This window comes from Amycolatopsis sp. NPDC104587 (genome assembly GCF_055583645.1).
The window spans coordinates 470,903-525,991 of sequence record NZ_JBVJNO010000007.1; the positions used below are offsets into that span (position 1 = coordinate 470,903).

Here is a 55,089-nt window from a genome sequence, read left to right on the forward strand (position 1 = left end):
GGCCGGTCAGGTGTACGGCGACGTCGACGTCTCCTGCACCGTCACCCCGTCCGTCAGCGACGTGACCGGTGCCGCGTTCCAGCCGCTGGACGTCATCCTCGGCGGAGTGTCCACATCGGACTACTACCGGGCCCGGCTGCAGGTGTCGGTCGCCGAGGTGATGTCGCTGACGATCTCCCAGGTCGGCGGCAGCTCCTACTCCGCGGCCACAATCACGAACTTCTCCTACCTCGGCCAGCCGCTGCGGATCCGGTTCCAGCGGGACTCGCAGACGCTGCGCGCGAAGATCTGGGACGCCGCCACCGTCGAGCCGTACGCGTGGAACTGCGAAGCCCACGTGTCCACGCTGTACCGCCGCGCCGCAGGCTGGGTCGGGTTCGGCGGCGCGACCTCAGCGTCGAACACCAACGTCCCGGTCACGTTCACCTACGACGACTTCGAGGTCCGGATCCCGCGGTTCGCCGGCGAGATCGCCGCGTTCCCCCCGCAGTGGGACGTGTCCGGCCGCGACGTGTACACCCAGATCGAAGCGGCCGGGCCGCGGCGCCGGCTGACGCAGGGCTCGTCACCGCTGAAGTCCACGTACCTGCGCGGCAACCAGACAATCTCCCCGGCGCACATCGCGTACTGGCCGGTTGAGGACCTGTCCGGCTCGACACAGATCGCGTCGGGTCTCGGCGGCGCCCCGATGTCGCTGGTGCTCGGCAAAACCGACTTCGCCAGTGACTCCAGCTTCCCGGGGTCGGCGGCGATCGCGAAAACCAACGCGTGCCGGTGGGTGGGCCCGATCCCGCGGAACCCGGCGACCGGACAGATCCAGCTGGTGCACCTGCTGTCGGTCCAGTCGTCCGGCGAGGTCGACCAGGCCACGCTTGCGCAGATCCAGACCAACGGGACCGCCGCGTTCATCGACTGCTTCTACCAGTCCGCGGGCGGCGGTGGCCTGAAGCTCGCGTTCTACGACCCGGCCCGCACGTCGTTCCACATCTCGGGGACGTTGCCGTTCGCCTTGAACGGCCGGCCGGTGCAGCTGTCGGTGGAGCTGACCCAGAACGGCGGGAACGTCGACTACACCGTCGCGACGCTGGAGCCCGGGCAGGCGATCGGCGTGGCGTCCGGCGGGACGGCGCCGGGCTGCACGATCGGCGCGGTCACCGGGCTGTTCATGAATCCGTACCGGCAGGCCACCTCGAGCGCGTTGGGGCACATCGCGGTCCGGTCGAGCATCACGTCGATCTACACGCTCTCCGACCAGCTGTCCGCCTATGCGGGCGAGAAGTCCACCAGCCGGAATCTGCGGCTGGCGGGGGAGAACTCGATCGGCTACAGCTACACCAGCGGTGAGGCGTTCACCGACCAGTTCATCGACTCGGCGACGGTCGGGACACAGACCCGCAAGTCGGTCCTGGAGCTGATGGACGAGGCCGCGGACGCGACGTTCGGGACGATCTACGAGTCCCGCTCACACCCGGGCCTGTGGCTGCGAGAGCGCTCATCGTTGTACAACCAGCTCGCCGCGCTCACCTTGAACTACGCGGCGGGGCAACTGGTGCCGCCGTTCCAGCCGGTCGAGGACGACCAGAACCTCCGCAACGACATCACCGTCACCCGCTCCGGCGGGTCCAGCTTCGAGGCGGTGCAGACCACCGGCCGGCTCGCCGTGACCCCGCCGACCGTCGGGACGGGGGTGGGCCGGTACGACGACGCCGTCACCCTGAACCTCTACACCGACGACCAGCTGGTCGGCGCGGCTGGGTGGCGCCTGAACCTGGGTACGGTCGACGAGGCCCGCTACCCGAAGATCTCGGTGAACGTCGCGAAGCTCGCCACCATCTCGCAGCAGTTGGCGCTGGACGCGATGAGCGTGAACCTCGACGACCGGATCGTGATCACGAACCCGAAGACGCTGATCGCGCCGGACACCATCACTCAGCTCGCCCGCGGCTACTCGGAGACCCTCGGCGGGAAAGAGTGGGAGATCACCTTCAACTGTGCGCCGGCGTCGCCGTACGAGGTGATGGTGCTGGACTCCAACGGCATGGGAAAGATCGACTCCGACACCAGCTTGCTCGCCGGGGACGTCACCTCCACCGCCAGCAAGGTCCTCGTGGTCGACACGTCCGGGTGCGGCTGGACCACCGACCCGACCCAGCTGCCGATCCCGATCACCGTCGGCGGCGAAGCGATGTCCGTGACCGCCGTCGGAGGCTTCGGGCCCAGCTTCGTCGCGGCCGGCACGGCCGCGGTCGGGAACAACGCGTCCGTCGTCCCGGCGCTGCCGGCGGGGCTGGCCGAGGGTGACGCGCTGCTGGTGCTCGCGGCGATCCGGAACAGCCCGGACGGCACGCCGCAGATCCCCGCCGGGTACCGGCTGCTGGGGTTCGCGAACAACCTGTGCTTGCTCGGGAAGATCGCGCAGGCGGGCGAGGCGGCGCCGACGGTGACGTTCTCCAACGGCGTCGCGAACGCGACCACGCTCGCGCAGTGCGCCGCGTTCCGGGGCTGCTCAGTCGAAGTGGTCGGCGCGAACGCGCAGCTGAACAGCTCCGCGCAGAACATCGCGTATCCGGCGATGCCGGTCGGTGCGCAGCGCTCGGTGGTGCTGTACATCGGGTGGAAGCAGGACGACTGGACATCGGTCGCGACGATCGCCGGCGCGACGGAGATCGGGGAGCCGTCCTCGACGACCGGTGACGACGCCGGGCTGGTGTGGGACTACGTGATCCAGCCGTACAGCACACCGGCAAACATCGCGTCCGGGTCGTTCACCGTCACCGGTGGGGCGTCGGCGATCTCCCGCGGCATGGTCGTCGAGCTCAACGGCAACGCCCAGCTGATGACCGTCACCCGTTCCGTGAACGGCGTCATCAAACCCCAGACCGCGGGCACCAACGTGTCCTTGACCCGCCGCGCCACGATCGCGTTGTAGAAGGGAGGAAACCGTGTCATACCAGGCAGGAACGACGCTGACGGCGGCGATGCTGAACCGGATCATCGCGTCGGCGCAGCCGTCCTCGAACGACACGTTCACGACCTCGACCAAGGTGCTGTCCGCGGACTCGGTGTCGTTCACCGCGATCGCGACGCACTCCTACGCGATCTCGTGGGGGACCCAACACTCGTCGTCACCGTCCAGTTCGAACACGATGTGCTGCCGATGGATCAGCGGCGCCGGGCCGATCACGACGTCCAGTTCCATTCTGTGGCAACGAATCATGCAGTCGACCGGCGGCAACGACACCTTCTACACCCGACGCACCGTCCCGGCCGGTGTGCTGTCCGGGCTCGTCACGATCGGCATGACCGGTCTCGCGAACTCCGGTGCCACCACCACGATCTACGGCGGTTCCGTCGACCGGGAGCTGCTCGTGGAAGACCTGGGGCTGTGATGAACCGTCCACAGTGGATCGGCGTGCCGCGGTGGCTGATCGCCGCGCACACCACCGCCGTCGGCACCGGCTACCTTCTCGGGCCCGCGCAGTGGTCCTCCGGTGGCAGCTTCGCGTTCATCCGCGGCCTCGGTGTCCCGATCCGAGTGTGGGGCGCGGCTTTCGTACTGGCCGGGCTGCTGCTGCTTTTCCGGCGGTACACCGCCGGGCACGCGGTCGCGGTCGTCGCCGCGATCTTCTGGGGGATCGGGCTCGCGGTCACGCTGTTCACCGACCAGGCGACCGGATGGGGCGGCCCGATCCACTACCTGCTTTTCGTCGGCCCGATCAACGGGCTCGCGCTGTGGCAGCGCACCAGCTACCGGATGACCGCGAGGGAGACACCCGATGCGCGCACGGATTCCTGAGGGGGCCAGGTGTATGTCGCCGCTGACGCGATCCCGGCGGGCTCTCCGTGGTGGCTGTCGCTCGCAGGACTCGTCGGCGCGGTCCTCATCGCCTACATCGCCGCCCGCGGACCGGTGTGGGTCGAGAAAGCCAAGAGCCGCTTCGGGAAACCGGCCGACCCGGCGCCCGCCCTGGCGAAAGCGGACACCCCCGCCGCCGTCAAGAGCGACCCGGGCAGCGTCACCGGCGAGGCCGTGCTGCGCGAGTGGCTGCGCTCGGTCGAGCGGAAGAACAAACGCCTCGAAGCTCGCTGCGATGCGCTGGAGGCCGAGCTGTATCGACGAGGCTGGGACGGGAGGTTGCCGTGACCGAGCACGATGACCGAACCGCCGACGACCGGCTTCACGAAGGCCTCGCTCTGGTGCGGCAGGAGGCGGCGGCCGCGGCCACCGACGAGGCCCGGAGCCAGTTCTGGAACCGCGACTGGCCGCGGAAGGTCGCGCCGCTCGTCGCTGTCGTCGCGCTGCTCGTGTCGATCCTCGGCTCGGCCGCGGTGGTGTTGTGGTTCGGTCCGCAGCTGGCTGGCCTGTCGGCGCGGCAGGCCAGCCAGGACACCACGATCAGCTATCTGCGCGGGCAGGCGGACGCCGCGAAGACCGCCGGGGACCGCGCGAACGCCGAGCTGGCGCGCCGCGGCCAGGCACAGGTCCCGATCCCGTCGCCCGGCCAGGCAACGGATACCGAGGTGATCGTGGCGTCGGCGACGGCGCGGGTGCTGGCGCAGCTGCCTGCGACCCGGCCGACCGCGGCGGAGCTCGGCGCGGGGATCGCGGCGTACTTTGCGGCGAACCCGATCACGGTGCCGGGGCCGTCGCCGATGCAGGTCGCGGCGTCGCTGGCCGGCTACCTGGCCACGAACCCTCTCCCGGCGGGCCCGAAGGGTGACCAAGGGAAGGAAGGGGACCAGGGGAAGGAAGGCCCACAGGGGCCGGAAGGCAAACCGGGCCGCACTCCGACGACCGAGGAAATCCAGGACGCGTTCGCGACCTACCTCCGCGACCACCCGGACGCGTTGTGCCCGCGTGGTGGCCAGTTCGCGCAGGTCCGGGTCGTCCTCGCCGACGGCGGCACCGCCGACACCTACACCTGCGTCGTCGCCACCCAACCGCCGCCCGTGACCTCCACGCCACCGGCGGACAGCACCGAACCCAACCCGCCCCTTGGAGGCAACTGATGGACCTGACTCTCGCCGTGATCCTGCTCGGGATCGCGTTGCTGCTTGTCGGCGTCGCCGTGATCGTCGCGCGCCCGGCCGCCCGCTACGTGCTGGCCGGCCTGGGCGGCGGGCTCGGCGGTGTCGTCGCGCTGATCCTCATCCTCGCCAAGGCCGGAGGCTGACGTGGCCGTTACCTTCGCGATCGACATCTCCCACCACCAGGACAAGGCGCTCAGCCTCGCTCGGGCCCGCGCCGACGGATGCGAACTCGCCATCCTCAAGGCCGGCGAGGGTTCGACGTTCGTCGACCCGGACTTCACCTCGAACCTCGCCGAGGCCCGCGCGGCCGGGCAGCTGGTCGCCGCGTACTGGTACCAGCGCTCCAGTGCGACCGCGGCGCAGCACGTCGCGAAGATCCGCAGCGTGGTGCCGCTCGACGTGCCGGTCATCCCGGACGTCGAGGCGAACTCCGGCGGTGTCCAGCTGACCAAGGACCTCGTCGGGCAGCTGCGCGCCGCTGGGTACCGGGTGCCGCTGCTGTACCTGCCGCCCTGGTACTGGCGCGACCACCTCGGCTCGCCGTCGCTGGCCGGTCTGCCGCCGCTGTGGTCCAGCCGCTACCCGGACAACGTCGTCGGGCTGCTCGCCGACGAATGGGCTCGCGTCCCCGTGTCGTACTGGAACGGCTACGGAGGCCTGCCCGTCGCGCTGCTTCAGTTCACCAGCTCGGCCCGCATCGCCGGCTATCAGCCGCTGGACGCCTCGGCGTTCCGCGGGACCCGAGACCAACTCGCCGCCCTGCTCGGCGGCGCCACCACCCAGGAGGTACCCGACATGGACAGCAACCAGGACCAGCTGCTCCGCGAGCTGCACCTGTACGTCTCCGGTGCCGGCGGCGCACACCGCCCGCCGGACAGCACCGTCCCGCTCACCGCCCGGCTCGACAACCTCACCAAGAGCCTCGGCGACCTCACCGCGCTCGTCGCCCGCAGCGGCGGCGTGTCCGCCCAGCAGATCGCCGCCGCGCTCCTGCCCGCCCTCCAGGACACCACCCGCGACGCCCTCGCCAACGCCGAAGGCGACAACCCCGACGAGTTCGCCCAGGCCGTCGTCGACAAGCTCGGCGCCGTCCTCCACGCCGCGGCAGGTGCCCAGTGACCGCGCTCAGCGACCGTCTCGTTTCCTGGCTCCGCACCATCGTGCCGAGCGTGTGGTCGGCGCTTATCACGTGGCTGGTGGCCCTCGGCCTGCCGGAGAGCGTCACTGGCGCTCTGAACGGGCTGTGGGAGACCGTGCTGATGCCGGTGGTGTTCGGCGTCATCTACGCGGCGCTGAGGGCCGTCGAGGCGAAGCTGCCGCCGTGGGCCACCCGCGTGTTGCTGGGGTCGAACCAGCCGCCCAGCTACGGCGTCAGCCGGGACGGGACGCCGCGGATCACGAGCCTGCCGGAGAACCACGACCCGGGGCCGCCTCCGGTGCTGGGCGGCCCGATCAACGACTGACGCTGGACACGACTCAGCCCCCGACCCTGCAGAGTCGGGGGCTGAGCTGCGCAACCGGGTGTGCGGGAACCGGAGCGCGGAAACGCCGCCGCGCCCTCGGGGGAATGGGACGCCAGCTCGGAGGCGGAGCATGGCGTCGGCGCGGCCAGCGCGGGTCAGTCGTCGTCGTCCGGGTCGGTGTCGTCGAGAATCCACCAGTCCTTCGCCATCGCTCTCCTCCTTCCGTGGTCACGAGGTTCGAGGCCGGACCCCCAGGCGGTGCGTGCCCAGGGGCCCGGCTCCGCGCCCGCCCCAACGGCCGAGGCGCGGCCTGAGGACCTGCCGGGGCCCGGAGCCGCGTGAGGGCCCCGGCAGGTAGCCGCCCGCGGCCGGTCGGACGGCTGTTCCGCGACTGCTCGCCGTCGTGATCGGCGAGCCCGCGGAGTTGGAGTGCTGCCGGACCCGCGAGGGGCCCGAGCCCGGCAGCGCGCCGCGCCACCCCCTGCGGGGCGCGGCACCCGGCCGGCGCGCACGGGGAGGGTGACGCGCCGACCGGGCCGATCAGGGGGAGCGCTGACCCTCGTGCCAGTGCTCGCACACCCACGCTGCACCGGTCCCCACCCGGTACGCCGTGTGGCAGTGCCGGCAGCTGTGCACCTCGAGCTGCGCAGGTGTCCAGCTCGCGATCTCGTCGTCTGATGCTCGCCGGTGGTGCAGCCCAGGGGCCGGGGTCGCGTGCGTGATCGCGAGGCTCACGTCATGCCCCACTTCGCCGAGCACGCCGCACACGGCACGCCGCCGGTCAGGTCGAGGCTGAGGTCAACATTCGGGAAGATTCCGGCGCCTGTGTCGCTGCACCACGTCGACGCCATGGTGACGCCGTTACGCAGCCGGGGTCCGTAGAACCAGTGGACGGCGCCGGTTTCGATGTACCGGCGCGGGTAGAAGTCGGCGCCGCCTGCGTCCCGGCGGCTGGTGGCGTCGACCGTGAACACGACTGCCTCTTCCGGATCCGCGTTCATCGTCCGGCCCGTCGCGCGTCCTCGAGGTCCTTGTCGGTGGCGGAGACGTTGACGCGCAGCTGCCCGGACCGGTCGCCCAGGACGAGCGTGGGGCCGTCGCCGTATGCGATGACGGCCACGACACGGTCGGCCTTCGGGTCCGTCGTGAGACCGGTGTACACCGGCACCTCTTCTCCGGTCACCAGGTCGGTCAGCACGACGAGGTGCTCTTCGCGCCACCCACGTCCCGTAATGTCCATCGCCGCCCCCGCGGTAGAGTCGCTTCGTCAGCAGCAGCGTTCTTGCCGTTCTGACCGTTCTCGAAACATTGGAACGCATGGAACGATCGCACCGCAATGGCCTGATCGGGTGACCCCAAACCCCCGCGATGTGTGGCCTATGCTCGTTGCATGCCCGAGAACGACGACGCGACGACCTCGAAGGCACTCCGCCTCGGCGCCGCAATCCGGCAAGAGCGCAACGCCACCGGCGTCAGCCTCAGCGAGTTCGCTCGCACCATCAGCATGGCCAAGAGCAGGCTCTCCAACATCGAGAACGGCCACGCCGTCCCGAAGGAACACGAACTCGGCGCGATCCTCGGCCGCCTCGACGTCACCGGCGCCCGCTACGAGGAGATCGTCGGGCTCCTCGACGGCGCCGACGCCGCCCAGTGGGTCGCCACCAGCCTCGCCGACCAGGCCCGCCAGCACGAGGCCTACGTCGATTTCGAGCAGAAAGCCGGCCGGATCATCGAGAACGGCCCGCTGCTGATTCCCGGCATCGCGCAGACCGAGGGCTACGCCCGCGCGATCATGTCCTCCGGCGGCACCGTCCCGCCGGAGCAGATCAGCACCCGCGTCGCAACCCGGCTCGGACGCCGCGCCGTCATCAGCCCCGACGAGCGCACCGAACCGGCCGAGCTGATCGCGTTGATCGGCGAACCCGCAATCCGCCGCGTCATCGGCAACCGCGACGTCATGACCAAGCAGCTGGAATACCTGCTCAAGATCAGCGCCTGGGACAACGTCGAGATCCGGATCACCGCCGCAGAAGGCTGGGGCCCGAACCTCGAAGGCGCGTTCACCCTGATCGAACCCCGGACCGCGGACACCACCCCAGCGATCGTGTTCCTGGAGACCCGACGGTCCGGCCTGATCCTGCACCGAGAGGACGACGTAGCTGCGTACCGCGCCGCGGTCGAGCTGGTCCTGCAGGCGGCGATGAGCCCGGAGAAGTCAGCCGAGCTCATCGCCGGTGTCATCGACGGGCTTAGGCCGCCCGCCGCAACGAGATGAGGACGGAATGATCATACCGGGAGGAAGGAAAACCTGGCGGGTTTCCAGCTATAGCCAGGAAGGCAACAACTGCGTCGAGGTCCGCGTCGCCAGAGAGGTCGGCGTGCGGGACACGAAAGCCAGGAACGCCGGCCAGCTGACCGTGTCGGCCAGGGCGTGGCGCGCCGCGATCAGCCAGCTGCGCCAGGCGTAGCGCACAGCACGACGCCCCCGGCATACCCCAACGGTGCCGGGGGCGTCGTCACGAGCAGAGGTTGCCAGGCTGGCGGTGTCGTCCTGCGCCAACAGGAGCTGCCGACTCCCCGCCGCCTGGCCTCGTGGTGGCCCAGCCGTCCAACCAGGAAACCGCCTCGAGGGTTGTCAGCCTACGCGGCCGCGCGCGCTGGCCGCCGAGCCAGCGCCGCACCGGCCGCGCCGAGCACACCGACGGTGCCGAGCCCGATGCCCCAGCCGAGCCGGCCCGCGGCCGCGCTGTCGCATCCCGCCTTGAACCCGTCGCCGGTGAGTCCCTGGACCTGGTCGGCCTGCTCCGCGCGCTGGGTGTCGGGGGCGAAGACTTGGCCGCAGCTGACCGGTTCGCTGCCGGCGACGGTGGTGTTGATGGGCAGGAACAGCAGCAGTGCGGCGCCGGCAAGGGCTGCGGCGGCGGCGAGCAGGATGATCAGGCGGGGTTTCATGGCGGGGCTCCTGCGGGTTGGCGGCGTCTCCCGGTGTGGTCGTGTGGATCAGGTCGTCCGTTACGTCCGCTGGTTGCGTCGGCCGGGTCCGTGTTCGAGGACGATGCCGAATCCGCCGCCGCCGATGAGGATGAGGAGGACGGCGAGGGCGCCGATCCAGGCGTGGTCGTCGAACCGGATCCATGGGGTGAGCGCGGTGTACGTGTTCGACGAGGTGCTGGTGGTGGGTGGCGGTGTGCTGGTGGGTCCGGGCGGTGCGGCCGCGCCGGCTCCAGTGTCGGCTGGCCGCGGTGAGCGGCTGGTTGCCGGCGGCCGGGCGGTGGTGCTGGGCGACGTCGTCGAGCTGGCGCTGGGTGGCGGAGCGGCCGCGGTGCTGGGTTGCGTCGTGGTCGTCGTCGGCTCGGGTGGGTTGCTCGAGCTCGGCGTGGGTTCGGGAGTCGAGGCGGGCGCGCTGGTCTCGACGACGGTCGGTTCCGGGGTTGGTGCGCCGGTGGGGTCGTCTTGGGCGTGCGCTGGTCCGGCGAGGGCGAGCAGCAGCACGACCGTGGCGAGCGTGCTTGCGAGGAAGCGGGTCACGGCCATCCCACCCCGGGCTCGACGCTGGTCGCCCGGTCGCGACGATCGCGCGCTGCGGTGAACGCTTCCCATGCCCGCTTGGCGCGCCACGGAGTTCGGCAGGACTCGCAACGCGGCGTGCCGTCGGCGATCGTGCCGAGCGTCGCGCCAAGGTCGGATCCGTGCCACTGGCACACCTTCGGTGCGTCGATGAGCGCACGTCGAATCATGTCTTCTTCGTCGGTGGTCAAACGGATTCCGGTCACGGTTGCGTCCCTTCGGGGTGCTGCCACTCGGTGTCGGCGTCGTGGTTGCGGCGGAGTTCTTCGAGCGCGGCGCGCCGGTTCGGGATCTGGTTGACGCGGCGCTCGCGGTACAGCTCGACCTCGACCTCCCTGATCTGGTCGTTGGTGAAGGCCGGGTAGACGACTTCGACCATGACGCCGTCGCCTACCCGCTGGTAGACGTGCTCGTTGTCGCACTCGTACCGGTCGTGCGGGCCGTAGCGCCGCCACGGGAGCGAGCACCGGAGGCACGGGCCAGGGTGGATGGTCATCGCGTACCGCCGTTCCGCGCGCGTCCCCAGGCGATCCAGGTGCGTACGAACACGCCCCACCAGCCCAGGAGGACGGCGAGGTTGGGCAGCACGAACCCGGGCTCCCGCGAGTGCACGCGGTACTCGACCACCGCGACCCACGCCAGGTACAGGGTGAGCGCGGCGAACGCGACGAACCACGCCCGGAAGCGGGCCAGCCGGCGGTCCGGCGTCGGACGCTCGGCGCGACGCGACACGTCCTGCAGTCCGGCCTCCACGTCGACGTGCTCGTCTAGCGCGGCCTGCATCCGGCTGGCTTCCGCGCGTAGTACGCGGTTGAGTTCGGCGTCGCCGATCACCGGGCCACCGCCTCGACGAGGTAGCCGTCGGCGTCGACCGGGTCGCAGTCGGTCGCGGCGAACTCCGGCTGGGAGCCGTCCTCGTTGACGTGCCCGTCGAGCGCGCTAGCGGGCTCGCACCAGCACGAGCTGGACAGGGTGTGCAGGACGTTGTGCATGAGGTCGACCTCCCCTGGTCGGTCCGGCGCGGTCTGCGCGCGGACGACGTCCTGCCAGGTCTCGTGCAGCGGCGGCCAGCTCTCGGCAGCTTCCAGCGCGCTCTCCGGGAGTCGGCCGCTGGCGACGGCGAGCCGGACACCGACGTGCTCCGACCCGAATTGGGCGAGCCAGCCTGCGCAGGCGAGGTCGTTGTCGGTGCCGGGTTCTCCCTTGTGGCAGCCGAACATCGGTTCGCCGGGCATCGGCTGCCGTCCGGTCTTCGGGTCGCGCACGGTGCTGGTCAGCGCCGCCCACCGCTCGGCGGGGAACTTCGACCGGGGATTGTCGGCGTTGTCGGCCCGGATCGGGCACTCGTTGCAGGGGAACTTCCGGTAGGGCATGGGCTCAGCCACGGTCCACCTCCCCGGTGGACTCGGCGGGGGCGTCGATGTGCTGCGGGCCGCCGGGCGGGTAGCTGCACACCCGGCAGATGCCCTCCCAGTTGGACGCGGCGTCGTCCTCGTAGACGTGCTGCCCGGGCGTGCCTTCGACGTCCTCGCGGAACACCTCCGGGCCGGCGGCGAGAGCGTCGGCCACCTCCGTGGCGCGAGCGGCAACGTCCGACCCGGCGGGCTGGTCGCCCTGCAGCGCGGCGACGGTGACGCACGGCCAGCACGGGCGCTCGTGGTTGGCGCACGCCTCGCCCTGGATGCCGGTGTCGTCGGTGCAGCAGCGCTTGCAGATCGAGTACAGGTAGCCGTCGGCGCAGACGTAGCCGACCTCGTCGATCTCGAACGCGCGGCCCGCATCAACGTCGTCGTCCGTGTGCTCGTGCCCGCACTCGTCGTAGATCTTGAACTCGGTGTGCAGCGCGAGCGCCGCGTCGAGCCGGGCCTGCAGCCCATCCCGCTCGGAGGTGCGCTCCGCTGCGTCGCTCTGCAACTGCCTGATCAGCTCCTCAGCACAGCCGAGGTCAGTCCGTGATGATTCCAGTTCGGCGGCGGGCACCATTGGGCCCTTGCACGCCGGAGCTGGTGGCCACTCCTCCATCGGGAGGGTCGCGCAGGTACGCAGCCACTCCGCCGACCGGAGTTTCCCGGACGCCTCGGCCAGCTCAGCGAGACGAGGCAGCAGCGCGTCCCGCGCGCTGACGACCACGCCTTCAAGCTGGCCAGCCAGATCGTCTCGCTCGGACCGGAACTCCTCAGCCTCGCTGCGCGCGACGTCCTTCTCGGACTGCGCGGCGGCGACCTGGTCGCGCAGATCGGCCATAACCCGGGCGGTGCCGTTGCGGTCCGCAGCGATCTTCTTCCACTCGCGGACATCGGCGAGCGTGAATTCGAGCAGCGTGGCCGAGACGAGCTTGACGGCGTCGGCCGGGAACTGCTCAGCGAGCAGTGAGCCCAACCAGCGCTGACTGCCTCCGCCGTAGGCGCGGTAGAAGCCGTCCATCGTCCGGATCAAGCCGACGGTCGGCGACCACCAGAGCTCAGGGACCTCGGCAGGTCGTGGGGTGCGGCGCACGGCGCCGGCAGAGTCGTCAGCCACGGCAAGCCCCGCAGCCCGCTGAGCCGCCCCGGAGGCCGCAGTTGTCCTCGACCCCGCATGGCGGCGGAGGCTCGGCCGCGGGAACCTCGCCGTCGTGCGGTCGGGCCTCGTCCGCCGCACGCACCTCCCGCAACCCCGACGCTGCCAACGTCGCCGCGTCCAGCTCGGCCAGCTTCGCCGTGCGCGCCTCGATCTCGATCTGCTCCGCGCGCTGACGGTCTTCCATGGCACGGTGCGCGTCGGCGACGACCGACTGCATGTCGAGGATCTGGGCGTTCTGCCTCGCCGACCCCTCAGCGACCGCCCTCTCCAGGCCGAGCGTGGCCAGCTGTGCGTAGCCGGACGCGACCGCCGCCATGCCCTGAGCCAGTTCGGCGGGCGTGAAGTCCTCAGAGTGGTCGTCGAACTGCCGCTCGCAGCTGTCGAGCAAGTCCCGCGCGCGGGACGCGTCGTCGGCGACGGTGGGCAAGCTGTCGTCGGCGAACCCGAACCAGATGCGGAGCCCGCCGCGCGCGTCGATACGGGTGGCGGCCTGCTCCCAGAGCTCGCCGTCCTCGGTGCCGTCCTCGAACGGTCCCTCGGCCATCTCGTCGCCGGACAGGTTGTTGACCTTGGTCTGGAAGTAATCCCGGAGCTTCTCCAGGATCTCGGCGTCGGTCATCGCGCACCGCCAGCACGGCGGTCCTGCTCGGCGCGGATGAGGCTGACGCGGCCGGCCGCCTCCGGGAACCGAGCGTCGCCGATCCTGCCGGTCCAGCTGCGTCCGAGGTCGGTGAGGCGTTCGTCGGACGCGTCGGTGTACACCTGGCTCAGGGCCGGGTCGACGAGGTCGTGGGACATGGTCTGCTGCTCCCCTTCGGTGAGGAGCGGGTGACCGTCACCCTCCCGGCGACGGGCCCGCAGCTACGAAGAGACGACAAAGCCGCAGGTCAGGACACACATACGGCTTAAGTGACTCTAAGAAAGTCACTCTTGAGAGTGCCTTCATCGGCTCACCCCGATCACACGCCCGGGCGGGCGGAGTGACCCGGATAACAGGACCAAAGTGGTGACGTCGGCAACCCCGGCTGGCGTTGGACGGGGGGTAACCGGCAAACTGGACGCGCTGTGAGGGGAGTATTCCTCCGCGGCGGTGTCGTCAGCACGGTGGCCCAGCGCCCCCGGCACCGTCGGCCGGTGTTCGCACCGGCGGAAGAGACCTCCGGTTAGTTGCTCATGCGCACTATCCGGAGGTTCTGGTTCCATGACTGTCCCCCTGTGGCTGTGGATCGCCACGATCGGTGGCCTGCTGGCCCTGATCGCGCTCGACCTGGTGATCGTCGACAGCAAGCCGCACGAAGTGACCACGGGGGAAGCTGCTCGCTGGGTGATCTTCTACATCGCGTGCGCGGTCGTCTTCGGCGCCGGCGTGTGGATCTTCGGCGGGCACGACCCGGGTGTCGAGTTCTTCACCGGGTACATCACCGAGTACTCGCTGAGCGTCGACAACCTGTTCATCTTCATGATCATCATGGCGTCGTTCAAGGTGCCCGCCATCCACCAGCACCGCGTGCTGCTGGTCGGCATCCTGCTCGCGCTGGCGATGCGCAGCGTCTTCATCTTCATCGGCGCGGCCCTGATCGAGCAGTTCGTCTGGGTGTTCTTCCTCTTCGGCGCGGTGCTCGTCTGGACCGCGATCAGCATGGTCCGCGGCAAGGGCGACGACGAGGAGTACCACGAGAACGCCGTCACCCGGCAGGTCCGCAAGATCGCCCCGGTGACCGACGACTACCACGGCCACCACTACACCGTGAAGCTGAACGGCAAGCGGATGATCACGCCGATGCTGCTGGTCATCGTGGCCATCGGCTCGGCCGACCTGCTCTTCGCCGTCGACTCGATCCCGGCGATCTTCGGCATCACGCAGGAGGCGTTCCTCGTTTTCACCGCCAACGCGTTCGCGCTGATGGGGCTGCGGCAGCTGTACTTCCTGCTCGGCGGCCTGGTGACCAAGCTGGTATACCTCAGCTACGGCCTCGCGGTGATCCTCGCCTTCATCGGCGCGAAGCTGTTCCTGCACGCGCTGCACGAGTACCACGTCGTCCCGGACTGGCTGGACATCAACAACTGGATCTCCCTCGGCGTGATCGTCGTCGTGCTGACCATCACCACGGTGGCGAGCCTGGCGAAGGCGCGGCGCGACGAACGCAAACAGGTCGTGGCCTAGGTCGTTCGCACAGCTAAAGAATTCGGGTACGGTCGGGGACGTGCGTCCTGCCGACATCGAACACATCGTCGTCCCCGGCCGTCCCGCCCTGCGCGGGAACCTGCTGCTCACCGCGCTGAAGAAACCCGACCTGAAGACGAACGCCGCGCACAGCGCGCTGCGGCGGGTGTCCCTCGACGGCGGTGAAGCCGCGTGGACCCACGGTCCGCGCGACTCGGCGCCGGCGATCTCCCCGGACGGGCGCTGGGTGGCGTTCCTCCGCGCGGGGGAGGGCAAGGGCGCCGACGGGAGCCCCCAGCTGCACGTCATGCCGGCCGGCGGCGGGGAGGCCCGGCGCCTGACGTCGCTGCACCTCGGCGCCGGGGAGCCGGTCTGGGCGCCGGACTCGCGGCGTGTCGCCTTCACCGCGCGGGTGCCCGAGGCCGGTCGTTACGGCACCGAGGACACCGACGGCGAAACTCCGGAATCCGTGGCCGAGGCCCCGCGCCGGATCACGCGGATGGACTACCGGATCGACGACGTCGGCTTCCTGCGCGACCGGATGCAGCGGCTGTTCGTCCTCGACACGACCGAGGACGGGCCCGGTGAACCCGAGCCGCTGACCGGTGACGGCTTCGACGTGACCCACCCGGTGTGGACGCCCGACGGCGCCCGCGTCGTCTTCACCGCGCCGCCGGACTGGGGCGCGGCCGAGAGCGACGCGCGCGACGTCTGCGCGATCTCCGCCGAGGGCGGCGAGCCCGAGGTCGTCGTGCGCACGGCGGGGTATTCGGAGCACCCGGTGTTCGCCGCCGACGGCACGTTGTTCTACTTCGGACAGTCCTTTGAGGAGCATCGCGAAGCCGCGATGACCGGGCTTTACGCGGCCACGCCGGAGTTCGGCGTCGGCCCGGTGAAGGCCCGCCGGCTGACCGACATCGAAACGGTGGACTGCGAGACCTCCGCCGGCCCACCGGCGCCGCGCGGCGACGACGTGCTCGTGGCCGTCCGCCACCGCGGCGCGGTCGAGCTGCGCGCGGTCGCCGTCACCGCCACGGACGCCCCGCTCTCCGACCTGGCGGTGGTCTACGCGGACCGCACGGTCGTGCGGTCGTTCACGCTGGACGGCACGGTGCTCGCGGCGGTGCTCGCGACGCCGTCGACGTCGGGTGAGGTCGTGCTGCTCGGCGACGGCGCCCCGCGCGTGCTGACCGACTACTCGAAGCCGTTGCGGGACAAGGGGATCCGGCCGCTCGTCGAGCTGGAGACCACCGCGCCGGACGGCTACCCGGTGCACGGCTGGCTGGTGCTGCCCGAGGGCGAGGGCCCGCACCCGGTGCTGCGCGTGGTGCACGGCGGGCCGTTCACCCAGCAGGACTGGGCGGTGTTCGACGAGGCCCAGGTGTACGCGTCCGCGGGGTACGCGGTGGTGCTCGGCAATCCGCGCGGGTCGGCGGGCTACGGGCAGACCCACGGCCACGCGATCACGGAGGCGTTCGGCACGGTCGACGTCGACGACGTGCTGGCTTTGCTCGACGTGGCGCTCGAGCGGCCCGACCTGGACGCCTCGCGCGTCGGCATCATGGGCGGTTCGTACGGCGGGTTCATGACGAGCTGGCTGGCGGCCCACCACGGCGAGCGGTTCAAGGCGGCGTGGAGCGAGCGCGCGGTCAACGCGTGGGACTCGATGGTCGGCAGCTCCGACATCGGCTACTTCTTCGTCGACTCCTACATCGGCACGTCGCCGGAGGTGCAGCGCGACCGGTCGCCGCTCACCTACGCGGCGCAGATCAAGATCCCGTTCGCGGTGGTGCATTCGGAGCAGGACTGGCGGTGCCCGCTGGAGCAGGCGCAGCGGATGTTCGTCGCGCTGCGGCGGGCGGGCGCGCCGGCGGAGCTGCTGCTGTTCCCGGGCGAGGGCCACGAGCTGTCCCGCTCCGGCCGGCCGCGGCACCGCGTCCAGCGGTTCGAAGCGATCCTGGAATGGTGGGCGCGGCAGCTGTAGCTTGACGTGCCATGACGGTGCCCGAGGTGGACTTCGAGCTCGAGACCTGGCGGATGGTGCTGTTCCGGGCCGGTCCCCGCGCCGGCGAGATCTCCGAGGAGATGGCCCGCGAGCTCCGCGCCCGGCACCTGTCCTCGGCCCGCGCCCAGCAGGCGGCCGGCTCGCTGCTGTTCGCGGGCTCGGTGCCGGAGCCATCGGCGTCGCTGCCGGTGACGGGGGTGGCGTTCTTCCGGACGTCGGAAGCGGAGACCCGGGCGATCCTCGACGCCGACCCGGCCGAGCAGGCTGGGCTGATCGCGTCGGAGATCGTGGGGTTCGTCTGCCCGCGAGGCACCCTTGGCTGACGGCCTGGTGTGCTTCGACGTCGACGGCACCCTGGTGCCCGGCACGAGCTCCTGCGCGTGGGTCGCCGCGGCGCTGGGCCACGAGGCCGAGCTCGTGGCGGCCGAAGCGGCCTACGACGCGGGCCGGATGACCAACCAGGAAGCGTCGGTCATCGACGCCCGAGGCTGGGCCGGGCACACCGAAACCGAGGTCTCGGCCCGGCTGGAGACCCTGCCGCTGGTCGGCGGGATCGCGGAGACGGTGGCGTGGTGCCACGACCACGGTCTCGTGCCGATCCTCACGACGCTCGCGTGGACGCCGGTGGGCCGGATGCTCGCCGGCCGGTTCGGGTTCACCGCCTACTGCGGGCCCGTGCCCGAGACCGCGGACGGGCGCTACACCGGCCGCGTCGCCGCGCACCTGGACGAGTACGGCAAGCGCGACTTCGCGCTGGCCCGGGGGGTTGCGCCGGAGCGGTGCGTTGCGGTCGGGGACAGCCGGTCCGACCTGCCGCTGTTCGCCGCCGTCGGGATGAGCATCGGGTTCAACGCGGCTCCGGCGGCGCGGGCCGTCGCGACCCACCTCGTCGACGGGGACGACCTGCGCGCGATCGTCCCGCTGCTCGAGGCTCAGTTCAGCAGCGTGTAGTTCAGCTCTTCGCAGACGCGGCCGAGCGGGACGTCCAGGCCGGGGTGGTCCAGGGGCAGCAGGACGTCCGGCGCGATCGGCAGCGCCGCGCCCGCGGGCGGGTCCCAGAGGCAGATCGCGGGGTCGCCGGAGTCCATCGACGAGCGGTACCAGAGGCCGTCGAGGTCGCTGAACGCGCCGCGGATCGCGCGCGCCCACGCCTGCGTCAGCTTCTTCGGCCCGCTCGAGATCTCCTGGGACGCACCCACCCGGGTCGGCCAGAGCCCGGTCAGGTCGAGCAGGCGCAGGGTGCGGGTCGGGCGGACGACCACCAGCCGGGGGCCGCGCGTGCGGCGGTCGACCGTCGAGCTGGTCTGGAAGACCTCCGCGACCGAGGTGCGGACGGTGAGGCCGAAGTACAGGACCCCGTTCGCGGGGTCGGTGACCGGCGCGCCGCCGCGGCCGGGCGACTGCTGGTCGAACCGGCCGTGCGGGAGCGGGCCGGTGTAGCGGAACGAGTTCCACTGCTGGGGGTGGTTGCCGTGCGCCGTGAAGATCCGCACCAGCCTGGTCGCGGGCTGGACCGTCACCACGTCGTTGGCGCGGTTCAGCTGCCGGACCAGGACGGATCGGGCGGGCGGCAGCGGTAGCCGGGCCATGGGTCGGGGGTGGTCCGTCCTTGTCGGTGATCTTGCTCGGGGTGGTCCAGCCTAGAACGGCGAGCCGAGCGTGGCGATGAGGCGCGCGACGTGCTCCGGGTCACCCCCGGAAAGGAGCCACTGGCGCGGCGTCGCCGGGTGGTCGTTGATCACCAGGTCGGGCTGGGGAGTGCTCATGAACGCGGCGACGACCAGCGCGGGCTGGTCGTCGGGCAGGGCTTTGAGGACGACCTCCAGGCCGGGCAGCACCCCGGAGCCGGCGAACTGCCACGCGGGGAGCCGCCAGCCGCTGTCCTTCCAGCCGGTCAGCCTGCCTTCCTTGAGGCGGTGCCGGATCCGGCTGTCGTCGACACCGAGGGCCTTCGCGGCTTCGTTGACACTGAGCGCGCCTTCGGCGAGCACGGCGTGGGCGGCGACGGTGCGCGCCCGGAAGTCCGGCTCTTCTTCGCGCCTCGGCGAGAGGTCGAGGCCGACGTCGGCGAGCGCGGCCCGCTGGTCGGCGGAGAAGTAGTGCGAGGGATCCGGATTCGGTGGGGACAGTCTGCGCGCCGCGTCTTCGACGAGCGTGAGGAACTCGTTCGCGTCGACCTTCAGGCCCGCCTTGGCGAGGATGTTCTCCAGCGCTACAGACATGCGGTTCAGATTAACCCGAAACAGCGCGCATGTGCGGGTTCGTGCGGTTTCTTGCCCGATCTGTGGGCGAATTCACCAGAGATCGACACTTAACGCACATAAGTCAACACGTTGAGTAGGCAACTTCCGGCTAGTCTGACCGGAACGAGCGAGGTTGTCCAGGCTTGACACTCCGCGCGTCCGGCTTTACGTTCCGTGTGAGTAAACGATTTCCGCTCCGTGCTCACAGGATCCGGCGGGTTGGCGCCGGCCATGGGGGACACAGGGGGTGGGGCGTGCCTGGGGGGCCTGGCACGAGCCGGCCCCCCAGGCACGTCTGTCCCGCCCCCTCCGCACGCGAGCTGACTCCTCCCCGGGCGCGAGAGCCGATGCTCTCGGCGCGTGTCGGCCGCTGGGTGCGAGTGTCGTTCGTCCAGGTACGCGTGCCGACCTTCTGAGTGCGAGCGCGATCCGGCCGGGGTCAGCGGCGGGAGCTCTTCCGCTCGATCAGCCGGGCTTCCAGCGTTGTCGTCGTCGCATCGCGGCCGCTGTCGGAAATCCTCGCCAGCAAGAGCTGCGCCGCCACGCGGCCGACCTCGTACGCCGGTTGGGCGACCACCGTGAGCGGGGGGTCGATCAGCGTTGTCCACGGGGCGTCGTCGAACGAGACGATGCCGACGTCGCGGCCGGAGCGCAGGCCGCGTGCCGAGAGCGCTTCGAGCACTCCGATCGCCATCGTGCTGTTCGCGACCAGGAGCGCGTCCGGCGGGGACGGCTCGTCGAGCAGCTCCAGCGCCGCCAGCCGGGCGCCCTCCGCGCGGTACTCCGCTCGCCGTGCCACTACGTTCGCTTCGCCGACGACGTCGGCGTAGCCCGCCAGGCGGTCGTCGGCCGTGCGGACGCCCGCCGGGCCCGTGAGGCAGCCGACGCGCTGGTAGCCGCCGGCCAGCAGGTGCCGGGTCGCCTCGGCGGCGGCGTGGCGCGTGTCGACCAGCACCTGGTCGCCCGCCTCGGCCGGCAACGGCCGGTCGACCGCCACCAGTGGCGTGCCCTGACGGCGCAGGCCTTCGACGTTCGTCGACCGGCCGGTGGGCGAGAGCACCACCCCGGCGACCCGTTCCTGCAGCGCGACCTCGATGTAGCGGCGCTCCTTCTCCTCGTTTTCGTCGGAGTTGCAGAGCACGACCGAGTACCCGGACCGCTGCGCGAGGTCCTCGACACCGCGCGCGATGGCCGTGAAGAACGGGTTTTCGACGTCGGAGATGATCAGCGCGAGCACGGCCGTCTCCTGGCGGCGCAGGTTCCGGGCCAGCCCGTTCGGGTGATACCCCAGCTCGGCGGCGGCCTCCTGCACCCGCGCGGCGAGCGTCGGGTCCACAGTGGACTTCCCGTTGAGCGCGCGCGACACGGTCGCCGTGGAGACGCCGGCCCTCGCCGCGACGTCGCTGATGGTGGCCACACGCCCTCCCTGATCACTCGTCGAGGGGAGAATAGCGCCCTTGGTGGTCGTTTACCGTCCGCTTACTTCCCGGCTCGATATTCCCCTTCGGTTAGCCCGCACGGGTTACGCCGAACGTCGCCGGTCACGCACCGGCGCGTCCACAGTGGAGGGACCGGGGAAGTAGACGCGGGGCGTGAGCCCGGTCAGTGCCCGGCAGTCCCGGCTGAGGTGCGCCTGGTCGGCATACCCGGCGGCGGCCGCCAGCGCGGCGAGCCCGGAAGTGTGCGGCGCGAGCGCGACGGCGCGCTGGAACCGGGTGACGCGGAGGTAGGTGGCGGGGCCGTAACCCACCGCTTGGACGAACCGTCGCCGCAGCCGCCGCTCACTCACGGTGACGGAAGGGGCGGGATCTTCGACCCGTGCCGCCACGAGATCCGGCCCGGGCCCGGCTCGCCGAGTCCGCTCGGCCGCCGCTGCAGCGTAGGCGGCATGCGCCGGACCGAGTCCGGTTTCACAGAGGTGCTCGCCTCGCCGGGCCAGTTCGGCTGCGGCTGCTGCGGAGGACATGTGCGACCGACCACGCCGGGCGAGTTCGGCTTCGCTGAGGTGCCCGCCTCGCCGAGCCAGCTCGGCCGCCGCTGCCGCGGACGACACGTGCGACCGACCAAGCCGGGCGAGTTCGGCTTCGGTGACCTGCCCGCCTCGCCGAGCCAGCTCAGCCGCCGCTTCCGCGGAGTACACGTGAAGCGGGGCGAGTCCGGCTTCAGCGGCAGGCTCAACCACCGGCCGCGCGAGCATCGAGACCGCCTCCGCGACCCTCGCGGCTCCCGCGTCCAGCCGGTCGATCAACGCCGCCACCGCCGGATCCACCGGCGCGACCTCCGCCGCCGAAAGCCGAGACGCAACCGCTTGCGCGGGCGTCAACTCACCCGACAGCAGCCGCTCCGCCAGTACTTCCCCCGAGCGTCCCCACAACTCTCCCAACGTGACCCGGCGGTCGCGCAGCTCGTCCGCCGCAACGCCCAGCACCGCCGACGCCCGGCCCGGCGTGAACCGGACCCCGCGCAGCTCCGCGTTCGGCCGGGTCACCGATGACCACGCCGCCGTGTCCGGGCCCGCCACGAACACCCCGCCGTCGCCTGCTACCAGGTCCAGGCAGCCGTCGGGGACGATTCGCTTCGGGCCCGCCGAAGCCGATCGCCACACGCAGCGGGCCACGCCCGCCAGCGGGCCGGGTGGCGCCGCCTCTTCGTACATACTCCGCATCATGCACCCGGGGACCGACAAAAACTCCACCGAACCCATCGACTCACTGGCCTGGATCCACGTCCGCGACCGGCGGCTGCTGTCGGTCCGCACCAGCGGGAAAGCCAAGTTCTACCTCCCCGGCGGCAAACGCGAACCGGGCGAAGGCGACGTCGCGGGGTTGTGCCGCGAGATCCGCGAAGAGCTCGGCGTCGAGCTCGACCCGCTGAGCTTCAGGTTCTTCGCCGCCCTCGAGGAGCAGGCCGACGGGTTCGCCGACGGCCGGCTGGTGCGGATGACCTGCTACACCGCCGAGCACACGGGCGAGCCGTCGCCGTCGCGGGAGATCGCCGAGGCCGCCTGGCTCAGCTCGGCCGAGGCCTCGGTCTGCCCGCCCGCCGGGCAGCGGGTGCTGCGGATGCTCGCCGAGGCGGGGCTGGTGGACTGAGCACCCGTTTGGGTGAAAGTTGGACTTCTCGCGAAACGCCGCTAACGCGCAGTGAGGTCACGGCGAGATATACACGACGCACTCGACGGGAGTGCGCGCGACGAGAGAAGACCTCTCCATGGGTGTTCCCACCGCGACCGAGCCGGCCCGTGAGTGCGCGCGCCGGGCCAAGCCGGCCGGAAACGTCGTTGTTGTCCTCGTCGTGCTCGCCGCGGCCTTCGCGGTGACGTCGTACGTCGTCCCCCGGTCCTCACGCGGCCCGGCGAAGGAAGCACCCGTCGCCGCGCCGGTCGTGCCGGCCGCCGTCGCCACCGTCAGCCACTCCGTCGTCTACGAGCTGCTCGGCGCGGACGGCGCCGGCAACGTCACCTACGCCGCCGAGGGGTCGGCGCTGGTCCAGCAGGCCCAGGTCACGACGCCGTGGTCGGCGGCCTTCACCCGGGTCGGCCCGGCCGGCCGCACCGAGTTCTACTCGATCGCCGCGCGCAACCCCGGCCCCGGCGAGCTGCGCTGCCGGGTCGTCGTCGACGGCGCCGTCGTCGCCGAGAAGACCGTGACCGAGCCGGGGCGCGTCTTCAGCTGCGCCGTCTGAGCGAGCTCAGCCCAGCGGGCCGGCCAGGTGCGACGTGTCGTTGAAGCGCCGCACGATCCAGTTGTCGCCGTGCAGCACCAGGTGGGAGACGGACCCGTTGTCGGCGCCGAGGAAAGCGAAGCGCTCGACCGAACGGCTGGCCTGCGCGAACACCTCGCCGATCACACCGCCGTGGGTGAACACCGCGACGCGCTGGTCCGGGTGCGCGGCGGCGATCCGCGTCAGCGCGCCGCGCAGCCGGGCGCCGAACGCCTCGTCGGACTCCGCGCCCGGGATGACGTCCCAGCGCTGCTCGGCCCACAGCCGGTCGACGATCGGGTGGCCGTCGGTCGTGTGCTTCCGGAACAGCCCGTTCTCCCAGTCGCCCAGGTGGATCTCGCGCAGGTCCGGCTCGACGACCGGCGTGATCCCCAGCTTCTCCGCCAGCGGCGCCGCGGTCTGCACCGTGCGGCGCAGGGTCGTCACGTAGATCGCGTCGATCCGCTCGCCGGCCAGCCGGACGCCGACGCGCTGGGCGTGGTCGCGGCCCTCCGGCGCGAGGTCCGGGTCGGCCTGGCCGTCCACGAGGTCGAACGGCCGGCTGGCCCGCGCGGGAGCGGATTCGCCGTGTCGGACCAGGAAGATCTCGGTCGCCCCCGACGGCGGTGCGAACCGGTGCTGGCGGTATTCGATCTCCTGCTCAGGCGTCGTCATGGCCCCGAGGTTAGCCGAGCTGCTTGTCCACGAAACACCATCGCCACGTCTCTCCCGGCTCGAAGCTGCGCATGACCGGATGGCGGGATTCGTGGAAGTGCCGGGTGGCGTGCCGGCGCGGCGAGGAGTCGCAGCAGGCGACGTTGCCGCACTTCAGGCACATCCGCAGGTGCACCCAGGTGGTGCCCTCCTCGATGCAGGCGGCGCAGGTGTCCGGCGAGCTGGGGTCGCGGTCGACCCACTCGTGGGCCAGGTGCTTGCACGAACCGGCCGTCGCGGCGGGGGTGCGCAGCTCGCGGCCTTCGACGTCGGGCTCCTCCTCGTCGCGGTCCAGCATGGACTCTTCGATGTCGAGCCGCTCCAAGACCTTCCGCAGGACGTCGTCGTCGGCACTGCCGGCGTCGCGGGCCTTCAGGAACTGCTCGCGTTCGACTTCGAGCAGCTGGATCCGCAGCCGGCGGTAGGCGTCGCTCGGCGTCTCGGCGAGGACGCTCTGCCTGCCGAGCTGCTCCCACGCGGAGTCGGAGCGGTTCTGCAGCCGGTCGCGGATGCGCTGGATGATCTCCGGCGGGTCGTCCGGCTGCTGGATCTCCTCGAGCTTCGCCAGCGCCGCGGTGGTCATGTCGTGCAGCACGGACGCCTCCTGCAGCGCGTCCTCCGCCGGGTCCGGCCGCGGCAGGCGCAGCCGCCGGATCAGCGGCGGCAGCGTCATGCCCTGCACGGCGAGCGTGCCGGCCACGACGACGAACGCCGCGAGCACCAGCACCGCGCGCTGCGGGGTGTCCGCCGGCAGCACGAAGGCCGCGGCGAGCGTGACGACCCCGCGCATGCCCGCCCAGGAGATCACCGCCGAGTAGCGCCACGGCCAGATCTTCGCCCGGGTCTTGCCGGGCAGGAACCGCCGCTCCAGCCGCTTCACGGTGCCGATGCCGATCAGCCACAGCATCCGCGTGAAGATCGTCGCGGCGAGCACCGCCGCGCAGATCCAGCTCAGCATGGCCAGCGACAGCCCGGACTCGCCCACTTCGGACAGGATCCGCCGCAGCTGCAGGCCGATCAGCAGGAAGACCATGTTCTCCAGCAGGAACGCGATGGTCTGCCAGTTCAGCCTGCTGGCCAGCCGGGCCGAGCCGGAGAGGATCTTCGGCGCCTTGTGCCCCAGGATGAGCCCGGCGACGACGACGGCGAGCACGCCGGACCCGTGGATCGCCTCGGTCGGGATGTAGGCGATGAACGGCACCGCGAACGACAGCGCGGTGTCCAGCACCGGCTCGTTCAGCCGGGCGCGGATGAACGCGGCCACGAACCCGACGACCAGCCCGAGCACGATCCCGCCGATGGCCGCGCGCAGGAAGTCCGCGCCGACCTGCCAGAAGCTGACCGAGCCGGCGAGCGCGGCGATGGCCGTGCGCAGCGCGACCAGCGCGGCCGCGTCGTTGAAGAGGCTCTCGCCCTCCAGCAGCCGGATCAGCTTGCGGGGCATGCCGACCCGGCGGGCGACGACGCTGGCCGCGACCGCGTCCGGCGGGGCGACGATCGCCCCGAGCGCGATCCCGCCGGCCAGCGGGAGGCCGGGGATCACGGCCCAGGCGACGAGCCCGACGCCGAACGCGGTGAACACGACCAGCCCGACCGACATCAGCCCGATCGCCCCGCGGTTCTTCCGGAAGTCGACCAGCGACGTCTGGATGGCCGCCGAGTAGAGCAGCGGCGGCAGCAGGCCGAGCAGCACGACCTCGGGGTCGAGGTGGTACTCGGGGACGCCGGGGACGTAGGACGCCCCGACCCCGACGACGATCAGGCACAGCGGGGCGGACCAGTCCAGCCGCCGCGCCACGGCGCTGACGACGAGGACCGTCACGACCAGCGCCACTATCTCTGCCGCGATGTGCACGGGGTAATCATTACCCGCCGCTCGCGGCGCGTGTCACCTGGCCAGCTCGGGGAGCACGTCGGCGACCAGCGAACCGGCTCGCCGTGCTGGCGTAGGTGCCGTCGGCCTGCTCGCCGAGCAGGCCGTGGCGGACCGAGTCCCCGTAGTCAACACGCTCGAGCGCGCTCCAAGCCAAGTTCGTAGGCTGGGTCCGTGACGACGGTGGAGATCGCGACGGGCACCCTGCGCGGGTCCGAGCGGGACGGGGTCAGGACGTTCCTCGGCGTGCCCTACGCCGAGCCGCCGGTGGGGGAGCTGCGGTTCCGCGCGCCCCGGCCGCCCACGCCGTGGTCAGGAGAACGCGACGCGACGAAGTGGGCGACCCGGGCGCCGCAGCCGGAGCTGACCGGGCGCGGCTTCATCGGCGACGAGGACTGCCTCTATCTGAACGTCTACGCCCCTTCGGAACCTGGTTCGTACCCAGTGCTCGTGTGGATCCACGGCGGCGGTGGCGTGATGGGCGCGCCGCACCAGTTCGACGGGTCCGCCTTCGCGCGGCGGGGAGTGGTCGTCGTGACCGTCGCCTACCGGCTCGGGGTGCTCGGCATGCTGCACCTGCCCGGCGTCGCCGATTCGAACCTCTCCCTGCGCGACCAGGTCGCCGCGCTGGAGTGGGTGCGCGAGAACGTCGGCGCGTTCGGCGGCGACCCGGGCCGGGTGACGCTCGCCGGGCAGTCCAACGGCGGGCGCACGGTCGGGACGCTGCTCGCCGTGCCCGCCACGCGCGGGCTCGTCCACCAGGCGATCGTGCAGAGCGGCACCGGCGTCGGCTCGGTCGTGCACACCCCGGCCGAAGGCGCGGCGGTCGCTTCGGCGGTGCTGTCCGAACTGGACGTTGCCCCCGGCGACCTCGCGACCCTGCCGGTGAAGCGGATTCTCGAAGCACAGCAACGGGTTTCGGCGGTGTCCGGCACGAAGGTCACCTACCGCGTGGTCGTCGGCGACGAGCTGCTGCCGGAACGCCCGCTCGACGGTGTCCGCGAGGTCCCGCTGCTCATCGGGACGACGGCCGACGAGGAAGACCTCTTCAGCTGGCTGCAGTCCGGCGGCGCGAAGCTCCTGGGCGTCGGCTCGACGATGCTGGACGACGCCGAGATCGAGAAGGCCGTCGCGGCGTACACCGAGCTGCTCGACTGGCCCGCGGACCAGATCCGCAACCGGGCGCTGACCGCGGGGGACTGGTGGATCCCGGCGATCCGCTTCGCCGAGAAGCAGCCGGACGCCTGGATGTACCGCCTCGACTGGCGGATCGCGCCCCGGGGCCGTGGCCTGGGCGCGCCGCACGGGCTCGACCTGCCGCTGGTGTTCGACGACATCGACAACAGGAACTGGCGGTTCCTGTTCGCGGGCCGCACCCGCCCGGCCGAGCGTTTCCAAGCGCTGGCAACGGAGATGTCCGGCGCCTGGGTCCGGTTCGTCACCACCGGCGACCCGGGATGGCCGCGCTACACCCCCGCCGACCGCGTGACGCGCCTCTTCGACGACGTCTCCACGACTGTGTCCGACCCGGACCGCGAGCAGCGCCTGCTCTGGGACTGAGCCGGGGCGGCGCGAACCGCCCCGGCCCGGTTCCTAAACGGTGATCTTGTCGACGTTCGGGCCGCCGTTGGCGGTCGTCGCGGTCGCCTTGATCTTGTTCGTCCCGGCGGTCAGCGTCACCGGGATGGTGACCGTCTGCCAGGTGTCCCAGTTCCCCGTGCCGCCGAACGCCACGGCCGACGCCACCTTGGCGCCGTTCACCGTGATGTCCATCGGCCGGTTCACCGTGGTGCCGTTGGCGTAGCGCAGCACGACGTTCGCGCTGCCCGCCGCGGCCGCGTCGACCGAGAACTCGACTGCGCTGCCGGTCGTGTTGTCGTAGTTGACGAACCCGGTGCCGGTGAAGCCGTCGTGGTTCGACTCCGCGACGCCGCTGGTGATCGTCGCGTTCTCGGCCTGGTAGTCGGCCGGCGTGCCCGGGTCCGGGTCACCCGGGCCGGTCGTGCCGTCCGCCGGGATCGTCTTCGACCCGGTGTTCCAGCCCGCGACCCGCACGGACGGCTTGGCGCCCTTGAGGTCCGCGGTCCGGTACGTCGCCGTGAGCGTGGTCGACTCGCCCGGCCAGAGGCTGACCTGGTTGTCGGTCCACCGCACCGGCAGCACCGGCGCGTTCGCCGCGCCGAGCACGTGCGCGTCGACGAAGAACGCCGGCACCTTGTTCGCCGAGCCGTTCGTCAGCGTCACCTTGGTCGTCGTGGTGCCGTCGCCGTTGGCGGTCGACGTGGCCGTCGACCCCAGCGACACCTGGGCCAGGCCGTTCAGCCCGGACAGGTCGGCGTAGGACGACGTCGGCGTGTAGTACCAGTCGCTCGAGTCCCAGTTCAGCGTGTCGGCCTTGGTGGACAGCCAGTAGACGTTGCGGCTGACCTCCTTGCCCGAGCCGTCGGTCAGGACCAGCTTCGCCAGGTACGTCGTCGACAGGCCGCTCACGGTGCCGATGGTCAGCGCGGTGGTCTTGGCGCCGTCACCGCCGACCGAAACGGCCTTGGACTGGTTGAACTTCTCCGTCCCGTCGAGGTTGTACAGCTTCACGGACGCGGTGAGGTTCGACGCCGCGTCGTGGTTGTGGTTGACCACCACGACGGACTTGGTGTCGTACGAGTACTGGATGTGCAGCGGCTCGTTCGCCTTCTTGGCCCCGAAGTAGGAGCCGTTCTGGTCGAGGTAGGCGTCGAACAGCTGCCAGTGCAGCGACGTCCAGCCGCTGTTGAGCATCCAGTAGATGATCCCGGTCGACGGGTTCGAGCTGTCGCTGAAGTTGCGCGAGTGCGACTCGAACTCGGCGCGGACGTTCTCGTACTGCGCCAGCTGCGCCTTCCGGACGAAGTCGCCGAGGCTCGCCGGCTTGCCGTAGCGGCCGGTGAGCGCGTCGCCGAACAGCTTCAGGTTGGCGAACGTCGAAGACGACGACCGGTGGTACTGCGCGGTCGACGGGCTCTTCCACATCGTGTCGAGCTCGCTCGAGGACATCATCCGCTTGAGCGTGTCCATCGTCGGGATGTCCGGCCCGGCGCTGGTTTCGGAGTTGAAGCCCCACGCGCCGCCGAGATCGCTGTGCGCCTTGTCGTACCAGTAGTTCGGCGGGACGTAGTCGTACGGCCCGTTCATCTTCATGCCGGACGCGCCGAGCTGCGGCGACGACTTCGCCGACGCGGCCGGGACCACCGGGGTGGGCCAGTCCGCGGCGCTGAGCGCGTCGAGGTAGTTCTTCTCGATCGTCGCGTCGGGCGCGAAGTCGCTGCCGATCAGGAAGGAGATGACACTCGGGTGGTCGCGCAGCCGCTCGGCCTCCGCGGTCATCGACGCCTTGGCGACCGGGTAGTCGGCCGCGGTCCAGGGGTCACCCTTCTCGCTGCCGTTGACCTGGCCTTCCCACTTGTCGCAGCATTCCCAGCCGGGCAGCGTCAGGACGCCCATCTTGTCGGCGAGGTCGAAGAACTCGTCCGGTTCGATGTGCCCTTCCAGGCGCACGGTGTTGAGGCCGAGGTCCTTGACGTAGGCGAGCTTGTCCGCCGCGTACTGCTCGTTCCAGCGCAGGAACAGGTCGGGGGAGTAACCGCCGCCCTTGATCAGCAGCGGGCGCCCGTTGATCTTGTACGACCGGCCACCGCTGGCGTTGTTGGTCGCCGTCACCTGGCGCACGCCGAAGCTCGAGTGCGAGGTGTCGGACGCCGTGCCGCCGACGTTCGCGGTCAGGTCGAGGTCGTAGAGCGGCTGCCCGCCCATCCCGGCGGGCCACCAGACCTGCGGGTTGTCGATCCCGATGACCGGGAACGTGACGGTCTTCTTCTCCTTGGCGGCCAGGGAAACCGGCTGGCTGATCGCCTTTCCGGCGACCGTGCCGGAGACCGTCGTGGAGACGGCGGCCGCCGAGTCGTTGCGGACGTCGGCCTTCACCGTGAGGTCGGCGTGCGTCGTCCCGGTCAGCTTCGTGACGACGTGGCCGCCGCGCAGCGCCACCGGGCCGCTGCGCCGGACGAGGACGTCCCGCACGATGCCCATGTTCTGGTCCGGCGGGGTCTGGGCCCAGTCGATCCAGCCCATCGACAGGTCCTTGTTCGGGTCGTTCGGGTAGACCTTGAACGCGACGCTGTTGGCGCCGGCCTTCACCTGCGCGGTGATGTCCAGGTCGTGACGTGTGTAGGCGCCGTTGACCTGGGTCTTGTCGGCGATCCGCGTCCCGTTGACCCAGACGTCGGCCTTCGACAGCACGCCGCTGAAGTTGAGGTAGGTGCGCTGGGTGGTGTCGGTGACGGTGAGGTCGGTGCGGTACCACCACGGGACCTTGAAGTCCGCGGTCGGCACGTTCTTCATGTTCGTCGAGTAGAACGGGTCGGCGTACTTGCCGTTGGCCAGCAGCCCGGCGTAGACGGTCGAGCGCGGCCCGACCGGGTACCAGCCGGCCGTGTTGAAGCCGGGCTTCGAGACCGCCGAGTCGTCACTGACCTGGGCCGACGTCTGGATCAGGAAGCCGGGCACCGCGGTGGCCGGCGCCGCGGCGGTGACCACCGCTCTCGCCTGCTCCTGGCCGGTTGCCGCCGGGACGGTCGCCCCGACCGTGGCGACGGCGAGCACCGCCGCGCCGAGGAGGGTCCGGGTTCTTCTCTGCCGATAGCTCACTTGCGCGCCTCCTAGGCACCGCGGCGGCGAGGGAAAGGTGACCATTGTTAGTAAAGTTCCCTAACAATTGCGGACGATAGTAGCGGTCCGGTCACCCGGAGAACAGGGGCGTTTCGGTCAGACCCGGCCCGCTCGCCACGCCGCCGCGGCACGCAGGGCCAGCAGGAGTGGCAGCGAACCGTCCTCCCGGATCCGCTGCGGAAGTGCTTCGCTCAGCGGGACACCGGCGGCCGGCGCCGCGCCGATGGTGGCGAGGTCGACGTCGAAGAGCGTCAGCCCGGCGCTGGCCGCCGGTGTCCCGCTGACCGGACGGCGCGCGGCGACCTCCGTGCTGTCGACGGCCAGCAGACCGCGTCGAAGAACCGGGCCCGATGCAGCCGGATCGGCGCGGGTCGCGCTCCGGTGGCCGGCAACGGATCGCCGCGCATGCCGACGGCGGTCGACCGCGGCCACGGTCTCCTCCTCGACGCCGTCACCGGTGGCGATCCTCGTGGGGACGTCGATCACGGTGGTCGTGAGCTCCCGGGCCGGTCCGGAAACGGCCGTCCCGGCGAGGACTTCGATCTCGGCCGTGGCGGCGTGCAGGCGGGCGTCCTCGGCGCGGGCCCGTTCGCCGGCCATCGCCTGACCGTGGCTCGCGCTGATCGCGCGCGGGTGACGGTCTGCTTTCAGCTTGCCGAGCGAGTCTTCGCGCTGCCGGCGGCGGCTGCGGGCGGCGAGCAGGTGCTGGAGGAAGCCGCCGGCCACGCCGACGATCGCGGTGCCCATCAGCCCTCGGCGTCGAGATAGACCCAGTGGCCGTCCGCCCGGCGGAAGCGGCTGTTCTCCTCGAGGAAGCCGTCCCGGCCCCGGTGGCGGTAGTGCGCGCGGAACTCGACGGTGCCTTCGGTGTGCAGCAGCCCGCCCCCGGTGCGGCCGAGGATCTCCAGCCGCGTCCACTCCTGGCCGGCGTCGAGGCTCAGCCGCCGCGGGCGGGTGTCGGGGTGCCAGGTGCGCAGCAGGTAACCGGCGTCCCCGACGGCGAAGGCGCTGAACCGCGACCGCATCAGCAGTTCGGCCGTGGGCGCCGTGAGGCCGCCTTCGTGGAACCGGCCGCAACAGGCGGCGTAGGACTCGGCGAGGCCGCACGGGCAGGAGGCGGGAGGCACCGGGGCATTGTGCCACGCGGACCCGACCGTCCATTGAGGACTATCCGGCGTTGACCGGCTTCCCCGACTCCCTGGCCTCCTGCGCGCCCCGGACGGCGAGGCGGTCCGCTCGCTCGTTCTCCGGGTGGCCCGCGTGGCCCTTCACCCACAGCCACTCGACCTCGTGGCCGCCGACCGCCGCGTCGAGGCGTTGCCACAGGTCCGCGTTCTTCACCGGTTCGCGCGCCGCCGTCTGCCAGCCGTTGTTCTTCCAGCGGGGGAGCCACTGCGTGATCCCGTTGCGGACGTACGTGCTGTCGGTGAACACCCGCACCTGCGACGGCCGGGTCAGGCTCTCCAAGGCGCGGATCGGCGCCGTCAGCTCCATGCGGTTGTTCGTCGTCGGGGTCGCTTCGCCGCCGTAGAGCTCGCGCTCGTGGCGGCCGTAGCGCAGCACCGCTCCCCAGCCGCCCGGTCCGGGGTTCCCGCTGCACGCGCCGTCGGTGTAGATCTCCACGTCCACGCGGCGACCCTACCGGTCGCGACCCTCGCCCCCGGCCGCCACGCCGGGTTACGGTGGAGTTCCGGAGCGGAGCGGGAGGCCTCCGATGCACGCGCACGACGACAAGGCGGACGGGGCACTCCTGGCCTACCTCGCCGGCCCCGACCGGGAGTACCTGCTCGCCCAGGGCACCCGCCGCCGGTTCCGGGCGAACGACGTCGTGCTCATGGAAGGCGACCCCTCCGACCACGTCCACGTGCTCGTGTCCGGCTGGGTGCGCGTCTCCACCATCGTCGAGGACGGCCGTGAGGTCCTCTTCGGGCTGCGCGGCCCCGGCGAGGTGCTGGGCGACCTCGCCGCGGTGACCGGCCTGCCGCGGACGGCGTCGGTCCGCGCGATCGAGCCCTGCACCGTCTTCCAGCTGACCGGCGCCCAGTTCCTCACCGTCCTGCGCACCCGGCCCGAGATCGCCCTCGCGACGATCAAGACGGTCGCGGCGCGGCTGCGCAACGCCGAGTCCGCGCGGGTCGACTCCGCCGCCTTCGACGTCAGCCGCCGGGTCGCGGCGCTGCTGGTCCGGCTGGCCGAGGAACACGGCCGGGCCGTGCCCGAAGGGGTCGTGGTCGAGGCGTCGCTGTCGCAGGCCGACATGGCCGCGCAGGTCGGCGCCGCCCGGCGGACCGTCGCGCGGGCGCTGCACATGCTGCGGGAGCGCGGGATCGTCGAGACCGGCCGCCGCCGGATCCTGATCCGGGAGCTGCGCGTCCTGCGCGCGTTCGCCCGTTCTGAGCCAAACGGCACACAAGAGCGGTGACAGCGGGCATCTGACTCTCGCCCTCACCCGGCGATTCTGGAGTCCGGCCGGAAAAGAAAAAGATGCCGACCGGCCGGATTTCCTTTCCCGCGGAGTGCCGCGCGATTCCCGCCCCCGGTGAAACCGGGCTCCGCCTCGGCCTGGGTACCGCGATGAGGAGGTGTGTGATGGAGAGCCACTCGATCTGGGCCCTGATCTTCGGGGCCGTCTGACCCGCGGCGCAGCCCGGCCGGCCGACTCGTGGGGGGCCGGCCGGCCGGGCCGTTTCGCGAATGCGTGTCCGGGAAATGTCATCCCACGGGGGAACCGCCGCTGGTAATCTGAACCGTTCTTTCCGCACCGGGCCGGGGAGGGGGTCGGATGACGCCGGAGAACGTCTCCCCGTTCGTGCGCGAGCTGAACGAACTGCGCCGCGGCCGCGGGCTCGACGCGGCCGACCTGCACCTGCGGATCGGCCCCTGCCTGGGAGCGGCGTGCGGGATCACCGGCACCGACCAGCCCGCCGACGCGCGGCAGAAGCTGGTGCTGCGGCTCACCGAGCTGTGCGGACGGCTCCCGGCCGACCTGCGGCTGGCCGCGCTCGCCGCGTTCGGCCTGCACGAAGAGGCCGCGGGAGAGTTCCTCGACCGCCGGATCTCGTGGCTGGCCAGCGTCCTCGACCGTGACCCGCGCACCGCGCGGCGCCGCATCGACCTCGCCTTCCGGCGGCTCGACGAGCTGCTCGGCGCGCCGCCGCGCGGCCGCGACCTGCACCCGCTGGCCGGCTGGTACGTCGAGTCGATGAAGGCGATGCTTCGGCTCGACCGCGACCCGCCGGACCTGCAGGAGGAACGCCGGATCGTCGCGGAGGTCGACGAGCTCGACGAGCTGGTCCTGCCGTTCAGCGTGCCGGCCGAGCCGGGCAGCGACCCGGTGCCGGACATCACCGCGGACGCGCTCTTCGGCGGCGAGATCGTCGAAGCGCGCCAGGTTTCGGCGAGCCACGCGCAGTTCGTCATGCGGCTGCCGAGCCCGTTGCGGCTCGGCCAGCGCCACGAGTACGGCATCCGGTTCGCGCCGCGGCGCACGGCGCTGCGCCCGTACTACGTCCTGACTCCCTTGCGCCGCTGCGAAGAGTTCTCGGTGCGGGTCCGGTTCGACCGCGCCGGCCCGCCCGCGCGGGTGTGGCGGCTCAACGGCGTGCCGGGCCGCGTGATCGACGACGGCGCCGACTCGGGGGACGCGCTGACGGTCAACCGCGTCGGCGAGGTCCGGCTCGAGTTCCACGAGCTGCACCAGGGGCTCAGCTACGGCCTGCAGTGGTCGTTCGACGCCGATGGGGAGTGAGCGGCCGTGCGCACCGACCCGGTGGCCGCGACCGTCGTCCGGATCGGGATCGTCGCGCCCAGCCGCGGCCGCACGGCCCGCGCGGTGCACCTCGGCGCCACCCTCGACGGGGTGCTGGACGAGGTGTTCGACCAGGTCCCCGTCCCGTACCGCACGCCGACGTGGTTCCGCCGGCCGGAAGGCGACCACACGACGCTGGTCATCCCGCCGACGGTGCCGCCGCGGTGGGTCGCGACCGAGCTGGTCGGGCTGGTGGACGACGCGCTGCGCCGCCGCAACCGGCACCTCAACAAGTTCGGCAGGCTGCGGCTGCGGCTGGCCGCCGACCACGGTGACGTCGTGCTGCGGCCGCCGCACTTCGGCGGCGCGGCGGTCGCGCTCTCGACGTGGCTGTGCGACGCCGAGGAGCTGAAGGCGGCGATGACGGCGGCGCCGGAGGCCGACCAGCTGCTGATCGTCTCCGACCGCTTCCACGACGCGGTGGCCGGCGCGGCGGCGTTCCGGCGGGTGGTCGTGCCCGCCGGCGGTGAGCGCGAGCTCGCCTGGCTGCGCGCGGGTCCGGATACTGGGACGCGGAATACCGGCGAAGCCGACGGGTTGGCACCGTCGTAGCCGAGCGGAAGGGGCCTGCGATGAGCACGTTCACCGAGGACTGGCAGGACTGGAAGACCGAGCGCGAGGCGGACCTCGCGGCGCCGCACGGCTGGCTGGCGCTGGTGTCCCTGGACTGGCTGACCACCGAGCCCCGCGAGTACCCGGGCATCCCGGGCCGCTGGTGGCAGGACGCGGACGCGGCGTACGTCGACCCGGCCGGCGCTTCGCTGACCCACGAGGGTTCGCCGGTCACCGGGACGCGCCGGTTCGAGCTGGTCAACAGCGGCGCGGGCACGCGCGTGCTGGCCGGCGACGTCGAGATCGAGGTGGCCCGCCGGTCGGGGTACCTGATCCGCGTACACGACCCGAAGGCCGAGGTGCTGCGCGCGTTTCACGGCGTCCCGGCGTACGAGCCGTCGCCGTCCTGGGTGCTCGAGGGACGCTTCGAGCCGTTCGACTCGCCGCGGCCCACCACGGTGGGCGCCGTGGTCGAGGGCCTGAGCCACGTCTACACGGCGCCGGGCCTGGTCCACTTCACGCGGGACGGCGCTTCGCACACGCTGACCGCGTTCAACGGCCGGAACGGCGGGCTCAGCATCTTGTTCACCGACGAGACGAGCGGCGTCACGACGTACGCGGCGAACCGTTCGCTCCCGGTCGGCGCGCCGTCCGGCGACGGCGCGGTGACCCTGGACTTCAACCGGGCGCTGAACCTGCCCTGCGCGTTCACCGACTTCGCGACGTGCCCGCTGCCGCCGGCGGGCAACCACCTGCCGTTCGCGGTCGAGGCGGGGGAGAAGATCCCGTACGAGCGCGGCTGACTCCCCCGCCCGCGCTCAGTGGGCGATGTCGATGACCACGCGGTTGGGCGCGGTGAGCGTGAAGACGTTCACCGCGGTCCGCGTCCGCACGCCGAGCCCGACCAGCAGCTGGGACTCGAAGTCCCCGATGACGGCGACGGCCATGACGTTGGCGAGGGTTCGCGTCCGGAACTTCCGCGGCCCGGTGTAGGTGAGGTCGCCGCTCTCGTCGTGCATGACGGCGGCGCCGGCGGAGACGTTGATGAAGTACTCCCCGGTCAGCCACACGATTTCGGTGCTCGGGTCGGCGATGAGCTCGTCCACGAGCTGGTAGCTGACGGCGCCGGGCGCGGGCCCGGCGGACAGGTCGAGCACGATCCGGTCGAACCCGGGGTTGTTCCCGGTCCGGATGGTGGTCAGGGCGGGCGTGGCGGGCACGGCCTGCGCGGGCCCGGCGGCGGCGAGCGTCCCGGCGAGCAGCAGCACGACGGCGAGGAGGGTGCGTCGGACGGGTCTGGACATGGTGGACCTCCTGGTGAACCGGCGGAAGTCCCAGCGCTGGGGTGTTCGGGGGACGCCCGGTTCGTCCCCGGGTTGCCCGAAAGGCGGGTTTGCCGCCTCAAGCGTTATCCGGCTGCTCCGAACGGGCCGCCGGCCCCCCGGACGCGAGCTCTTCCAGCAGCAGCGGGACTTCGGCCGGCACGCTGAAGTACGACGCCTTGACGCCGTCGGGGTACCGGGCGACGAAGATCGGCGCGACCCGGGCCGGAACCACGCCGTCTCCCTGCAGAGTCGCGGTCAGCCGCCGGACCGGCCGGGTGAAGCCGCGCAGCATGCGGTCGTCCGCGTAGTCGCCCAGTTCGTAGACCTTTTCGCGGCTGACCCGGCCGTCCTGGTCGGGTGTCGCGAGCCGGAGCGCGGCCGCCTGCACGGGAGCTTCCCGCTCGAGCAGGTCCAGAAGTGCCGACAGCGCGGGCAAGGTCCACAGCTCGGCCGGCGGCTCTTCGTCGGTGTCGGCGACCCTTCCGGCGTCGACCGGGGAAGCCTGGTCGACCTCCACCTCGAGGACGGAGGCGCGGGCGAGCAGGTCCGCGGGGCGGAGCAGGAACAGCCGCCGGCCGGTCAGCTTGTGGTACTCGAGCGTCAGCTCGGGGCGCGGGCCGACGAAGTCCGACTGCTGGCGCCACCACCAGTCCTCCTTCTCGTCGCGAGTGACGAGAAGGAGGTCCTTGGCCTTTTCCTTGCCGTAGCGGGTGGCCTGGTACCAGACGAGGTAGTCGCCCGCGCCGCCCTCGGGCGTGTCGTTGTCCTGCTTGCCGGCGTCCTTGTAGCCCGGCGGTTCTTCCCCCTCGATGCGCCGGTTCGCTTCGGCGACACACTCGAGCCATTCCTCGGCGGGCAGCGGTTCGGTGACGCGGCCGGCGAGGAGCTCCTCCAGCTGCTCCAGGATCTGGTCGCCACCGCGCTCGGCGTCGGCGTCCTGGAGTGCCTGCTGCAGCTCGTCCTTGAGGGTGCCGACGAAGTCGTCGACGCGCGAGGCGAGCTCGGCCGACTCGTCGTCGTCGACCCCGACTGCCTTGGCCCACGCGGTCAGCGCGTCCCGCATCGAGCGTCCGGACTTGGCCAGGGCATCGGTGGCCAGCTTGGTCGCACCGCGGGGGCTGCCCTGCGAGCGTTGCCGGTGCCGCCAGAACTCCCGGAGCGCCTGGTGCGGCACGACCAGGCGGTCGTCGAGGCTCTTCAGGGTGTTGATGAGGTCCTGCGAGGTCTGCGGCCGAAAGCGATAGAGGTCGAGAAGGACATTGGCATCAACGGCGACAACCGCCTCCCGGAGAGCAACGTCGATTTCGTCCGACGACGCGATCTTGAACCCGGCGAATTCCCCGTCGTACAGCCCGCTCATGGGGCCGACTCTGCTCGACGGGGGATCGGGGGTGGAAGGGGAAACGGTGTTGTCCACCTGGTTGGAGCAGGTGGTGGTGCGTCACCAGCCGCGGTCGCGCCTCTCCTTCAGCGCCGAGCGCTTGCCCTATCCTCCGACCGTGCCGACCCGATCCGGAGGGACCGTTGCCGAAGGTGCCTGACGCTCGCAGACCCGGCCGTGCGGCGGTCAACGCCCTGCGGGCGCTGCTGGAGCGACACGATCACATCGTCCAGGAGGTGGACGGCCAGAACGACTTCGGCGAGGACCAGCACGTCACGTTCACCGAGAATGGTGAAGTCACCGGCGACCTGGTCAAGATCCAGGTCAAGGGCGGCCGTTCGTGGCGCCGGGCCGACGGGTACGCCGTGCCGGTCGGTGACCACGGCGGCACCTGGGCCGACGGCAACATCCCGGTGCTCTGCGTGGTGCACGATCCGGACACCGATGGTCTCCACTGGGCCAATGCCACCCAGCAGCTGCTGTCGGCGCGGCGCCACGGCGAGGTGCTCAAGACGATCACCGTCGGTCCGGACCAGAGGCTGGACGACGCGTCCATGGCGGACTTCGTCGCCGAGGTCAGACGGTACCTGAGCCGCTACCGGGGCAACCGGATCATCCAGACCCAGCTGGGCGAGATGGCGGGCGTCGAATTCGGTCCGTCGGACATCGTGCAGCACCACGTGAACGTGCACGGCGAGGATCTGATCTTCTGGCAGCGCCGGGGTGAGGGATTCGCGACGCTGCTCCACAGCGACCTCGACTGGCACCCGGAGCACTTCGGTCCGGAGCATTTCCATCCCCACGGCCGGCCGGATCTGCTTCCCGGCATGTCCGTGGTGGCGGACACGATCTTGGACACGGCCGAAGCGCAGTGGCTGGCGGCCTGTTTCGACTCGGCTCAGTGGGCTCGCGAACCCGCTGTCGGCGATCCGCCGCTCGACACCAACATCGACGCACGTGACAACTACGTGGCCAGAAGAGTCGAACGCCGTCTGTTTGTCCAGCCCGACGCGTTGGCCCGGTCGATCCAGCGGCTCCGCACCGATTGCACGACCGACCCCGATCTGGCGAGCACCGCCACGGAGCAGGAATCGGATGCCGGGGTAACCGCCGAAGCGCTCTCGAAACCCTGGCGTGAGATGTCGGACGAGGCTCGTCGGCTCGTCGCCTTCTACCTGGTCGAAGAAGTGCGCACGGGTTCGCCCGCGTTGCCGATCGACGAGCAGTTCCGGATCATCTGGCGATGTCCCCGGCCGGCCGGGGAATACGGTTTCGGCGCACGGGTCGGACAACCGAGTACTCGCCGGTCGCCGAGCCGGGAGGCCGCGTCGGCGTACGAGCTCAGGCCGGGGGACCGGATCTACTGGCTGAGCCGGTACGGGAACGAACGCGGCCGGAGTGTCTCGGCCGTCTGGGATTCCGAGGAGACACCCGGAACCGTCTGCGTGCTCTTCGACCAGCTGATGCTGGGAGACACCTTCTGGCCGGGGGAGCGGTTCGTCCGGAAGGTGTCCACCAAGCCGCGCGGTTAGTCACCAGCCGCGGTCGCGCCACTCCTTCAGCTTCGAGCGTTCCGCACCCAACGTCGAGTCGTCCCCGTGCCCCGGGTAGAACCACGTCTCGTCCGGCAGCTCGTCGAAGATCCGCGACGACACATCGTCCAGCAACGACGCGAAGTCCTCAGGCGACGTAGTCCGCCCCACCCCACCCGGGAACAGCGAGTCGCCGGTGAACAGATGCGGATGCCCCGCCGGGTCGCGGTACAGCAGCGCGATCGACCCCGGCGTGTGCCCCCTCAAATGGATCACCGAAAGAGTGACCTGTCCCACGGCCAACGTGTCGCCGTGCTCGACCAGGAAGTCCGGCGGGACCGGCAACGGCGGGGCGTCCAGCGGATGGGCCGCCGTGTTGGACCCGTTGGCTCCGGCCACCGCGCCGAGGGCCTGCCAGTGGTCCTGGTGCTGGTGGGTCGTCACGACCGTGCGGAGCGCCGGGCGGTCGGGGCCGTGGCCGATCAGGTCCGAGATGCGCTCCGGGTCGTTCGCCGCGTCGATGAGCAGGGCCTCCTGGGACTCGCGGCACACCAGCAGGTACGTGTTGTTGTCCATCGGGCCGACGGACAGCTTGGTGATGGTCAGCGCGTCCAGGGTGCGCCGGGTGGCGTCGCCGCCCGGGTCGACGTGCCCGGTGTAGGTCTCCACGATGTTCACCCTGCACACGGTAGTCGTTTCGCTCCAACCGGTTCCACCCGCACAAGCGGACCTGCGCGAGCCCACGTAGGCTCACCGGAGCCCCCGCCAGCCGACCTCAGGACGACCGTGCCCACCTCCCCGACGCCGCGCCGGATCAGCTGGGACCTCCTCCGCGTCGTCGCCGTCCTCGCGGTGATCCTCGGGCACGTCACCCACCAGGGCGCGCTCCTGCACCCGGAACTCACGGGGTACCCCATCAGGGTGACAGCGCAGTTCGGCGCCGCGATCCTGCTGGTGATCTCCGCCTTCTTCGTTTGCGCGAGCCTCCGGAAGGGCAATCCGCGCCGGTGGTTGTGGAACCGGGTCGCCCGCCTCGTGCCCGCCTACTTCGTCGCCGTCCTGGTGACGTACGTCGTGACGCGGTGGGCCGCCATCTCCTTCAGCGGCCTGCCCTACCCGCCGGGCATCACCGGCTTCCTCTTCGGCATCCCGCAGGGGCCGCCCACGACCGCGTCGCCGTGGTACATCCCGACGGGGCTCGACCTGGTCGCCAACCTCGGCATGGTGCAGGAGTGGGGCGTGCGCTCGGCCACGTTCTACTACCTCGACGGCTCCTACTGGACGCTGCCCGTGCAGCTCATGGCCTTCACCGGCGCGGCCCTGCTGTGGCCACGCTCGTGGCGCACCCACCGGCTGACCGTCGGCCTGCTGTGGGCCCTGATCCTCGTCCCGCTCGCGCTTCGCTTCCTCGTCTTCACGCCCGGGACGGCGAGCCCGGTCGTAGAGACCTTCTTCTACGGCCTGGGCCTGCACCGGCTGCACGTCTTCGCCATCGGCGTCGCGCTGTGGCTCTGGTCGCGGCGACGCCTGAAGTCCTGGCACGCCGCGCTGTTCGTCGCCGCCGCCGTGGCCGCGCAGGACCTGCAGGTCTTCCCGTTCCACGTCGCGCTGCCGCAGGACGCCCTGCGCTGGCCGTCCACGATCGGGTTCGCCGTGCTCCTGCTGCTGGTCTGCCTGGCCGCCCGCGGCCCGGACTGGCGGTTCCCCGGGCTGGCGAGGATCGCCCCGGCCGTCACCTGGCTCGCGGGCATCTCGTATGGTCTTTATCTGGTGCACCAGGAACTGGGTTACGTCCTGGCCCGCGCCCTGCTCGACGCCGGCCTGCCCGGCTGGCTGCGGCTCCCCTTGGTCCTCGGCGCCGCCGTGCTGGCGGGCTGGGTGGTCACCGCGGGGGTCGAACGGCCGGTCCACCGGTGGCTCACCACCCGCCGAAAGCCGGAAGAACCGCAGGTCAAGGACGCGGAGCCAGTTTCTGTCGGTGGTGGCTCGTAGCATGGAGAGGCCGCCCGTGCAGCCTCCTCACCGGGCCGGCGACCGCAGCTGAGAATGACACTGAAGGGACCCTGGCGTGGCTGATCGCCTCGTTGTTCGCGGCGCCCGCGAGCACAACCTCCGCGGCGTGGATCTCGACCTGCCCCGCGACAGCCTGATCGTTTTCACCGGCCTGTCCGGGTCCGGGAAGTCGAGCCTCGCCTTCGACACCATCTTCGCCGAAGGGCAGCGCCGGTACGTCGAGTCGCTCTCGGCGTACGCCCGCCAGTTCCTGGGGCAGATGGACAAGCCGGACGTCGACTTCATCGAAGGCCTCTCGCCCGCGGTGTCGATCGACCAGAAGTCCACCTCGCGCAACCCGCGCTCGACCGTGGGCACCATCACCGAGGTCTACGACTACCTGCGCCTGCTCTACGCGCGCGCCGGCAAGGCGCACTGCCCGAAGTGCGGCGAGCCGATCAGCAAGCAGACCCCGCAGCAGATCGTCGACCAGGTGCTGGAGATGGACGAGGGCGTCCGTTTCCAGGTCCTCGCGCCGGTGGTGCGCGGGCGCAAGGGCGAGTACGTCGACCTGTTCGAGAACCTGCAGCAGCAGGGCTACGCGCGCGTGGTCGTCGACGGCACGGTCCACGCGCTCACCGACCCGCCGAAGCTGAAGAAGCAGGAAAAGCACCAGATCGGCGTGGTCATCGACCGGCTGAGCGTGAAGTCGTCTTCACGCCAGCGGCTCACCGACTCGGTCGAGACGGCGCTGCGGCTGGCCGACGGCCTGATCGAGCTCGAGTTCGTCGACCTGCCGGAGAACGACCCGCACCGCATCCGCGGCTTCTCCGAGAACCTGGCCTGCCCCAACGGCCACCCGCTGGCCATCGAGGACCTCGAGCCTCGCTCGTTCTCCTTCAACTCGCCCTACGGCGCCTGCCCCGAGTGCACCGGCATCGGCATCCGCAAGGAGGTCGACCCCGAGCTGGTGGTCCCGGACGACGAGCTGTCCCTGGCCGAGGGCGCGATCGCGCCGTGGGCGGGCGGGCAGAGCGCGGACTACTTCGTCCGGCTGCTCGAGTCGCTGTCGGAGACCATCGGCTTCCGGATGGACACGCCGTGGCGCAAGCTGCCCGCGCGCGCCCAGAAGGCGGTGCTGCACGGCGTCGACGAGCAGGTGCACGTCCGGTACAAGAACCGCTACGGCCGCCAGCGTTCGTACTACGCGAACTTCGAAGGTGTCATCCCGTTCCTCGAGCGGCGCCAGGAGCAGACCGAGTCCGAGTACATGCGCGAGCGGTACGAGGGCTACATGCGCGAGGTGCCGTGCCCGGCCTGCCAGGGCACCCGCCTCAAGCCGGAGATCCTCGCCGTCACGCTGGCCCACAAGTCCCGTGGTGACATGTCGATCGCCGAGGTCTGCGCGCTGTCCATCGCGGAGGCGTCGCAGTTCCTCGACGAGCTGGAGCTCGGGCAGCGCGAGGCGATGATCGCCGGCGCGGTGCTCAAGGAGATCCAGGCCCGGCTGCGCTTCCTGCTCGACGTCGGCCTGACGTACCTCTCTCTCGACCGCGCGTCGGCTACTCTTTCGGGTGGTGAAGCGCAGCGCATCCGGCTCGCGACGCAGATCGGTTCGGGCCTGGTCGGCGTGCTGTACGTGCTCGACGAGCCGTCGATCGGCCTGCACCAGCGCGACAACCACCGGCTGATCGAGACGCTGACCCGGCTGCGGAACCTGGGCAACACGCTGATCGTCGTCGAGCACGACGAGGACACGATCCGCTCCAGCGACTGGGTGGTCGACATCGGCCCGGGCGCCGGCGAGCACGGCGGCCACATCGTCCACAGTGGACCGTACAAGAAGCTGCTGAAGAGCAAGGACTCGATCACCGGGCAGTACCTGTCCGGACGCCGCAAGATCGACGTCCCGGCGATCCGGCGGCCGATCGACAAGAAGCGGCAGCTGACCGTCGTGGGCGCGCGCGAGCACAACCTGCGCGGCCTGGACGTCTCATTCCCGCTCGGCGCCCTGGTCTCGGTCACCGGCGTCTCCGGCTCCGGCAAGTCGACGCTCGTCAACGACATCCTCGCGACCGTGCTGGCGAACAAGCTCAACGGCGCCCGCCAGGTGCCCGGCCGGCACACCCGCGTGAACGGCCTCGGCCACGTCGACAAGCTGGTGCGCGTCGACCAGTCGCCGATCGGGCGGACCCCGCGGTCCAACCCGGCCACCTACACCGGCGTCTGGGACCACGTCCGCAAGCTCTTCGCCGCGACGACCGAGGCGAAGGTGCGTGGCTACCAGCAGGGTCGCTTCTCGTTCAACGTCAAGGGCGGCCGTTGCGAGGCGTGCGCCGGCGACGGCACGATCAAGATCGAGATGAACTTCCTGCCGGACGTCTACGTCCCGTGCGAGGTCTGCAAGGGCGCGCGGTACAACCGGGAAACCCTTGAAGTGCACTACAAGGGCAAGACCGTCTCGGACGTGCTCGACATGCCGATCGAAGAGGCGGCGGAGTTCTTCGAGCCGATCAAGGCCATCCACCGGCACCTGCAGACGCTGGTGGACGTGGGCCTCGGGTACGTCCGGCTCGGGCAGCCCGCGCCGACGCTGTCCGGCGGTGAGGCGCAGCGCGTGAAGCTGGCGAGCGAGCTGCAGAAGCGCTCCACCGGAAAGACGGTGTACATCCTCGACGAGCCGACGACGGGCCTGCACTTCGAGGACATCAACAAGCTGATCGGCGTGATCAACGGGCTGGTCGACAAGGGCAACTCGGTGATCGTGATCGAGCACAACCTCGACGTGATCAAGACCTCCGACTGGATCATCGACATGGGCCCGGAGGGCGGCAACGGTGGTGGCACGGTGATCGCCGAGGGCACCCCCGAGCACGTCGCGAGTGTCGAGGCCAGCTACACCGGCGAGTTCCTGCGGACGGTCCTGACACCCGAATAAGCGCGCGTCACCGCTCCTTGCCGGTTGTCTGGTGGGCCACCGGCGAGAGCGGCCCGTAGTGCAGCGTCCGGAGCCGGAACGCCGAGTTCTCCTCGCCGGGCAGCAGCGACAGCGCGCACGTCGTCACGTCCGGGTCGGTCACCTCGACCGGGTCGAAGTCCGGCGCGCCCGACCGCCGGATCTCCAGCAGGAACCCGGCTTCGTCGCTCGAGCGGTCGGCCCACGTGAACGTCACCGTGCCGCCGGCGGTCACCGCGTGCAGCTCGGTCGAGACCGGGCCGGTGAACGGCTGCTCCCGGTAGTAGAACGGCGTCTCCGGGATCAGGTCCGGGTGGTGGTAGCTCGTCGTGTGGGCGGGCAGGAACCGCAGCGTCGTCCACGGCCCGGCGGGGTCGTTCGTGTACTCGACGCGGTGACCGGCGCCGTCGTCCGGCCACGTCAGCACCACGTCGGTCGGTGACGTCAGCGCAGCGGTGAACGAGGGCGGCGGCGTGGCCGAGGAGCAGCCCGCGGCCAGCAGCGCGAGCAGCACGAGGGGTTTCGCGGACACGGCGGCTCCCGGGACGGCACGGGGCGGCGGTGCGGACGTGATCAGCCTAGGAACCCGCCCGCCCGGCGACAAGGTCGTGCCGATCACCGGAACGCACCAATCCGGCGGCGCAGGGACACCGAGCCGCGGGAACTGCCCTGAACCGTTTCGCGTGACCTTCCGTGTATCCGGTGTCGAGGTCCGCCGGACGGCGGTGCCGCCCTCACCGAGGAGAGAACGTCATGAACCGTATCCGGCAGGCCGTCCTCTGCGCTGCCGCGCTCGCTGTGGTCGCCCCCCTCGCGGCCTGCAGCGAAATGACCACGGACGCGCAGGGACCGGAGCACGGCCAGCCCGGGCACGTGATGCTGGCCGCCGCGACGGTGCCGGGTGTCGGCGCGGTCGTCACCGACGCCGCCGACAAGACGCTGTACCGGTTCGACAAGGACATGTCGCAGCCGCCGACGTCCAACTGCGACGGCGAGTGCGCGGCGGCCTGGCCCCCGGTGCTCGCCGGGGAGGCCCCGCCGATGCTCAAGGGCATCCAGGACACCCAGGTCGGCACGCTGGCCCGCAAGGACGGCAGCAAGCAGCTCACGCTCAACGGCTGGCCGCTCTACGAGTTCGCGGGCGACAAGGCGCCGGGGCAGGTGAACGGCCAGGGGGTCAACGGCACCTGGTTCGCCGTCGCCCCCGACGGCAGCAAGATCACCGCGGCCCAGCCCGCGGCGGGTGGCTCCGGCTACTGAAACCGACGGATTCCGGGCAGGACGAGGAAGGACGGGCAGCCGATGAACACCATGGTCGCGCTGCGCTCGACGCACGCACCGCCGGTGGAGCTGAGGGTTGCACTACTGTCCTCGACGACTCAGAACACCGTCGGGAGGACGAGGGTGGCCATAGGAGGCAGGCGGCCTAAGAAGGCCAAGGGCGAGGACTTGGTTCGGCAGCTCTACGCCGAACACGGCCGGAGCCTGCTGGCCTACGCGACGAGGCTGACCGGTGATCGGGCGGCAGCCGAGGACGTGGTCCAGGAGACGCTGGTAAGAGCGTGGAAACACGCGGACGACCTGCAGAACGACGGGAAGGGCTCGGTGCGCGGCTGGTTGCTGACCGTCGCGCGCAACCTGGTCACCGACCGGGCACGCGCCCGGGCGGCGCGGCCACAGGAAGTGGCCGAACCGGCCGAAGGCGTGCCGACACCGGCGGTCGAGCGCGACCACGCCCAGGGCGTGGTCGACTCGATGACGGTGCTCGGCGCGATGGACGGCCTTTCCAACGAGCACCGAGAGGTCCTGGTGGAGATCTACTACCGGGGACGGACGGTGGCCGAAGCGGCGAGAACACTGGGCGTCGCACCGGGTACCGTGAAATCAAGGTCTTACTACGCACTGAGAGCACTGAGAGCAGCGATGATTTCGAGCGGAACGGAGGTGGCGCGATGAACTCGGTCGACGAGAGTCACACGCAGCTCGGCGCGTACGCCCTCGGCGCGCTCGACGCGAGCGAGGCGGCCGACTTCGAGCGGCGGCACCTGCAGACCTGCGCGCAGTGCCGGTTCGACCTGAACGAGCTCGTGGCGTTGCGCGAGTCGCTGGACGAGGTGCCGCCCGAGGCGTTCCTCGACGGGCCGCCCGAGGGCGGGGACCTGCTGCTGCAGAAGACCCTGCGCCGGGTGCGCGACGAAGAGGAGACAGTGGCGCCCGCCCGCTCGACGTCACGGCGGGGCCTGGCCCTGGTCGCGGCGGCGGTGCTGGTGGTGGCCGCCCTCGGCGGCGGGATCCTGGTGGGCAGGCAGACCGGTTCGACCGAGGCGCCGCTCGCGGCGCCGGCCCCCGCGCCGGACTCGCCACCGGGCACGAAGAACATCGAAGGCCGGGATCCGACGACCGGCGTGCAGCTGGCCGCGTCGGTGGCCCCGTTCCAGGGGTGGGTCAAGGTGGACGTCAACGTGAAGGGCGTCCGGGCCGGGGAGAAGTGCCTGCTCCAGGTGGTGACCAAGGACGGTCAAGCGGTGACCGCCGGCAGCTGGCAGGTTTCGGAGAAGTGGGAGAACCAGGGCTTCCGGCTCGACGGGTCCGCCTTGGTGGCGCCCGACGACGTGAAGTCGGTCGACATCGTCACGGTGGACGGCCGGAAGCTGGTCTCGGCCCAGGTGTGACCCGGGGAGTGACAGGGTGACGGGCGCGCGTTACCGGTTCCGCAGCACGTGGCTGCTGCCCGGTACCGCGCCCGACCGGGTGTTCGGGGCGGTCACCGACCTCGCCGGCTACCCGCGGTGGTGGTCGGACGTCCGCACGGTGCGCCGGGTGGACGACGACACCGCCGAGCTGGTCTGCCGCTCGCGGCTGCCGTTCCGGCTGGTCGTCCGGATGCACCGGGACCACCAGGACGAGCGGGAGGGCCTGATGCGGGTCAGGCTCAGCGGAGACCTCGACGGGGTGCTGGCCGGCGCGGTCCGCGCGGCGGGCGCGGGCACGCTGCTGGAGATCACCCAGGAGGTCCAGGCCCGCAAGGAGCTGCTGCGACGGCTCGACGCGGTGGCCCGGCCGCTCTTCCGCGCGAACCACGCGCTGATGATGCGGCGGGGCCACCGCGGCCTCCGCGCCTACCTCGCCCGGCCAAAGCCGGAACTCACGTGACCAAAGCCGGATCTCGCGTGATTGAAGCCGGAACTGGCGTGATCAGAGCCGGAACTGGCGAGTTACGGCGCTGATCACGTGAGTCACGGGCCTGATCACGTGAGTTGCGAGCCGGGTCACGCCTGGCCGGCGACGCAGACCTCGGGCTCGGGGGCCGGGGCGGCCGGGCGGGGCCGGCGGGTCAGGACGAGCGCGCCCAGCGCCACCGCGGCGAGCAGGAAACCCGCGCTGACGCCGTACGCCAGCCGGAACCCCGAAGCCAGCGCCTCGCGGTGGTCCACCGTGGACAGGCTCGCCGTCCGGGACGCCGCCACCGAAGCCAGCACCGCCGTCCCCAGTGCCGCGCCGACCTGCTGGGTCGTGGTGATCAGGCCGGATGCCACCCCCGCGTCGCCGTCCGCGACGCCGGACATCGCCAGCCCCATCATCGCCGGGATGGCCACGCCCGCGCCGAGGCCCATCACCAGCAGCGCCGGCATGACGTCGGTGAAGTAGGCGCCGCCGGCCTGCGTGAGCAGGAGCAGGCCCAGAATCACCAGGCCCAGGCCGGACAGCAGCACCGTCCGCGGCCCGAACCGCGCCGAGAGCCGGGCCGCGAAGCCCAGCGACGCCACCGCGATCACCGCCGGCACCGGCAGGAACGCGACGCCGGTGCGCAGCGCGTCGAGGCCGAGCACCTGCTGCAGGTACAACGCCGTGATGAACTGGAACCCCATCATCCCCGCGACCATCAGGATCATCACCAGGTTCGCGCCGGTCACCGCGCGGATCCGGAACACCCGCAGCGGCAGCAGCGGCGTGCGCGCCTTCGCCTGCCGCACCACGAACGCGCCCAGCAGGACGGCGGCCGCGGCCAGCGCGCTCCAAGTGGTGGACGAGATCGCGTACACGCCCAGCATCACCGCGGCGGTGACCAGGACCGCGCCGAGGACGTCCAGGCCCGCCCGCAGCCCGGTGCCGCGGTCCGGTTCGACGACCCGCACGGCCAGCGCGAGCGCCACCACGCCGATCGGCAGGTTGACGTAGAACGTCCAGTGCCAGCTCAGCGTCTGCGTCAGCGCGCCGCCCGCGATGAGCCCGATGGACGCGCCCGCGGCCTGCGTGAAGCTGTAGACGCCGATCGCGCGGGCCCGGGCGTGCGGCTCCGGGTACATCGTGACGATCATGCCCAGCACCACGGCGGAGGCGAGCGCGCCGCCGACACCCTGGGCGAAGCGCGACACGACGAGCACACCCGCGTCCGAGGCCAGCCCCGCGGCGAGGGACGCGACGGTGAACAGGCCGAGCCCGCCGAGGAAGACCCGACGGCGGCCGAGCAGGTCGCCGAGCCGACCGGAGATCAGGAGCAGGCCGCCGAAGGCGACCAGGTAGGCGGTGACGACCCAGGCGAGCCCGGCGGGCGTGAAGCCGAGGTCGGCCTGGATCGCGGGCAGCGCCACCGCGACGATGCTGCTGTCGAGCACGACCATGAGCGACGCGGCGCACAGCACCGCCAGCGCGAGGCCGCGGGATCGGATGGGGTGGTTCTCGGCCATGTCGGGCCCCTCCAGTCGAGTGTTCCCCCTGGTTGTCGCCAGGGCACTTCTTGTAACAGTGCCCATCATGTGTGACTATGGGGACGCCGTGAAGGAGGCACTTTCATGTCCCAGGGGAACATCGATGTACCTGTCCAGGTCACCGAGATCGACCCGGAGAAACTCGACGTCTGCACGGTGCTCGAGGTCATCAACCGGATCAGCGGCAAGTGGGCGATCGGCATCCTCCTGGAGGCGATCCGCGGCCCGGTGCGGTTCACCGAGCTGGAACGCGCGGTCGAGGGGATCAGTCGCCGGATGCTGACGCTGACGCTGCGCAACCTCGAGCGCGACGGCCTCCTGGAGCGCACGATCTACCCGACGGTCCCGCCGCGTGTGGAGTACGAGGCCACGCCGATGGCGAAGGAGCTGTACCAGTCGCTGAGCGGCCTGCTCGGCTGGGCGGAGCGCCACCGCGAGGACATCTCCGCCGCCCGCGTCGTCTACGACGGCCACACCGCCTGCCACTAGCCCGCCGGCCTCGTTAAATCCGCGTGAGCCAACGCATCTTTCCTAGGGAAAGCTCCGCTCCCGGAGGGCGAAGCCGCATCTTTCGGGGCGAAAGTGGCGGGGCCGGAGACGTGGAAACGGGCCGTTGCGCGAGGTCGGGGAGACTCGCGCAACGGCCCGCGTGGCTCGTGCTCAGCGGGGGCGTGAGCACGAACGGTTCGGGGTTACCGGGCAGGTTCCTTCGGGACGTCGTCCAGGTCGTCGGTTCCGGCCGCGTGGCTGTGGTCGTCGAGCATCGTGGCTTCGTCGAACGGTTCCTGGCCGGCGAAGACGCGTTGTGCCTTCTCCCGGTCGAACTCCTTCACCCAGTTTCCGATGAGGACGGTCGCGACCGCGTTGCCGGCGAAGTTCGTCAGCGCGCGGGCCTCCGACATGAACCGGTCGATGCCGAGGATGAACCCGACGCCGTTGACCAGCTCCGGCCGGTGCGACTGCAGCCCGGAAGCCAGCGTCGCGATGCCCGAGCCGCTGACGCCGGCCGCGCCCTTCGACGCGATGATCATGAACGCCAGCAGGCCGATCTGCGAACCGATCGAGAGCGGCTCGTCCTGTGCCGCGGCGATGAACAACGTCGCCATGGTCAGGTAGATCGCGGTGCCGTCCAGGTTGAACGAGTAGCCGGTCGGCACGGTGATGCCGACGACCGACTTGCCGACGCCGACGTGCTCCATCTTCGCGATCAGCCGCGGCAGCGCCGACTCCGACGACGAGGTCGACAGGATCAGCAGGAACTCACGGCCGAGGTAACGCAGCAGCTGCAGGATGTTCACGCGGGCGCCGAGCCACAGCACGATCCCGAGGATCACGAACACGAACACGATGCAGGTCGCGTAGAAGCCGAGCATGATCACGGCGAGGCTCTTCAACGCCGCCCAGCCGGTCGCGCCGACCACCGCGGCGATGGCGCCGAATGCGCCGATCGGGGCGGCCCACATGATCATGGCCAGCACCCGGAAGACGAGCCGCTGGATGTGCTCGATGCCGCGCAGGATCGGGGCGCCCTTCGGGCCCAGCTTCTGCAGCGCGAACCCGACGAGCAGCGCGACCAGCAGGGCCTGCAGGACCTCACCTTCGGTGAAGGCCGAGACGAACGTCTTCGGGATGATGCCGAGCAGGAAGTCGACCGGGCCTTCGGCGCCGGTGGCGGACTTCTGGACGCTCTTCACGTCCGCCGGGTTCAGGTGCAGCCCGGTGCCGGGGTGCAGCAGGTTGCCGACGACCAGGCCGATCGCGAGGGCGAAGGTCGACATGATGATGAAGTAGAACAGCGCCATCACGCCCACCTTGCCGACCTTGGCCGCTTTCGCGACCGAGCCGACGCCGATGACGATGGTGCAGAAGATGATCGGCGTGATCATCATCTTGATCAGGTTGACGAAGCCGTCGCCGAGGGGCTTGAGGCCCTTGGCGAAGCCCGGGAAGAGGAAGCCCACCAGGATCCCGAGCGCGACCGCGACGATCACGGCCAGGTACAGGTAGTGGGTCTTGTCCCGCTTGCGCGGGGCCTCCTCGGTGGTCGGTGGGGTCGGCACCGTTGCCTCCAGCTCAGGGGTGTTCCAGGTTGCGGCACACTGTAGGCGCACGCGGGTGATCCGGCTCACTTGTGTTCATTGAGTTCGCGCGATGGTCGCACCGTCCCGTTCGGACACCCGGGCGCCGGTGTGCTGGTATGAGGAGGTGTCCTCGACGTCGACCCGCTGGAGCCTGGCGCGCCAGCTGCTCGTGCTGCAGCTGGTGGTGCTCTGCGTGCTCGCCGGCGCCGGGATCACGTTCGCCTACCTCGACGCGTCGCGGGCGGTCGACCAGAACGCCAAGGACCAGGTGCGCGCCGTCGCCGCCACGGTGGCCGACGCGCCGTCCGTGCTCGCCGCGGTGGGCGCACCGGACCCCAGCTCGACGCTGCAGCCGTTCGCCGTCGAGGTGCAGCACGACACCGGCGTCGACTTCATCACGATCATGAGCCCGGCCGGGATCCGCTACACGCACCCGAACCCGGCGCTGATCGGCCAGCACTACATCGGGAACATCGCGCAGGCGCAGCGCGGGCAGGAGCTCACCGAGACCTACACCGGCTCCCTCGGACCGTCGATCCGGACGGTGGTGCCGGTGTTCGGGCCGGGGCAGCGGGTGGTCGCGCTGGTCGCCGTCGGGATCACCGTCGCGGCGATCTCGGCCGAGCTGCGTGAACGGCTGTGGCCGCTGTTCGGCGTCGCCGGCGCGGTGCTGCTGGTCGGGGTGCTGGGCGGCTGGCTGATCAGCGCCCGGCTGCGGCGCCAGACCCGCGGGGTCGCGCCGGACGAGCTGAGCAACCTCTTCGAGTACCACGAAGCCGTCCTGCATTCGGTGCGCGAGGGCGTGCTGCTCGTCGGCCGGGACGGGCGGATCGGGCTCTGCAACGACGGCGCGCGCGCCCTCCTCGGCCTCGACGCCGACCCGGTCGGGCGCGAGCTGGCGTCGCTGGGCCTGCCGGACGAGCTGGCGCGCGCGTTCACCTCGGCCGAGAACCGGGCCGAGGAGCTGCACCTGACCGACGCCCGCGTGCTGCTGGTCAGCACGACCGCCGTCCGCTCGGGCGGCCGGTCGCAGGGCACCGTCGTCGTCCTGCGCGACCACACGGAACTGCAGACGCTGACCGGGGAGCTGACCACCGCGCGCGGGCTCGCGGAGGCCCTGCGGTCGCAGGCGCACGAGGCGGCGAACCGGCTGCACACCGTCGTTTCCCTGGTGGAGATCGGAAAACCCGAGCAGGCGGTCGAGTTCGCGACGGCGGAGCTCGCCCTCGCCCAGGAGCTGACCGACCGCGTGGTCGGCGCGGTCGCCGAGCCGGTGCTCGCCGCGCTGCTGCTGGGAAAGGCGGCCGAGGCGAGCGAACGCGGGGTCGAGCTCACCGTCACGCCGGACACGGTGATCGACGACGTCTCGCTCGGCGTCGCGGCCCGCGACCTGGTGACCATCCTCGGCAACCTCATCGACAACGGCATCGACGCGGCGGTGCGTGGCACCGGCAAACCGGCGGTCGTCGTCACCGCGCGCTCCGACCCCGGGGAGCTGCTGCTGCGGGTGGGCGACACCGGACCCGGCGTCCCCGACGACGCCGACGTCTTCCGCCGCGGCTGGTCGACCAAGGCCGAGGACGGCCACGGGCTCGGTCTCGCGCTCGTCGGGCAGGCGGTGCGTCGCTACGGCGGTACGGTCGACATCGGGCGGGACGGCGGCGCGGTGTTCACCGTGCGGCTCCCGCGGCGGGAGGCGGACCGGTGATCCGGGTGCTGGTGGTGGAGGACGAGCCGGTGGCCGCCGAGGCGCACCGCGTTTACGTCGAACGGCTCCCGGGGTTCTCGGTGGCGGGCGTGGTCCACTCGGGCGGAGACGCGCTGCGGTTCTGCGAACGCGAGCCGGTCGACCTGGTGCTGCTGGACTTCTACCTCCCGGACACCCACGGCCTGGCGGTGTGCCGGTCGCTGCGCGCGGCCGGACTGCCGATCGACGTCATCGCGGTGACGTCGGCGCGCGACCTCGGGCTGGTGAAGGCCGCGGTGTCGGTCGGCGTGGTGCAGTACCTGCTCAAGCCGTTCACCTTCGCCACCCTGCGCGAAAAACTGGAGCGCTATCGCGAGTTCCGCGACGCGTCCGGCGAGGTGACGGGCCAGGCCGAGATCGACCGCGCTCTCGGCGCGCTGCGCACGACCGAGCAGCCCCCGCTGCCGAAGGGGATGAGCGTCCAGACCCTGGAGGCCATCCGCGACGCCCTGTCGGGAGCGACGGAAGGCCTGTCGGCAGGCGCGGCGGCCAGCGCGATCGGCGCGTCCCGCGTGACGGCGCGGCGGTATCTGGAGTACCTGGCGGACAACGGGATGGCCCACCGCGAGCCGCACTACGGCCAGGTCGGGCGGCCCGAGGTCTGGTACCGGCTGACTCGCGTATAACGCCCTACACACCACGCCTCCGACTTCCGGCGGTTCCGGCCGGCAAACCGGTGCGGTAGACCGGGACCCAGCCGAGGAAGGGGAGAGCCGCCATGCGGAACCGGGCCGGGCTTGTCGCCGCGCTTCTCTTGAGCGTTGCCGTCGCCGTACCCGCGCACGCCGAGGAGCCCGCTGCCGCCGTCACCGATGTCCAGGTGAGCGGGCCGGCCGCGCAGCGGTTCAACCTCGTCGTGCTCGGGGACGGGTACACCGCCGCCGAGCAGCCGAAGTTCTTCGCCGACGTCCAGCGGCACGTGAACACCCTCTGGTCGCTCGAGCCGTTCAAGTCCTACCGCAGTTATTTCAACGTCTACGCCGTGTCGATCGCCTCGCCGGAGTCCGGTGTGGACTGTGACCCGGACCTGGCGTCACCGCGGAAGGACACCCCGCTGAACATGGGTTTCTGGGGCGGCTGCAACGCACAGAGCGTCCAGCGGCTCCTGACCGTCGACGACACCGCCGCGCAGAAGTACGCCGACCTCGTGCCCGGCACCACCCGCGCGAACCGCCAGATCCTCGCCCTCGCCAACAGCGCCACGTACGGCGGCGCGGGCGGCACCTACGCGACGGCGTCCGGCGGCAATGCACTGTCCGCGCTCATCTCGCCCCACGAGCTGGGCCATTCGCTCGGCGGCCTCGACGACGAATACGACTACTACGCGCGCAACGTCCCGGGCGGCGCCTACGAAGGCGGCGAGCCCGACTCGATCCACCACACCCTGCTGACCGAGCGGCAGATGCGCGACCAGCACACGAAGTGGTGGCGCTGGCTGGGCGAGCCGAGCGAGTCAGGCGGCCGGATCGGCCGGTTCGAAGGCGGGCTCTACACCCAGACCGGCGTCTGGCGGCCGAGTCAGCACTCGATGATGAAGACCCTCGGGTACGCGTTCGACCAGGTCGGACGTGAACGGATGACCCAGCGCATCGCCGGGAAGGTGCCGCTCGTCAGCGGCGGCACGCCGGCCGGGACGATCGGCGCCGACCGCGTTGTGTGGGTGCGGACGATGCACCCCGTCAGCCACCGCCTCGACGTCAGCTGGACCTTGGACGGCGTCCCGCAGCGCGGCTCCGAGGCGCTCGACCTGCGGCAGGCGCACGTCAAGCCGGGCAAGCACACGCTGACCGTCAAGGTGACCGACCCGACGCCGTTCGTCCGCGACCCGGCCGCGCGGCCGACGGCGACCCGCACCTGGACCGTCGACACCTCGGTGGTCACACCGCCGGCCGGGGGACCGGCGGTGGTGGCGTCGACCCCGACGTCGCTGCCGGTCGGCGCCGGCAACGTCGTCTACGTCGAGACCGGCGAGCCGACCGGCTCGATCCCCACGGTGTCCTGGAAGCTCGACGGCCGGCCCGCCGGTCGCGGGGCCGACTTCACCGTCGACGCGGCCCACGGGGCGCACACGCTCACGGCCACAACCGGCGGCACCACCCTGACGTGGACGGTGGACGCGTCCGGGCCGACCACCACGGCCGAGCTGCCGCCCGCGAAGGACAACGTCTTCCACGGCTCCTTCACGATGCGGCTGACCCCGTCCGACGGGATGCCGGAGTTCCGCGTGGACGGCGACGGCTGGCACAAGTACTACGGCTGGCCGACGGACGCGACCGCACCCTACCTGTTCACCGCGCGGGGCACGGAGATCGACGGCCTGGCGTACGGCAACCTCGGCTCCGGCGGCCTGACGGTGTCCCCGTTCGCGACCCGGACGCCGGGGTACGGCCGCCACCGGATCGAGTACCGGTCGATCGACGCGGCCGGCAACGTCGGCCCGGCGAAGTCGTTCGAAGTGACGCTGCGGCCCTGATCAGCGCGGCCGGCCCGGCACCCCCGGCCGGGTCTGCCACGGGTGCGGGCCGTCGAGGGGGCGGTACTCGACGCCGAGCGCGTCCAGGCGCGGCAGGTGGTGGTCGCGCAGCCGGGGCAGGAACTCGGTGTAGTCCCGCGCCCCGCTGCTCCACGCCACCTCGGCGAACGCCGACAACCGAGGGAAGGCCATGTAGTCCACCCGCCGGACGGTGTCCAGGTGCTCGCTCCACACCTGCGCCTGCACCCCGCGCAGCCGCGGCCCGGCCAGCGCCGGTTCGTAGGTGTAGACGTCTTCGAGGGTGTGCACCCAGCCGACCGGGATCGGCTCGTCCGGGTGGTCGGACTGGCGGTGGTCCAGGTAGACGTGCTGCTCCGGGCACATGACCACGTCGTGCCCGGCTTCGGCGGCCTGCTGCCCGGCCGTCTCGTTCTGCCAGGAGCCGATCACCATCGGGGGAAGGCTGCCGATGTCGAGGACCTCGTCCCAGCCCATCGGCGTGCGGCCG

Annotated in this window: 60 protein-coding genes (2 of these 60 only partly in view); 32 read left to right on the forward strand and 28 right to left on the reverse strand. The window is 71.2% G+C overall.

The genetic code is table 11. From position 1 onward, the window contains the following. The 8 genes in view from ACZ61C_RS24415 to ACZ61C_RS24450 are tightly spaced (at most 13 nt apart) and all read left to right on the forward strand, a layout consistent with a single transcriptional unit that may run on beyond the window. Window positions 1–2,929 carry the 3' portion of a hypothetical protein gene (locus ACZ61C_RS24415; protein WP_465310111.1) on the forward strand. Its footprint begins 416 nt before the window's first position, so the window shows 2,929 of its 3,345 coding nt (coding positions 417–3,345); its start codon lies off the left edge, out of view; its stop codon occupies window positions 2,927–2,929. 13 nt (window positions 2,930–2,942) lie between these two features. Then, window positions 2,943–3,389, forward strand: a complete 447-nt coding sequence (locus tag ACZ61C_RS24420) for a hypothetical protein (RefSeq protein WP_465310112.1) — start codon at window positions 2,943–2,945, stop codon at window positions 3,387–3,389. After that, window positions 3,389–3,796: a hypothetical protein gene (locus ACZ61C_RS24425; protein WP_465310113.1), complete on the forward strand. Its 408-nt coding sequence runs from the start codon at window positions 3,389–3,391 to the stop codon at window positions 3,794–3,796. The genes ACZ61C_RS24420 and ACZ61C_RS24425 overlap by 1 nt, the downstream gene beginning before the upstream one ends. 9 nt (window positions 3,797–3,805) lie before the next feature. Further along, the gene (locus ACZ61C_RS24430; protein ID WP_465310114.1) at window positions 3,806–4,144 is read left to right on the forward strand and encodes a hypothetical protein; all 339 of its coding nucleotides are present in this window, start codon (window positions 3,806–3,808) and stop codon (window positions 4,142–4,144) included. Further along, window positions 4,141–5,010 carry a hypothetical protein gene (locus ACZ61C_RS24435; RefSeq protein WP_465310115.1) on the forward strand — a complete coding sequence of 290 codons (870 nt, stop codon included), beginning with the start codon at window positions 4,141–4,143 and terminating at the stop codon, window positions 5,008–5,010. Before ACZ61C_RS24430 ends, ACZ61C_RS24435 begins: the two co-directional genes overlap by 4 nt. After that, window positions 5,010–5,174: a hypothetical protein gene (locus ACZ61C_RS24440; protein WP_465310116.1), complete on the forward strand. Its 165-nt coding sequence runs from the start codon at window positions 5,010–5,012 to the stop codon at window positions 5,172–5,174. Before ACZ61C_RS24435 ends, ACZ61C_RS24440 begins: the two co-directional genes overlap by 1 nt. Window position 5,175: 1 nt before the next feature. Further along, entirely contained in the window at window positions 5,176–6,150 is a 975-nt protein-coding gene (locus ACZ61C_RS24445) for a glycoside hydrolase family 25 protein (RefSeq protein WP_465310117.1), read from the forward strand. Continuing rightward, a complete protein-coding gene (locus ACZ61C_RS24450; RefSeq protein WP_465310118.1) occupies window positions 6,147–6,494 on the forward strand; it encodes a hypothetical protein in 348 nt (115 codons plus the stop codon). The genes ACZ61C_RS24445 and ACZ61C_RS24450 overlap by 4 nt, the downstream gene beginning before the upstream one ends. Window positions 6,495–7,225: 731 nt before the next feature. Here the strand turns inward: ACZ61C_RS24450 and ACZ61C_RS24455 are convergent. Next, window positions 7,226–7,495, reverse strand: coding sequence for a hypothetical protein (locus tag ACZ61C_RS24455; protein ID WP_465310119.1), 270 nt, complete (start codon window positions 7,493–7,495; stop codon window positions 7,226–7,228). Then, window positions 7,492–7,734 carry a hypothetical protein gene (locus ACZ61C_RS24460; RefSeq protein WP_465310120.1) on the reverse strand — a complete coding sequence of 81 codons (243 nt, stop codon included), beginning with the start codon at window positions 7,732–7,734 and terminating at the stop codon, window positions 7,492–7,494. Before ACZ61C_RS24460 ends, ACZ61C_RS24455 begins: the two co-directional genes overlap by 4 nt. A 150-nt stretch (window positions 7,735–7,884) precedes the next feature. Between ACZ61C_RS24460 and ACZ61C_RS24465 the strand changes: the two genes are divergently transcribed. Together ACZ61C_RS24465 and ACZ61C_RS24470 are read left to right on the forward strand one after the other, a co-directional pair. Further along, window positions 7,885–8,769, forward strand: coding sequence for a helix-turn-helix domain-containing protein (locus ACZ61C_RS24465; RefSeq protein ID WP_465310121.1), 885 nt, complete (start codon window positions 7,885–7,887; stop codon window positions 8,767–8,769). 7 nt (window positions 8,770–8,776) lie between these two features. Continuing rightward, entirely contained in the window at window positions 8,777–8,962 is a 186-nt protein-coding gene (locus ACZ61C_RS24470; RefSeq protein WP_465310122.1) for a DUF397 domain-containing protein, read from the forward strand. A 172-nt stretch (window positions 8,963–9,134) separates the two neighbouring features. Here ACZ61C_RS24470 and ACZ61C_RS24475 read toward each other — a convergent pair whose 3' ends face one another. From ACZ61C_RS24475 to ACZ61C_RS24515, 9 genes are read right to left on the reverse strand one after another with little or no spacing between them, the layout of a single operon-like run. Next, the gene (locus ACZ61C_RS24475) at window positions 9,135–9,446 is read right to left on the reverse strand and encodes a hypothetical protein (protein WP_465310123.1); all 312 of its coding nucleotides are present in this window, start codon (window positions 9,444–9,446) and stop codon (window positions 9,135–9,137) included. A gap of 60 nt (window positions 9,447–9,506) precedes the next feature. After that, entirely contained in the window at window positions 9,507–10,022 is a 516-nt protein-coding gene (locus tag ACZ61C_RS24480) for a hypothetical protein (RefSeq protein WP_465310124.1), read from the reverse strand. Then, window positions 10,019–10,267: a hypothetical protein gene (locus ACZ61C_RS24485; protein WP_465310125.1), complete on the reverse strand. Its 249-nt coding sequence runs from the start codon at window positions 10,265–10,267 to the stop codon at window positions 10,019–10,021. The genes ACZ61C_RS24480 and ACZ61C_RS24485 overlap by 4 nt, the downstream gene beginning before the upstream one ends. Next, on the reverse strand, window positions 10,264–10,557 hold the full coding sequence (locus ACZ61C_RS24490) for a hypothetical protein (RefSeq protein WP_465310126.1): 294 nt from the start codon (window positions 10,555–10,557) through the stop codon (window positions 10,264–10,266). The genes ACZ61C_RS24485 and ACZ61C_RS24490 overlap by 4 nt, the downstream gene beginning before the upstream one ends. Further along, window positions 10,554–10,895: a hypothetical protein gene (locus ACZ61C_RS24495; RefSeq protein ID WP_465310127.1), complete on the reverse strand. Its 342-nt coding sequence runs from the start codon at window positions 10,893–10,895 to the stop codon at window positions 10,554–10,556. Before ACZ61C_RS24495 ends, ACZ61C_RS24490 begins: the two co-directional genes overlap by 4 nt. Further along, window positions 10,892–11,446, reverse strand: a complete 555-nt coding sequence (locus tag ACZ61C_RS24500; RefSeq protein WP_465310128.1) for a DUF6283 family protein — start codon at window positions 11,444–11,446, stop codon at window positions 10,892–10,894. The genes ACZ61C_RS24495 and ACZ61C_RS24500 overlap by 4 nt, the downstream gene beginning before the upstream one ends. After that, complete coding sequence (locus ACZ61C_RS24505; RefSeq protein WP_465310129.1) at window positions 11,439–12,581, reverse strand: hypothetical protein; 1,143 nt, start codon at window positions 12,579–12,581, stop codon at window positions 11,439–11,441. Before ACZ61C_RS24505 ends, ACZ61C_RS24500 begins: the two co-directional genes overlap by 8 nt. Next, on the reverse strand, window positions 12,574–13,242 hold the full coding sequence (locus ACZ61C_RS24510; protein ID WP_465310130.1) for a hypothetical protein: 669 nt from the start codon (window positions 13,240–13,242) through the stop codon (window positions 12,574–12,576). The genes ACZ61C_RS24505 and ACZ61C_RS24510 overlap by 8 nt, the downstream gene beginning before the upstream one ends. After that, complete coding sequence (locus tag ACZ61C_RS24515) at window positions 13,239–13,421, reverse strand: hypothetical protein (RefSeq protein WP_465310131.1); 183 nt, start codon at window positions 13,419–13,421, stop codon at window positions 13,239–13,241. The genes ACZ61C_RS24510 and ACZ61C_RS24515 overlap by 4 nt, the downstream gene beginning before the upstream one ends. 403 nt (window positions 13,422–13,824) lie before the next feature. Here ACZ61C_RS24515 and ACZ61C_RS24520 point away from each other — a divergent pair, with 403 nt between their 5' ends. From ACZ61C_RS24520 to ACZ61C_RS24535, 4 genes are read left to right on the forward strand one after another with little or no spacing between them, the layout of a single operon-like run. Then, a complete protein-coding gene (locus ACZ61C_RS24520) occupies window positions 13,825–14,787 on the forward strand; it encodes a TerC family protein (RefSeq protein WP_465310132.1) in 963 nt (320 codons plus the stop codon). Window positions 14,788–14,827: 40 nt separating this feature from the next. Continuing rightward, on the forward strand, window positions 14,828–16,771 hold the full coding sequence (locus ACZ61C_RS24525) for a S9 family peptidase (RefSeq protein WP_465310133.1): 1,944 nt from the start codon (window positions 14,828–14,830) through the stop codon (window positions 16,769–16,771). 11 nt (window positions 16,772–16,782) lie between these two features. Next, a complete protein-coding gene (locus ACZ61C_RS24530; RefSeq protein WP_465310134.1) occupies window positions 16,783–17,115 on the forward strand; it encodes a YciI family protein in 333 nt (110 codons plus the stop codon). Then, entirely contained in the window at window positions 17,108–17,743 is a 636-nt protein-coding gene (locus ACZ61C_RS24535) for an HAD family hydrolase (RefSeq protein WP_465310135.1), read from the forward strand. Before ACZ61C_RS24530 ends, ACZ61C_RS24535 begins: the two co-directional genes overlap by 8 nt. On the opposite strand, the gene ACZ61C_RS24540 is transcribed toward ACZ61C_RS24535, so the two are convergent. The 4 genes from ACZ61C_RS24540 to ACZ61C_RS24555 all read right to left on the reverse strand — a co-directional run bounded on the left by ACZ61C_RS24540 (window position 17,725) and on the right by ACZ61C_RS24555 (window position 21,691). Next, entirely contained in the window at window positions 17,725–18,381 is a 657-nt protein-coding gene (locus ACZ61C_RS24540) for an RES family NAD+ phosphorylase (protein ID WP_257926625.1), read from the reverse strand. The two genes, ACZ61C_RS24535 and ACZ61C_RS24540, sit on opposite strands and share 19 nt — an antisense overlap. Before the next feature lie 51 nt (window positions 18,382–18,432). Next, window positions 18,433–19,014 (reverse strand): DNA-binding protein, encoded by a 582-nt coding sequence (locus tag ACZ61C_RS24545; RefSeq protein WP_465310136.1) that lies wholly within the window; start codon window positions 19,012–19,014, stop codon window positions 18,433–18,435. Between the two features lie 460 nt (window positions 19,015–19,474). Then, window positions 19,475–20,452 carry a LacI family DNA-binding transcriptional regulator gene (locus ACZ61C_RS24550; protein WP_465310137.1) on the reverse strand — a complete coding sequence of 326 codons (978 nt, stop codon included), beginning with the start codon at window positions 20,450–20,452 and terminating at the stop codon, window positions 19,475–19,477. A gap of 105 nt (window positions 20,453–20,557) precedes the next feature. Beyond that, window positions 20,558–21,691, reverse strand: coding sequence for a helix-turn-helix domain-containing protein (locus ACZ61C_RS24555; RefSeq protein WP_465310138.1), 1,134 nt, complete (start codon window positions 21,689–21,691; stop codon window positions 20,558–20,560). A 10-nt stretch (window positions 21,692–21,701) separates the two neighbouring features. Here ACZ61C_RS24555 and ACZ61C_RS24560 point away from each other — a divergent pair, with 10 nt between their 5' ends. Together ACZ61C_RS24560 and ACZ61C_RS24565 are read left to right on the forward strand one after the other, a co-directional pair. Further along, the gene (locus ACZ61C_RS24560) at window positions 21,702–22,127 is read left to right on the forward strand and encodes an NUDIX hydrolase (protein ID WP_465310139.1); all 426 of its coding nucleotides are present in this window, start codon (window positions 21,702–21,704) and stop codon (window positions 22,125–22,127) included. Window positions 22,128–22,245: 118 nt separating this feature from the next. Next, window positions 22,246–22,719 carry an MmpS family transport accessory protein gene (locus ACZ61C_RS24565; RefSeq protein WP_465310140.1) on the forward strand — a complete coding sequence of 158 codons (474 nt, stop codon included), beginning with the start codon at window positions 22,246–22,248 and terminating at the stop codon, window positions 22,717–22,719. A 6-nt stretch (window positions 22,720–22,725) separates the two neighbouring features. Here the strand turns inward: ACZ61C_RS24565 and ACZ61C_RS24570 are convergent, their stop codons facing one another. Further along, a complete protein-coding gene (locus ACZ61C_RS24570; protein WP_465310141.1) occupies window positions 22,726–23,412 on the reverse strand; it encodes a histidine phosphatase family protein in 687 nt (228 codons plus the stop codon). A gap of 10 nt (window positions 23,413–23,422) precedes the next feature. Next, on the reverse strand, window positions 23,423–25,306 hold the full coding sequence (locus ACZ61C_RS24575; protein ID WP_465310142.1) for a Na+/H+ antiporter: 1,884 nt from the start codon (window positions 25,304–25,306) through the stop codon (window positions 23,423–23,425). A gap of 192 nt (window positions 25,307–25,498) precedes the next feature. Here ACZ61C_RS24575 and ACZ61C_RS24580 point away from each other — a divergent pair, with 192 nt between their 5' ends. Next, a complete protein-coding gene (locus ACZ61C_RS24580; RefSeq protein WP_465310143.1) occupies window positions 25,499–26,884 on the forward strand; it encodes a carboxylesterase/lipase family protein in 1,386 nt (461 codons plus the stop codon). 33 nt (window positions 26,885–26,917) lie between these two features. On the opposite strand, the gene ACZ61C_RS24585 is transcribed toward ACZ61C_RS24580, so the two are convergent. From ACZ61C_RS24585 to rnhA, 4 genes are all read right to left on the reverse strand, one after another. Continuing rightward, window positions 26,918–30,004 (reverse strand): glycosyl hydrolase 2 galactose-binding domain-containing protein, encoded by a 3,087-nt coding sequence (locus ACZ61C_RS24585; RefSeq protein ID WP_465310144.1) that lies wholly within the window; start codon window positions 30,002–30,004, stop codon window positions 26,918–26,920. Window positions 30,005–30,121: 117 nt separating this feature from the next. Beyond that, on the reverse strand, window positions 30,122–30,772 hold the full coding sequence (locus ACZ61C_RS24590) for a hypothetical protein (RefSeq protein ID WP_465310145.1): 651 nt from the start codon (window positions 30,770–30,772) through the stop codon (window positions 30,122–30,124). After that, a complete protein-coding gene (locus ACZ61C_RS24595) occupies window positions 30,772–31,152 on the reverse strand; it encodes a YchJ family protein (RefSeq protein ID WP_465310146.1) in 381 nt (126 codons plus the stop codon). Before ACZ61C_RS24595 ends, ACZ61C_RS24590 begins: the two co-directional genes overlap by 1 nt. Window positions 31,153–31,192: 40 nt before the next feature. After that, window positions 31,193–31,654 (reverse strand): ribonuclease HI, encoded by a 462-nt coding sequence (gene rnhA, locus ACZ61C_RS24600; RefSeq protein ID WP_465310147.1) that lies wholly within the window; start codon window positions 31,652–31,654, stop codon window positions 31,193–31,195. Between the two features lie 85 nt (window positions 31,655–31,739). Between rnhA and ACZ61C_RS24605 the strand changes: the two genes are divergently transcribed. The 4 genes from ACZ61C_RS24605 to ACZ61C_RS24620 all read left to right on the forward strand — a co-directional run bounded on the left by ACZ61C_RS24605 (window position 31,740) and on the right by ACZ61C_RS24620 (window position 35,188). Further along, window positions 31,740–32,447 carry a Crp/Fnr family transcriptional regulator gene (locus tag ACZ61C_RS24605; RefSeq protein ID WP_465310148.1) on the forward strand — a complete coding sequence of 236 codons (708 nt, stop codon included), beginning with the start codon at window positions 31,740–31,742 and terminating at the stop codon, window positions 32,445–32,447. A gap of 360 nt (window positions 32,448–32,807) precedes the next feature. Further along, window positions 32,808–33,773 carry a hypothetical protein gene (locus ACZ61C_RS24610; RefSeq protein ID WP_465310149.1) on the forward strand — a complete coding sequence of 322 codons (966 nt, stop codon included), beginning with the start codon at window positions 32,808–32,810 and terminating at the stop codon, window positions 33,771–33,773. Window positions 33,774–33,779: 6 nt separating this feature from the next. Then, the gene (locus tag ACZ61C_RS24615; protein ID WP_465310150.1) at window positions 33,780–34,385 is read left to right on the forward strand and encodes a hypothetical protein; all 606 of its coding nucleotides are present in this window, start codon (window positions 33,780–33,782) and stop codon (window positions 34,383–34,385) included. Window positions 34,386–34,405: 20 nt separating this feature from the next. Then, window positions 34,406–35,188, forward strand: coding sequence for a DUF1684 domain-containing protein (locus tag ACZ61C_RS24620; protein WP_465310151.1), 783 nt, complete (start codon window positions 34,406–34,408; stop codon window positions 35,186–35,188). A 15-nt stretch (window positions 35,189–35,203) separates the two neighbouring features. Here the strand turns inward: ACZ61C_RS24620 and ACZ61C_RS24625 are convergent, their stop codons facing one another. Next, on the reverse strand, window positions 35,204–35,689 hold the full coding sequence (locus ACZ61C_RS24625) for an AMIN-like domain-containing (lipo)protein (protein WP_465310152.1): 486 nt from the start codon (window positions 35,687–35,689) through the stop codon (window positions 35,204–35,206). 97 nt (window positions 35,690–35,786) lie between these two features. Continuing rightward, entirely contained in the window at window positions 35,787–37,070 is a 1,284-nt protein-coding gene (locus tag ACZ61C_RS24630; RefSeq protein WP_465310153.1) for a PIN-like domain-containing protein, read from the reverse strand. A 173-nt stretch (window positions 37,071–37,243) separates the two neighbouring features. Here ACZ61C_RS24630 and ACZ61C_RS24635 point away from each other — a divergent pair, with 173 nt between their 5' ends. Next, the gene (locus tag ACZ61C_RS24635) at window positions 37,244–38,623 is read left to right on the forward strand and encodes a DUF4365 domain-containing protein (RefSeq protein ID WP_465310154.1); all 1,380 of its coding nucleotides are present in this window, start codon (window positions 37,244–37,246) and stop codon (window positions 38,621–38,623) included. On the opposite strand, the gene ACZ61C_RS24640 is transcribed toward ACZ61C_RS24635, so the two are convergent. After that, complete coding sequence (locus tag ACZ61C_RS24640; RefSeq protein ID WP_465310155.1) at window positions 38,624–39,301, reverse strand: MBL fold metallo-hydrolase; 678 nt, start codon at window positions 39,299–39,301, stop codon at window positions 38,624–38,626. A gap of 108 nt (window positions 39,302–39,409) precedes the next feature. Between ACZ61C_RS24640 and ACZ61C_RS24645 the strand changes: the two genes are divergently transcribed. Beyond that, a complete protein-coding gene (locus tag ACZ61C_RS24645; protein WP_465310156.1) occupies window positions 39,410–40,615 on the forward strand; it encodes an acyltransferase family protein in 1,206 nt (401 codons plus the stop codon). 76 nt (window positions 40,616–40,691) lie between these two features. Beyond that, the gene (gene uvrA / locus ACZ61C_RS24650) at window positions 40,692–43,553 is read left to right on the forward strand and encodes an excinuclease ABC subunit UvrA (RefSeq protein ID WP_465310157.1); all 2,862 of its coding nucleotides are present in this window, start codon (window positions 40,692–40,694) and stop codon (window positions 43,551–43,553) included. Window positions 43,554–43,560: 7 nt separating this feature from the next. On the opposite strand, the gene ACZ61C_RS24655 is transcribed toward uvrA, so the two are convergent. After that, window positions 43,561–44,103, reverse strand: a complete 543-nt coding sequence (locus ACZ61C_RS24655; protein WP_465310158.1) for a fibronectin type III domain-containing protein — start codon at window positions 44,101–44,103, stop codon at window positions 43,561–43,563. Window positions 44,104–44,324: 221 nt separating this feature from the next. Between ACZ61C_RS24655 and ACZ61C_RS24660 the strand changes: the two genes are divergently transcribed. From ACZ61C_RS24660 to ACZ61C_RS24675, 4 genes are all read left to right on the forward strand, one after another. Next, window positions 44,325–44,831, forward strand: a complete 507-nt coding sequence (locus tag ACZ61C_RS24660) for a COG4315 family predicted lipoprotein (RefSeq protein WP_465310159.1) — start codon at window positions 44,325–44,327, stop codon at window positions 44,829–44,831. A 144-nt stretch (window positions 44,832–44,975) separates the two neighbouring features. Next, entirely contained in the window at window positions 44,976–45,527 is a 552-nt protein-coding gene (locus tag ACZ61C_RS24665; protein ID WP_465310224.1) for a sigma-70 family RNA polymerase sigma factor, read from the forward strand. Further along, complete coding sequence (locus ACZ61C_RS24670) at window positions 45,524–46,243, forward strand: anti-sigma factor (protein ID WP_465310160.1); 720 nt, start codon at window positions 45,524–45,526, stop codon at window positions 46,241–46,243. Before ACZ61C_RS24665 ends, ACZ61C_RS24670 begins: the two co-directional genes overlap by 4 nt. A 16-nt stretch (window positions 46,244–46,259) precedes the next feature. Further along, complete coding sequence (locus ACZ61C_RS24675) at window positions 46,260–46,724, forward strand: SRPBCC family protein (protein ID WP_465310161.1); 465 nt, start codon at window positions 46,260–46,262, stop codon at window positions 46,722–46,724. A 116-nt stretch (window positions 46,725–46,840) separates the two neighbouring features. Here ACZ61C_RS24675 and ACZ61C_RS24680 read toward each other — a convergent pair whose 3' ends face one another. Beyond that, window positions 46,841–48,259: an MFS transporter gene (locus ACZ61C_RS24680; RefSeq protein WP_465310162.1), complete on the reverse strand. Its 1,419-nt coding sequence runs from the start codon at window positions 48,257–48,259 to the stop codon at window positions 46,841–46,843. Window positions 48,260–48,364: 105 nt separating this feature from the next. On the opposite strand from ACZ61C_RS24680, the gene ACZ61C_RS24685 reads away from it, so the two are divergent. Continuing rightward, entirely contained in the window at window positions 48,365–48,769 is a 405-nt protein-coding gene (locus ACZ61C_RS24685) for a winged helix-turn-helix transcriptional regulator (RefSeq protein ID WP_465310163.1), read from the forward strand. 203 nt (window positions 48,770–48,972) lie between these two features. Here ACZ61C_RS24685 and ACZ61C_RS24690 read toward each other — a convergent pair whose 3' ends face one another. Continuing rightward, a complete protein-coding gene (locus ACZ61C_RS24690; RefSeq protein ID WP_465310164.1) occupies window positions 48,973–50,340 on the reverse strand; it encodes a cation:dicarboxylate symporter family transporter in 1,368 nt (455 codons plus the stop codon). A gap of 91 nt (window positions 50,341–50,431) precedes the next feature. Here ACZ61C_RS24690 and ACZ61C_RS24695 point away from each other — a divergent pair, with 91 nt between their 5' ends. The 3 genes from ACZ61C_RS24695 to ACZ61C_RS24705 all read left to right on the forward strand — a co-directional run bounded on the left by ACZ61C_RS24695 (window position 50,432) and on the right by ACZ61C_RS24705 (window position 54,581). Then, complete coding sequence (locus tag ACZ61C_RS24695) at window positions 50,432–52,069, forward strand: ATP-binding protein (protein ID WP_465310165.1); 1,638 nt, start codon at window positions 50,432–50,434, stop codon at window positions 52,067–52,069. Beyond that, on the forward strand, window positions 52,066–52,734 hold the full coding sequence (locus ACZ61C_RS24700) for a response regulator (RefSeq protein ID WP_465310166.1): 669 nt from the start codon (window positions 52,066–52,068) through the stop codon (window positions 52,732–52,734). Before ACZ61C_RS24695 ends, ACZ61C_RS24700 begins: the two co-directional genes overlap by 4 nt. 92 nt (window positions 52,735–52,826) lie before the next feature. Continuing rightward, window positions 52,827–54,581, forward strand: coding sequence for a M64 family metallopeptidase (locus ACZ61C_RS24705; RefSeq protein ID WP_465310167.1), 1,755 nt, complete (start codon window positions 52,827–52,829; stop codon window positions 54,579–54,581). Here the strand turns inward: ACZ61C_RS24705 and ACZ61C_RS24710 are convergent, their stop codons facing one another. Beyond that, a protein-coding gene (locus ACZ61C_RS24710) for a beta-N-acetylhexosaminidase (protein ID WP_465310168.1) crosses the window boundary here: on the reverse strand, window positions 54,582–55,089 show its 3' portion. It continues 863 nt past the right edge of the window; the window shows 508 of its 1,371 coding nt (coding positions 864–1,371); its start codon lies beyond the right edge, outside the window; the stop codon is at window positions 54,582–54,584.

Excerpts from the sequence above, each read along its gene's own strand:
- ACZ61C_RS24515 (WP_465310131.1), bottom strand. The coding sequence starts at position 13,421 with ATGTCCCACGACCTCGTCGACCCGGCCCTGAGCCAGGTGTACACCGAC.
- ACZ61C_RS24610 (WP_465310149.1), top strand. The coding sequence starts at position 32,808 with ATGACGCCGGAGAACGTCTCCCCGTTCGTGCGCGAGCTGAACGAACTG.
- ACZ61C_RS24470 (WP_465310122.1), top strand. The coding sequence starts at position 8,777 with ATGATCATACCGGGAGGAAGGAAAACCTGGCGGGTTTCCAGCTATAGC.
- ACZ61C_RS24630 (WP_465310153.1), bottom strand. The coding sequence starts at position 37,070 with ATGAGCGGGCTGTACGACGGGGAATTCGCCGGGTTCAAGATCGCGTCG.
- ACZ61C_RS24685 (WP_465310163.1), top strand. The coding sequence starts at position 48,365 with ATGTCCCAGGGGAACATCGATGTACCTGTCCAGGTCACCGAGATCGAC.
- ACZ61C_RS24660 (WP_465310159.1), top strand. The coding sequence starts at position 44,325 with ATGAACCGTATCCGGCAGGCCGTCCTCTGCGCTGCCGCGCTCGCTGTG.
- ACZ61C_RS24510 (WP_465310130.1), bottom strand. The coding sequence starts at position 13,242 with ATGACCGACGCCGAGATCCTGGAGAAGCTCCGGGATTACTTCCAGACC.
- ACZ61C_RS24440 (WP_465310116.1), top strand. The coding sequence starts at position 5,010 with ATGGACCTGACTCTCGCCGTGATCCTGCTCGGGATCGCGTTGCTGCTT.
- ACZ61C_RS24570 (WP_465310141.1), bottom strand. The coding sequence starts at position 23,412 with ATGACGACGCCTGAGCAGGAGATCGAATACCGCCAGCACCGGTTCGCA.
- ACZ61C_RS24680 (WP_465310162.1), bottom strand. The coding sequence starts at position 48,259 with ATGGCCGAGAACCACCCCATCCGATCCCGCGGCCTCGCGCTGGCGGTG.
- ACZ61C_RS24620 (WP_465310151.1), top strand. The coding sequence starts at position 34,406 with ATGAGCACGTTCACCGAGGACTGGCAGGACTGGAAGACCGAGCGCGAG.
- ACZ61C_RS24460 (WP_465310120.1), bottom strand. The coding sequence starts at position 7,734 with ATGGACATTACGGGACGTGGGTGGCGCGAAGAGCACCTCGTCGTGCTG.
- ACZ61C_RS24540 (WP_257926625.1), bottom strand. The coding sequence starts at position 18,381 with ATGGCCCGGCTACCGCTGCCGCCCGCCCGATCCGTCCTGGTCCGGCAG.
- ACZ61C_RS24565 (WP_465310140.1), top strand. The coding sequence starts at position 22,246 with ATGGGTGTTCCCACCGCGACCGAGCCGGCCCGTGAGTGCGCGCGCCGG.
- ACZ61C_RS24695 (WP_465310165.1), top strand. The coding sequence starts at position 50,432 with ATGGTCGCACCGTCCCGTTCGGACACCCGGGCGCCGGTGTGCTGGTAT.
- ACZ61C_RS24475 (WP_465310123.1), bottom strand. The coding sequence starts at position 9,446 with ATGAAACCCCGCCTGATCATCCTGCTCGCCGCCGCCGCAGCCCTTGCC.
- ACZ61C_RS24465 (WP_465310121.1), top strand. The coding sequence starts at position 7,885 with ATGCCCGAGAACGACGACGCGACGACCTCGAAGGCACTCCGCCTCGGC.
- ACZ61C_RS24530 (WP_465310134.1), top strand. The coding sequence starts at position 16,783 with ATGACGGTGCCCGAGGTGGACTTCGAGCTCGAGACCTGGCGGATGGTG.
- ACZ61C_RS24545 (WP_465310136.1), bottom strand. The coding sequence starts at position 19,014 with ATGTCTGTAGCGCTGGAGAACATCCTCGCCAAGGCGGGCCTGAAGGTC.
- ACZ61C_RS24705 (WP_465310167.1), top strand. The coding sequence starts at position 52,827 with ATGCGGAACCGGGCCGGGCTTGTCGCCGCGCTTCTCTTGAGCGTTGCC.
- ACZ61C_RS24625 (WP_465310152.1), bottom strand. The coding sequence starts at position 35,689 with ATGTCCAGACCCGTCCGACGCACCCTCCTCGCCGTCGTGCTGCTGCTC.
- ACZ61C_RS24520 (WP_465310132.1), top strand. The coding sequence starts at position 13,825 with ATGACTGTCCCCCTGTGGCTGTGGATCGCCACGATCGGTGGCCTGCTG.
- ACZ61C_RS24455 (WP_465310119.1), bottom strand. The coding sequence starts at position 7,495 with ATGAACGCGGATCCGGAAGAGGCAGTCGTGTTCACGGTCGACGCCACC.
- ACZ61C_RS24490 (WP_465310126.1), bottom strand. The coding sequence starts at position 10,557 with ATGACCATCCACCCTGGCCCGTGCCTCCGGTGCTCGCTCCCGTGGCGG.
- ACZ61C_RS24555 (WP_465310138.1), bottom strand. The coding sequence starts at position 21,691 with ATGTACGAAGAGGCGGCGCCACCCGGCCCGCTGGCGGGCGTGGCCCGC.
- ACZ61C_RS24590 (WP_465310145.1), bottom strand. The coding sequence starts at position 30,772 with ATGGGCACCGCGATCGTCGGCGTGGCCGGCGGCTTCCTCCAGCACCTG.
- ACZ61C_RS24605 (WP_465310148.1), top strand. The coding sequence starts at position 31,740 with ATGCACGCGCACGACGACAAGGCGGACGGGGCACTCCTGGCCTACCTC.
- ACZ61C_RS24670 (WP_465310160.1), top strand. The coding sequence starts at position 45,524 with ATGAACTCGGTCGACGAGAGTCACACGCAGCTCGGCGCGTACGCCCTC.
- ACZ61C_RS24560 (WP_465310139.1), top strand. The coding sequence starts at position 21,702 with ATGCACCCGGGGACCGACAAAAACTCCACCGAACCCATCGACTCACTG.
- ACZ61C_RS24425 (WP_465310113.1), top strand. The coding sequence starts at position 3,389 with ATGAACCGTCCACAGTGGATCGGCGTGCCGCGGTGGCTGATCGCCGCG.